This is a genomic window from Glacieibacterium frigidum, from assembly GCF_007097155.1.
Taxonomy (GTDB): domain Bacteria; phylum Pseudomonadota; class Alphaproteobacteria; order Sphingomonadales; family Sphingomonadaceae; genus Glacieibacterium; species Glacieibacterium frigidum.
Window position 1 is genome coordinate 226,515 of record NZ_VJWA01000001.1, and the last position, 56,037, is coordinate 282,551.

At 70.5% G+C, this 56,037-nt stretch carries 52 protein-coding genes (2 of these 52 running past the window's edge); 22 read left to right on the forward strand and 30 right to left on the reverse strand.

The window, feature by feature from the left end; genetic code table 11:
* Positions 1-42, forward strand: the final stretch of a protein-coding gene (gene cysS, locus FMM06_RS01065; protein WP_143554374.1) for a cysteine--tRNA ligase. 1,269 nt of this gene lie to the left of the window's left edge; 42 of the gene's 1,311 nt are visible here — the last part of the coding sequence; its start codon lies beyond the left edge, outside the window; the stop codon is at positions 40-42.
* Position 43: 1 nt separating this feature from the next.
* Here the strand turns inward: cysS and FMM06_RS01070 are convergent, their stop codons facing one another.
* The 3 genes from FMM06_RS01070 to FMM06_RS16635 are packed head-to-tail and all read right to left on the reverse strand — an operon-like array spanning position 44 to position 9,104.
* A complete protein-coding gene (locus tag FMM06_RS01070) occupies positions 44-1,471 on the reverse strand; it encodes an MBL fold metallo-hydrolase (RefSeq protein ID WP_143554375.1) in 1,428 nt (475 codons plus the stop codon).
* The gene (locus FMM06_RS01075) at positions 1,468-5,052 is read right to left on the reverse strand and encodes a S8 family serine peptidase (protein WP_143554376.1); all 3,585 of its coding nucleotides are present in this window, start codon (positions 5,050-5,052) and stop codon (positions 1,468-1,470) included. The genes FMM06_RS01070 and FMM06_RS01075 overlap by 4 nt, the downstream gene beginning before the upstream one ends.
* Complete coding sequence (locus FMM06_RS16635; protein WP_185964986.1) at positions 5,049-9,104, reverse strand: hypothetical protein; 4,056 nt, start codon at positions 9,102-9,104, stop codon at positions 5,049-5,051. Before FMM06_RS16635 ends, FMM06_RS01075 begins: the two co-directional genes overlap by 4 nt.
* 114 nt (positions 9,105-9,218) lie before the next feature.
* Here FMM06_RS16635 and FMM06_RS16640 point away from each other — a divergent pair, with 114 nt between their 5' ends.
* Positions 9,219-9,392, forward strand: a complete 174-nt coding sequence (locus tag FMM06_RS16640) for a hypothetical protein (RefSeq protein WP_185964987.1) — start codon at positions 9,219-9,221, stop codon at positions 9,390-9,392.
* On the opposite strand, the gene FMM06_RS01085 is transcribed toward FMM06_RS16640, so the two are convergent.
* Positions 9,389-10,900: a gluzincin family metallopeptidase gene (locus FMM06_RS01085; protein ID WP_143554377.1), complete on the reverse strand. Its 1,512-nt coding sequence runs from the start codon at positions 10,898-10,900 to the stop codon at positions 9,389-9,391. The two genes, FMM06_RS16640 and FMM06_RS01085, sit on opposite strands and share 4 nt — an antisense overlap.
* A 317-nt stretch (positions 10,901-11,217) precedes the next feature.
* Positions 11,218-11,832 (reverse strand): glutathione S-transferase family protein, encoded by a 615-nt coding sequence (locus FMM06_RS01090; RefSeq protein WP_143554378.1) that lies wholly within the window; start codon positions 11,830-11,832, stop codon positions 11,218-11,220.
* 32 nt (positions 11,833-11,864) lie between these two features.
* On the opposite strand from FMM06_RS01090, the gene FMM06_RS01095 reads away from it, so the two are divergent.
* From FMM06_RS01095 to FMM06_RS01110, 4 genes are all read left to right on the forward strand, one after another.
* Complete coding sequence (locus tag FMM06_RS01095; protein WP_235889004.1) at positions 11,865-13,208, forward strand: MFS transporter; 1,344 nt, start codon at positions 11,865-11,867, stop codon at positions 13,206-13,208.
* A 172-nt stretch (positions 13,209-13,380) separates the two neighbouring features.
* Positions 13,381-15,150, forward strand: coding sequence for a class I adenylate-forming enzyme family protein (locus FMM06_RS01100; RefSeq protein ID WP_143554379.1), 1,770 nt, complete (start codon positions 13,381-13,383; stop codon positions 15,148-15,150).
* Between the two features lie 167 nt (positions 15,151-15,317).
* Entirely contained in the window at positions 15,318-15,890 is a 573-nt protein-coding gene (locus FMM06_RS01105) for a hypothetical protein (RefSeq protein WP_143554380.1), read from the forward strand.
* A gap of 2 nt (positions 15,891-15,892) precedes the next feature.
* A complete protein-coding gene (locus FMM06_RS01110; protein WP_143554381.1) occupies positions 15,893-16,246 on the forward strand; it encodes a DUF6491 family protein in 354 nt (117 codons plus the stop codon).
* On the opposite strand, the gene FMM06_RS01115 is transcribed toward FMM06_RS01110, so the two are convergent.
* From FMM06_RS01115 to FMM06_RS01125, 3 genes are all read right to left on the reverse strand, one after another.
* Entirely contained in the window at positions 16,191-17,138 is a 948-nt protein-coding gene (locus tag FMM06_RS01115; protein ID WP_143554382.1) for a hydrogen peroxide-inducible genes activator, read from the reverse strand. The genes FMM06_RS01110 and FMM06_RS01115 overlap by 56 nt on opposite strands.
* A 7-nt stretch (positions 17,139-17,145) precedes the next feature.
* Positions 17,146-17,883: an SDR family NAD(P)-dependent oxidoreductase gene (locus FMM06_RS01120; protein ID WP_143554383.1), complete on the reverse strand. Its 738-nt coding sequence runs from the start codon at positions 17,881-17,883 to the stop codon at positions 17,146-17,148.
* Positions 17,884-17,981: 98 nt separating this feature from the next.
* Positions 17,982-18,527: a YdeI/OmpD-associated family protein gene (locus tag FMM06_RS01125; RefSeq protein ID WP_143554384.1), complete on the reverse strand. Its 546-nt coding sequence runs from the start codon at positions 18,525-18,527 to the stop codon at positions 17,982-17,984.
* A gap of 126 nt (positions 18,528-18,653) precedes the next feature.
* On the opposite strand from FMM06_RS01125, the gene lepB reads away from it, so the two are divergent.
* From lepB to FMM06_RS01145, 4 genes are all read left to right on the forward strand, one after another.
* Positions 18,654-19,532, forward strand: coding sequence for a signal peptidase I (gene lepB, locus FMM06_RS01130; protein WP_185964988.1), 879 nt, complete (start codon positions 18,654-18,656; stop codon positions 19,530-19,532).
* 109 nt (positions 19,533-19,641) lie between these two features.
* Positions 19,642-20,829, forward strand: coding sequence for an aspartate aminotransferase family protein (locus tag FMM06_RS01135; protein ID WP_143554386.1), 1,188 nt, complete (start codon positions 19,642-19,644; stop codon positions 20,827-20,829).
* A 25-nt stretch (positions 20,830-20,854) separates the two neighbouring features.
* Complete coding sequence (gene argF, locus FMM06_RS01140; protein ID WP_235889005.1) at positions 20,855-21,784, forward strand: ornithine carbamoyltransferase; 930 nt, start codon at positions 20,855-20,857, stop codon at positions 21,782-21,784.
* Positions 21,785-21,916: 132 nt separating this feature from the next.
* A complete protein-coding gene (locus FMM06_RS01145) occupies positions 21,917-22,813 on the forward strand; it encodes an Hsp33 family molecular chaperone HslO (protein ID WP_143554388.1) in 897 nt (298 codons plus the stop codon).
* 66 nt (positions 22,814-22,879) lie between these two features.
* Here the strand turns inward: FMM06_RS01145 and FMM06_RS01150 are convergent, their stop codons facing one another.
* From FMM06_RS01150 to FMM06_RS01160, 3 genes are all read right to left on the reverse strand, one after another.
* The gene (locus FMM06_RS01150) at positions 22,880-23,446 is read right to left on the reverse strand and encodes an opacity protein (RefSeq protein WP_143554389.1); all 567 of its coding nucleotides are present in this window, start codon (positions 23,444-23,446) and stop codon (positions 22,880-22,882) included.
* Between the two features lie 176 nt (positions 23,447-23,622).
* Complete coding sequence (locus FMM06_RS01155) at positions 23,623-25,095, reverse strand: flavin-containing monooxygenase (RefSeq protein ID WP_143554390.1); 1,473 nt, start codon at positions 25,093-25,095, stop codon at positions 23,623-23,625.
* A 66-nt stretch (positions 25,096-25,161) separates the two neighbouring features.
* Positions 25,162-26,418 (reverse strand): dicarboxylate/amino acid:cation symporter, encoded by a 1,257-nt coding sequence (locus FMM06_RS01160; RefSeq protein WP_143554391.1) that lies wholly within the window; start codon positions 26,416-26,418, stop codon positions 25,162-25,164.
* 123 nt (positions 26,419-26,541) lie between these two features.
* Between FMM06_RS01160 and FMM06_RS01165 the strand changes: the two genes are divergently transcribed.
* Entirely contained in the window at positions 26,542-26,808 is a 267-nt protein-coding gene (locus FMM06_RS01165; RefSeq protein WP_143554392.1) for a hypothetical protein, read from the forward strand.
* On the opposite strand, the gene FMM06_RS01170 is transcribed toward FMM06_RS01165, so the two are convergent.
* Positions 26,805-27,962 carry an aromatic ring-hydroxylating oxygenase subunit alpha gene (locus FMM06_RS01170; protein WP_143554393.1) on the reverse strand — a complete coding sequence of 386 codons (1,158 nt, stop codon included), beginning with the start codon at positions 27,960-27,962 and terminating at the stop codon, positions 26,805-26,807. The genes FMM06_RS01165 and FMM06_RS01170 overlap by 4 nt on opposite strands.
* 90 nt (positions 27,963-28,052) lie before the next feature.
* On the opposite strand from FMM06_RS01170, the gene FMM06_RS01175 reads away from it, so the two are divergent.
* Both FMM06_RS01175 and FMM06_RS01180 read left to right on the forward strand, forming a co-directional pair.
* Positions 28,053-29,369 (forward strand): AmpG family muropeptide MFS transporter, encoded by a 1,317-nt coding sequence (locus FMM06_RS01175; protein ID WP_143554394.1) that lies wholly within the window; start codon positions 28,053-28,055, stop codon positions 29,367-29,369.
* A 48-nt stretch (positions 29,370-29,417) separates the two neighbouring features.
* Complete coding sequence (locus FMM06_RS01180; protein ID WP_143554395.1) at positions 29,418-30,260, forward strand: GNAT family N-acetyltransferase; 843 nt, start codon at positions 29,418-29,420, stop codon at positions 30,258-30,260.
* Here FMM06_RS01180 and FMM06_RS01185 read toward each other — a convergent pair.
* The 8 genes from FMM06_RS01185 to FMM06_RS01220 form a co-directional block, all read right to left on the reverse strand.
* Positions 30,257-31,579: a bifunctional folylpolyglutamate synthase/dihydrofolate synthase gene (locus tag FMM06_RS01185; RefSeq protein WP_143554396.1), complete on the reverse strand. Its 1,323-nt coding sequence runs from the start codon at positions 31,577-31,579 to the stop codon at positions 30,257-30,259. The genes FMM06_RS01180 and FMM06_RS01185 overlap by 4 nt on opposite strands.
* Positions 31,580-32,440, reverse strand: coding sequence for an acetyl-CoA carboxylase, carboxyltransferase subunit beta (accD, locus tag FMM06_RS01190; protein ID WP_143554397.1), 861 nt, complete (start codon positions 32,438-32,440; stop codon positions 31,580-31,582).
* On the reverse strand, positions 32,437-33,270 hold the full coding sequence (gene trpA, locus FMM06_RS01195) for a tryptophan synthase subunit alpha (protein ID WP_143554398.1): 834 nt from the start codon (positions 33,268-33,270) through the stop codon (positions 32,437-32,439). The genes accD and trpA overlap by 4 nt, the downstream gene beginning before the upstream one ends.
* Positions 33,267-34,478: a tryptophan synthase subunit beta gene (gene trpB / locus FMM06_RS01200; RefSeq protein WP_143554399.1), complete on the reverse strand. Its 1,212-nt coding sequence runs from the start codon at positions 34,476-34,478 to the stop codon at positions 33,267-33,269. Before trpB ends, trpA begins: the two co-directional genes overlap by 4 nt.
* Positions 34,478-35,113, reverse strand: coding sequence for a phosphoribosylanthranilate isomerase (locus tag FMM06_RS01205; protein WP_185965125.1), 636 nt, complete (start codon positions 35,111-35,113; stop codon positions 34,478-34,480). The genes trpB and FMM06_RS01205 overlap by 1 nt, the downstream gene beginning before the upstream one ends.
* A gap of 136 nt (positions 35,114-35,249) precedes the next feature.
* On the reverse strand, positions 35,250-35,918 hold the full coding sequence (gene pyrF, locus FMM06_RS01210) for an orotidine-5'-phosphate decarboxylase (RefSeq protein ID WP_143554401.1): 669 nt from the start codon (positions 35,916-35,918) through the stop codon (positions 35,250-35,252).
* Positions 35,915-36,217 (reverse strand): hypothetical protein, encoded by a 303-nt coding sequence (locus FMM06_RS01215; RefSeq protein WP_143554402.1) that lies wholly within the window; start codon positions 36,215-36,217, stop codon positions 35,915-35,917. The genes pyrF and FMM06_RS01215 overlap by 4 nt, the downstream gene beginning before the upstream one ends.
* Before the next feature lie 2 nt (positions 36,218-36,219).
* Complete coding sequence (locus tag FMM06_RS01220) at positions 36,220-36,984, reverse strand: competence/damage-inducible protein A (RefSeq protein ID WP_143554403.1); 765 nt, start codon at positions 36,982-36,984, stop codon at positions 36,220-36,222.
* Between the two features lie 55 nt (positions 36,985-37,039).
* On the opposite strand from FMM06_RS01220, the gene FMM06_RS01225 reads away from it, so the two are divergent.
* The gene (locus tag FMM06_RS01225) at positions 37,040-39,061 is read left to right on the forward strand and encodes an alpha/beta hydrolase family protein (RefSeq protein ID WP_235889007.1); all 2,022 of its coding nucleotides are present in this window, start codon (positions 37,040-37,042) and stop codon (positions 39,059-39,061) included.
* Here the strand turns inward: FMM06_RS01225 and FMM06_RS16645 are convergent.
* Positions 39,058-39,231 (reverse strand): hypothetical protein, encoded by a 174-nt coding sequence (locus tag FMM06_RS16645; protein WP_185964989.1) that lies wholly within the window; start codon positions 39,229-39,231, stop codon positions 39,058-39,060. The two genes, FMM06_RS01225 and FMM06_RS16645, sit on opposite strands and share 4 nt — an antisense overlap.
* A 75-nt stretch (positions 39,232-39,306) precedes the next feature.
* On the opposite strand from FMM06_RS16645, the gene map reads away from it, so the two are divergent.
* Positions 39,307-40,161 (forward strand): type I methionyl aminopeptidase, encoded by an 855-nt coding sequence (gene map, locus FMM06_RS01230; RefSeq protein ID WP_143554404.1) that lies wholly within the window; start codon positions 39,307-39,309, stop codon positions 40,159-40,161.
* Here map and FMM06_RS17060 read toward each other — a convergent pair.
* Positions 40,128-40,634, reverse strand: a complete 507-nt coding sequence (locus FMM06_RS17060) for an ester cyclase (RefSeq protein ID WP_143554405.1) — start codon at positions 40,632-40,634, stop codon at positions 40,128-40,130. The two genes, map and FMM06_RS17060, sit on opposite strands and share 34 nt — an antisense overlap.
* Before the next feature lie 61 nt (positions 40,635-40,695).
* Between FMM06_RS17060 and radC the strand changes: the two genes are divergently transcribed.
* A complete protein-coding gene (radC, locus tag FMM06_RS01240; protein WP_235889010.1) occupies positions 40,696-41,379 on the forward strand; it encodes a RadC family protein in 684 nt (227 codons plus the stop codon).
* Between the two features lie 52 nt (positions 41,380-41,431).
* Here the strand turns inward: radC and FMM06_RS01245 are convergent, their stop codons facing one another.
* The 3 genes from FMM06_RS01245 to FMM06_RS01255 form a co-directional block, all read right to left on the reverse strand.
* On the reverse strand, positions 41,432-41,749 hold the full coding sequence (locus tag FMM06_RS01245) for a hypothetical protein (protein WP_143554407.1): 318 nt from the start codon (positions 41,747-41,749) through the stop codon (positions 41,432-41,434).
* Between the two features lie 39 nt (positions 41,750-41,788).
* Positions 41,789-42,151, reverse strand: coding sequence for a hypothetical protein (locus FMM06_RS01250; RefSeq protein ID WP_143554408.1), 363 nt, complete (start codon positions 42,149-42,151; stop codon positions 41,789-41,791).
* A gap of 66 nt (positions 42,152-42,217) precedes the next feature.
* Positions 42,218-42,616, reverse strand: coding sequence for a hypothetical protein (locus FMM06_RS01255; protein WP_143554409.1), 399 nt, complete (start codon positions 42,614-42,616; stop codon positions 42,218-42,220).
* 145 nt (positions 42,617-42,761) lie between these two features.
* Between FMM06_RS01255 and purB the strand changes: the two genes are divergently transcribed.
* Entirely contained in the window at positions 42,762-44,063 is a 1,302-nt protein-coding gene (gene purB, locus FMM06_RS01260; RefSeq protein ID WP_143554410.1) for an adenylosuccinate lyase, read from the forward strand.
* Here purB and FMM06_RS01265 read toward each other — a convergent pair.
* Positions 44,060-45,382 carry an MATE family efflux transporter gene (locus tag FMM06_RS01265; RefSeq protein ID WP_143554411.1) on the reverse strand — a complete coding sequence of 441 codons (1,323 nt, stop codon included), beginning with the start codon at positions 45,380-45,382 and terminating at the stop codon, positions 44,060-44,062. The two genes, purB and FMM06_RS01265, sit on opposite strands and share 4 nt — an antisense overlap.
* Positions 45,383-45,523: 141 nt before the next feature.
* Between FMM06_RS01265 and FMM06_RS01270 the strand changes: the two genes are divergently transcribed.
* From FMM06_RS01270 to FMM06_RS01280, 3 genes are read left to right on the forward strand one after another with little or no spacing between them, the layout of a single operon-like run.
* A complete protein-coding gene (locus FMM06_RS01270; RefSeq protein ID WP_143554412.1) occupies positions 45,524-45,976 on the forward strand; it encodes a glycosyltransferase family protein in 453 nt (150 codons plus the stop codon).
* A complete protein-coding gene (locus tag FMM06_RS01275; RefSeq protein ID WP_185964990.1) occupies positions 45,973-46,455 on the forward strand; it encodes a glycosyltransferase in 483 nt (160 codons plus the stop codon). The genes FMM06_RS01270 and FMM06_RS01275 overlap by 4 nt, the downstream gene beginning before the upstream one ends.
* On the forward strand, positions 46,452-47,225 hold the full coding sequence (locus FMM06_RS01280) for an acyl-CoA thioesterase domain-containing protein (RefSeq protein ID WP_143554414.1): 774 nt from the start codon (positions 46,452-46,454) through the stop codon (positions 47,223-47,225). The genes FMM06_RS01275 and FMM06_RS01280 overlap by 4 nt, the downstream gene beginning before the upstream one ends.
* Here FMM06_RS01280 and FMM06_RS01285 read toward each other — a convergent pair.
* Genes FMM06_RS01285 through FMM06_RS01300 form a run of 4 tightly spaced genes read right to left on the reverse strand, consistent with a single transcriptional unit; the run spans position 47,200 to position 50,669 of the window.
* Entirely contained in the window at positions 47,200-48,726 is a 1,527-nt protein-coding gene (locus FMM06_RS01285) for an ABC transporter permease/substrate-binding protein (protein ID WP_143554415.1), read from the reverse strand. The genes FMM06_RS01280 and FMM06_RS01285 overlap by 26 nt on opposite strands.
* A complete protein-coding gene (locus tag FMM06_RS01290) occupies positions 48,719-49,480 on the reverse strand; it encodes an ATP-binding cassette domain-containing protein (protein ID WP_143554416.1) in 762 nt (253 codons plus the stop codon). Before FMM06_RS01290 ends, FMM06_RS01285 begins: the two co-directional genes overlap by 8 nt.
* A complete protein-coding gene (locus tag FMM06_RS01295; RefSeq protein ID WP_143554417.1) occupies positions 49,477-50,493 on the reverse strand; it encodes an LLM class flavin-dependent oxidoreductase in 1,017 nt (338 codons plus the stop codon). The genes FMM06_RS01290 and FMM06_RS01295 overlap by 4 nt, the downstream gene beginning before the upstream one ends.
* On the reverse strand, positions 50,490-50,669 hold the full coding sequence (locus FMM06_RS01300; RefSeq protein WP_143554418.1) for a DUF1289 domain-containing protein: 180 nt from the start codon (positions 50,667-50,669) through the stop codon (positions 50,490-50,492). The genes FMM06_RS01295 and FMM06_RS01300 overlap by 4 nt, the downstream gene beginning before the upstream one ends.
* 376 nt (positions 50,670-51,045) lie before the next feature.
* Here FMM06_RS01300 and FMM06_RS01305 point away from each other — a divergent pair, with 376 nt between their 5' ends.
* Positions 51,046-54,543 carry a YadA-like family protein gene (locus FMM06_RS01305; RefSeq protein WP_143554419.1) on the forward strand — a complete coding sequence of 1,166 codons (3,498 nt, stop codon included), beginning with the start codon at positions 51,046-51,048 and terminating at the stop codon, positions 54,541-54,543.
* Positions 54,544-54,626: 83 nt separating this feature from the next.
* A protein-coding gene (locus FMM06_RS01310) for a xanthine dehydrogenase family protein molybdopterin-binding subunit (RefSeq protein WP_207790221.1) crosses the window boundary here: on the forward strand, positions 54,627-56,037 show its 5' portion. Its footprint extends 770 nt past the window's final position; the window shows 1,411 of its 2,181 coding nt (coding positions 1-1,411); its start codon is at positions 54,627-54,629; its stop codon lies off the right edge, out of view.

Here is a 56,037-nt window from a genome sequence, read left to right on the forward strand (position 1 = left end):
CTCGAGGATTCGCCCTCGGGCACCACCTGGCGGCGAGTTTAGGTCAGGCCCGCCGCCGCCGCCGCTTCGGCGCTGCCACGCCTCCGTCGAACACATGCTCCCACACCGGCGCACCGTGCTTGTCGGAGCGGATCACCCCGCCCTTGGCCTTCTCGCCCAGCCGGGTCATCAGCTCGGGCGCCGGTATGGCGCCCCAGCCGACGCGCTTGGCCATCGCCTCGTCGGTCGGAATGAAGGCGATCAGCTCGGAGTGCATCATCGCCTCCAGCCCGCCCTTGCCGGCAGCACCCTTCAGCGTTGCGTTCGAGCTGCCGTGGTGTCCGACCTTGTAGAGGCGCGTGCGGCGGACGAGGTCGGCGCCCTTGGTGCCGTCGGCAAACACCACGCTGTCCCACGTCTGCCAGTTGCCGATCTGCGCGTCGGCGGCGAACAGCAGCACGTCGCCCGCCGGCGCCAGCGCGAAAGCCAGCACCAGCGAGGTGTTGTTGGTGCGGTCGTCGAGCTGCATCGCGACATCGGCAGCCGAGCCCAGCCAGTCGCTGTCGATGCGCCGCCACTGCTGATCGCGCGACGGCGGGTCGGGGTCGCCCTCGACCGTCGTTGGCAGCGACTCCGGCGCCACCGGACCGGCGTAGTGATTGCGGACGAACAGCGCGAGCGGGGTCGGCGCTGCGGCATCGATGTCGAGGCTCGACAGCGGCACTCCTTCCGACTCGTCGAACGGCGAGGCGACGTCGGCGTCCATGTCCATGTCGCCGCCCTCGACCCCGAAGGCGTTGCGCAGGCTCGTCGACATCGCCCAGCCGGCGTCGATGCCGTAGCTGTCCTTCGCCGAATCGCGCAGGCCCAGCATCTTCAGGTCGCGCGGCGGACCGAGCACGTACGCCGTGACGCCCAGCCCCTTGGGCAGCGGCGCGACCTCGCCGGGCTGGAAATAGCGCACCCGGTCGGGCGCTAGCGCGACCAGCGCGTCGCGCGCGGACCGCGAGCGCTCGCCCTTCAGGCCGAAATGGAAGCCCAGCAGCTCCTCGATGCCGTTCGCCAGCGCGCCCTGCTGCGGGTCGTCGCGCAGCCGCACCACCGCGGTCGCCAGCGCCGCCAGCGCCTCGCCCTTGTATCTGTCGAGGGCGCGCGCCTGCTCGTCGCGCGGGTCGTCGGTCCAGCCGAGCCAGACCTCTCCGACGTCGAACTTCGCGAAGGCGCTCGCAGCCGTCAGGAATCCCGAGATATGGTCCCAATGCTCGTGCGTCGCGACGATGACGTCGAGGCGCGGGCTACCGCCGCCTGCCGGGGTCACGGTCGCGGCGATGTCGGCCACCACGGCATCGATCGTCTCCCGCCCGCCCTTGGCCGAGGTGTGGATGCCGCAGTCGATCAGGATCCAGAAGGTCCCGCCATCGGGCCGGGTGATGCCCAGCAGGTTGCAGTCGCCTAAGCCATGGCAATACAGGCGTGTCCGAACCTGGCTCATGCGGGGTCTCCCCGGTGCAGCATCGCGAAGGGCTCGGCCGCCGCCATCGCGCGCGTGTCGAAATATTGCGCGCGCATTCCGCCGGTGAAGGCGCCCGCGGCATAGGCGCGCTGCCGCCGCAGCCGGTCGGCGCTCAGCATGTGCTTGACGATGACGTAGCGGATCTCGGGCACCGGATCGCTGCCGGTCGAGGCGGCGGGGTCGATGATCAGCGTCGCGCCGCCGCGGAACCAGAACTTGCCCTGGCTTTCGTCGTCGGGGTCGCGCCACTCGGCGCGGCGCTGCGCGATGACCGCGACGATCTGGTAGCTCAGCTCGCCGTTGGGCTGGGCGCGGCGGACGCGGCGCAGGCTGTGGACGCTGAAGGTTGTCTTGCCGTCGTGGCCGTCGCGCTCGCTGAAGTCGTCGTTGTAGCGCGGGAGGCCGTGCTGCAGCCCCAGCGCCGCGCACAGGTCGGGGCCGCCCACGGGATCGGCGAAGGCCTCGGCGAGGTCGAGGTGAAGGTCGGTGCTGCGCTCCTGCACCTTGACGAACGAGGTCCAGCGGTCGCCGTTGTTGGCCCAGTCGATGGCGAAGCGCTTGACCGACTTGCCGAGCCATGCTGGCCGCGGCTCCTGCGGGCGCAGCCAGATCAGCGATTCGACCGACACGGTGCGCAGCCGCGGCGGCAGCAGGCCATGCTTCCGGAACGCCTCGAGCAGTGCGGTGCGGTAGCCGAGCTTGTCGTCGGGCACCGAATCGACGTCCGCGGTCATCAGGGCGCGCAGATATTCGCCGAAGCCGATGTCGTTGGGCGGGCAATAGTCCATCGCGCGGATGCAGATGCGCAGCAGTTGCGAGGCGGCCTTGCACGTCTCCTTGGTCAGCCGGTCGACGAGGCCGGGGTGGAGGTCGCCGGGGGGCAGCTCGCCGGTGCCGCCGGTGGCAAGGCGGATCAGGTCGCCGGTGCGCCGCTCGACGATCGCCAGGAAGGCCTCGTAGATCGCGAACACCAGGATCGACCCGCGCTGGTGCGACTCGGTGGTCTTGGCGAGGTCGAGCGCCCCGGTGTCGGGGTCGAGATAGTCGCGCAGCGCGGCCTTCTCGCCGCTGCCCAGCCCGAACTGGCGCGCGAGGCCCGCGAGCAATGTCGTCGCGCCCAGCTTGCCGCGCGCACGGGCGACTTCGTGGCGGACGAGCTCGTCGTAGGTGAAGTGCTGGAACAGCGCGACGATGTCGGCGAAGCCTTCGTGGAAGGCGGCGACGTCGGGGTTGGTCTGCTCCTGGTAGTGGCGGTGGACGCCGTCCAAAATGGCGTGAGTCATCTCGTGCGCGATGATGTCCGCCGACAGGCAGGCGAAGACCATCGAGCCGCGCACCGTCACCGCGTCGTCGGCCGATTGCGCGGGGAAATAGCCGAACAGCAGCGCGACCTTCGACGGGCTGTAATAGGCATTCCGGTCGCGCAGCGCGTGCGGATAGATGCGCAGGCGCGGCACATATTCGAACACCGTCCGCCCGTCGACGCGGTGGCGGCGCGGCGCCCACAGCAGCTTGCGGCCCAGCGCATCCTCGAAATTGCCGATCGTCTTCATCGCGATGGCGTAGACCATCTGCTGGTGGAAGCGCGGGTTGCCCTCCGACGGTGCGAGGCCATCGGTGATCAGCAGGTGGGGATGATCGAGATCGACGGGGGCGTGGACGCGGTCCGACGCGGGGTCGATGTCCACGACTTCCACATATTCGCCGACCGGGCCGGGGCGGAGCTTGCTGAGACCCTGGCCATCGGCCTCGTAGGCGACACTGACCGTCGCCTCCTTGATGTCGTGCGTGCCGAGCGACGCGCCGAGGCTGGGGTCGAGGGCGAAGACCCGCAGGCGGCGGCGTGACGGGACGGGGTCCTGGCGCGGCTTGCGCGGCGCCATGGCGACGGGCGGCGGGGCGGGGGGCGGCGCATCGGGCGGCGGCGGCGGCGCGGGCGGGGCGCTGTGCAGCCCGAGTTCCTTGACCAGCGCCGCGGTCAGGCGCTGCGAGGCGCGGCCCGAATCGAGGACGGCGTGGAAGAAGCGCTTGCGGTCCCGCGCCGAGACGCCGTCGTCGGGGTCGGCCTTGAGCAGCGTCGCCTCGATCTCGCGGTCGGCGCCCGCAAGCTGCATGAGTTCGAGGCCGAGCGCCTTCGCCCGCGGTTCGGCGGCGAGCGCGAAGCCGACGCCCTGGCCCGACAACAGCTTGACCCAGTCCCACGCGGCGCTGGCGGCAGGCGAGGGCACCAGCTTCGCAGGCACGCCGATGCCCAGCGCGGCGAAGGCGTCGAGAGCGCCGGTCCCGAGATAGCGTTCGACGCCTGCGGCATCGAGCCCGGCGGTCGTCTTGCGCGCCGCGCTGAACAGGGCGTGGCGCACCGCCTCGACCCGCTGCCACGAGGGCTTCGCCACCTTCGGGTCGTCGAGATGCGCGGCGAGCCACAAGGCGGCGGCGGCGGCGACCTGCGGCGTCGCGGCGCTGGTGCCTTCGCCGTCGCGGCGGACGGTGCCGCAGCCCAGCATCGCCCAGGGAATGTTCGGGCTGTACCCGGCAATCGCCGTCGCCATCTTGGCTGGCGGCCCCCAGCAGCCCTGCATGGTGCCGGTGTCGAGGCTGAAATAGGGCCGGCCGTCGGCCATTACGCCCGTCGCGGCGATGACGCGCCGCATGCGCGCCGGATAGACGACCGACCGGATCGGCAGCCCCGGCGCGAAGTTGTTGCCCGCGGCGGTGACCAAAGTCAGCCCGGCCTCGTATGCGGCGTTGACCGCATCGGCAAGCGCCGCCGACGCGAGGCCGCCCATGCTCATCGACAGGACATGCGCGCCGCTCGACCGGGCGTGATCGATGCCCTGCACCATCGTCGAGGTCGTGAAGCGCACCACACTGTCGGCGATCCGCACCGCCATCACGCGCGCGTGGGGGGCGCCGCCGAAGCCGCGCCCGGCGAGGATGCTGAGTGTGCCCGTGCCGTGCCCGCGATTGCGCGTGCCCGGGATGCCGCCATCGGGGGTCCGGTCCGCCGCACCCGTGTCGCCGCGGCGCGTGAAGTCGCGTTCGAGCGCGGCCTGCAGCCCGGCCGGCATCGCGGGATGGTCGATGTCGTACCCGGTGTCGAGGTGCGCGATCAGGATACGCGCCTGCGCGTCGGGCGAGACCGATGCAGCAGCGCGCGCGAGGCCGCTGTACGCGTCGCCGAGGTGCCAGTCGTCGCCCGCGCCGACCGCACGGTTTCCTTCTGGCGATTGGGGTCGCGCAGTGCAGTCGGCGGGGCTGCTGCCGTCGTCGCCGGCGAAGCTCTGCGCGAAGTCGGGCTCGGCCGCCATGATGCCGTTGCCCGCCGCGAAGCCCTGGCGCATCGCGTCGTGCGCGGCGTCCCAGGCACTGCCCGCGGCCGGCGCGCGGTACCACACCGCGTCGTTGGGATGGTCGGAGAAGCCGCGCGCTTCGGCGGCAGGCGCCGGTACGGCCAGGATCGGCTCCAGCCCCGCCGGCGACACGCCGAGGCGGTTGTTGGCGGCGAAGCCCGCCGCATCGGCGCGGCGCAGCTTGATCAACAGGCCGGGTTGGTCGCTCATGTCGCGGCCTTTCGAAAGACACCGAGAGTTTGCAGCAAGGCCGGCCCCGCCGCCACCAGCAATGGCAGCAGCGCGACCAGCGGCTGGCCCGAATCGAGGATCGCGCCGCCCAGCGCCAGCAGGCCGAGCGGCAGGATGATGAGCAGCGGCCAGAAGGCGAAGCGCCACCCCCCGCGCGGCTGTTCGGCACGCCAGCGCTGCAGGGTCTGCGGCCGCTCGGCGTGCAGGATGAAGCTCGCGAAGCTGCGGTTGAGCAGGCGCGGCGCGGGGTCGTAGGTGACGAGGCCGCGGCGGATCAGCGACTTGATCGCGTCGCGCGCCGCGGTGCTGGGCAGGCGGCGCAGCGCGAGATTGTGCATCACCAGCTGCTCGGCGCGCGACGAGGCCGACCATAGCTGCTGATAATGTTCGATCAGCATCAGCCCGACGAAGTCGATCGCCGCCTGCGGGCTGGCCGCGTGCAGGCTGCGCGCGAACGCGGTGACGGGCGGGCGGTAGACTGCGTCGTACTCGGCCGGGGTACGCAGTGTCGTCGCGACCGGGGGCGCGTCGCCTGGCGGCAGCAGCGTCGCGATGACTTGTTCGGGCAGGCCCGCCAGCTCGCGCACCACCGCGGTCTCGATCGCCGTCTCGCCGGGCGCCGCGTCGCGGAGCAGCCGGTCGACGGGGCCGAAGATATAGGTCTGGAAGTCCTCGAGCAGCTTCGACCAGCGGATGTCCTCGCGCTGGCGTCGGATCGCTTCGAGGCGCAGGCCGTCGTCGTCGACCGCCGCCAGCTTCTCCTGCTCATAGGCCTGGAGCAGGCGTTCGAGCGGGGTCAGCTCGGCGACCAGCACCAGCGTCGCGGTACCGCTGCGCACTGCAGGATGATCGGCCAGCTTCTCGGCGAAGCGCAGCGCCTCGCGCCGCCGCTCGGGCTCGCGCAGCGTCAGTTCGAGGTTGTAGAGGACATAGTGGCGGGGCGCTTCCCATGCCGCGCCGACCTTCGGGCCCGGCACCAGCTCGAGGCGCTCGTCGCTCAGGTCGACGCGGTGGCCGTGGTCGAACAGCTGCTGGCGCAGGCCGAGCGGCGGGCGGACGATCATCACTTTGGGCGGCAGCGCCAGCGAGGCGAAATCGTCCGACAGGGCGAGCGGCGGATAGGTCACCGCTTCCAGCGGGGTCTTCAGCCCGAACAGGCGGCGCAGCACGAAGGTCAGCGCCGCACCGCACACCGCGAGGCCCAGCACCACGACCAGCGCCACCCAGGCAACGCGCATCAGCGACCCCGACTCCCAGATCAGGTCGGGCTCCGCATAGGTCGCGAGGTCGCCGACCTTGAGCGGCGTGCCCGGGCAGGCGAGGGCGGCGAGTGCCGGGGTCACCGTCGCGGCGCGCGGGGAGGGGCCGTGGTACAGGCCCTTGAACAGCCATTGCGACCAGCCAGCGTACGCCTCGCCCGGCGGGAGCGGCTGCCAGCAGCCGGCTGCGACGCCGATGCGGTCTGCGGGCGTCAGCAGCCGCTCCTTAGCGCCGCCGCGGAGGTTCGAATAATAGACGTTGGCGATCGCCCCCGTCGCGGCGGCGCGCGCCGCGAGCTCGGCGTCGAGCTGCTGTGCGGCTTCGGTGTCGAGGCTGCGGCGGCCGAAGTGCGACGCGTCGGAGTGGAACGCCGCCATCGGTACCGCGACGAGCGCCAGCAGCGCCGCCACCGCCGCGCGGGCATAGCCCCGGGCGGTATCGGGGCGCAGCGGTCCGGCCGCATCCGCAGGGCGCCGCCAGACGATCGCCCAGGCCGCGACGCTGGCGATCCAGCAGGCAAGCGCGACCCCGACCGCGATGCGCGGCCACAGCAGCAGCGCGAGCGTGCCGACGCCCGCGACCAGCGCCAGCGCGCCCGCCAGCCGGGCGTAGTGGCGGGTCCGGCGCGGATCGGGCCACAGCCATGCCCAGCGCACCCGCGCACTGACTGTCAGCGCGATCAGCGGGATCGCCCAGAAGGCGGCGGCGAACACCGAGAAGGTCATCAGCGAGGCGAACAGCACCTGCGCCGGCACCGCGTCGGCGCTGTCGTGCGAATGCCAGGTCAGCACCGCCCAGGGCGCATAGGGCAGGCGCGCGAGGCCGAAATGCTGGCGCGCGCCGTCGTAGGTGGAGGTCAGCGCGGGCGGCCCCTCGTTCTCGGCGTTCGGCTCCTTCAGCCGCGCGACGATGCCGTCGAGCTTGGGCGAGCGGAGTTCGCGGCGCGCCGCCTCGACATGGACGCGCTGTCGCTCCGAATGGAAGATCACCTCCAGCCCCGGCGAGTCGAGGTCGACGACCATGAAGCTCTCGGTCGGCGGCAGCACGGGGGCGAGCAGGCTGCGCAGCACCGCGGCGCTGACCACCACCGCGTCGGGCTCGCGGGCGGCGAGTGCGGCGCGGCTGGCGATCGCGGGCCAGGCGACCAGCGTCTTGTCGATGCCGTCGCTCTGCGAGCGCACCTGCTCGATCGTGTAGCGCGGCGACACCAGCAGCGGCGCACCCGGCTGGCCGGGCACCGCCAGCCGCCGCCAGTTGAGCGGCGTCGCGGGCAGGGGGAAGGTGTCGCCCTCCATCGCCTTGGTGAAATAGTCGCGCATCGAAACGTCGAGGCGCGCGCCGTTGTTGAAGCGGCAGGCGCTGATCACCGTGCCGGGGAGCTGGACGCCGTCGCTGCCGATGACGAAGGCCGACTCGCGTGGCGGCAGGATCCGGCCCTTGAAGTTGTCGCGGCGGCGCTCGTTGAGCGCATAGCCCGGCGACGGCGGCAACCGCACGCTGGCGAGCGCGAGCGGCTCATCGATGCAGGTGCCGGGGTCGCGCCAGCGCCCGCGCCGGTCCTGCCCGTCCTCGACCCCGAGCAGCGGCCCGACCTCGGCCTTGAACTGGCGGCGCAGCTCGATCGCGGTGTCGGCGGTGCGGATGCCGGCGCGCGCGCGGCTCGCCTGGACATCGGCGGCGAACAGCACGGCCGCCGTCGACAGCGCCACCGCGCCCGCGAGCCCGACCGCCAGCGCGGCGATCTCGAGCCGCGCCATCGCCTCGCCGGGGCCGATCAGGCGCAGCTTGATGACCGCGGTCAGCGCGAGGAGCAGCAGCAGCGGGATGCTGAACCCTGCGATGATGATCGGCGCCCGCGGGATGCGCGCCGACAGGCCGCGCACCGGCACCAGCGCCACGGCGCGGGCCTGCGCGTCGCCGCCGGCCACGCCGCCGGGGACGATGTCGCGGACATAGGCGTCGTAGTCGACCGTGCCGATCCGCACCCGTACGGGGGTCAGCGGATCGAGCGAGCGCGGTGCCTCGGCCTTGGGGGCACCCTTGAGCGCGCCGAGCAGCGAGGCCGAGATCGGCTCGGCGGCGCGCAGCTGCGACAGGCTGCCGATCGGCAGGGGGTCGACGCCGAGTTGCGCGGTGACCCGTCCCTGCGCGTCGGCGAGCAGCAGGTTGGCAACGCGCGGTGCAGAGGTCTCCAGGTGGACGAGCGGGTCGAGTGGCAGCGCGGTCGCCCAGCACAGCTGGGTGCCGGGCGCGAGGGTGAACGCCGCCCGCCCGGGCCGCGCCGCGCCGAGCCAGGCGCGCCAGTCGCCGATGCCCGGCATGACGTGGCGGTCGGCGGCCTCCAGCACGCCCAGGTCGTGGACGCCGCGCAGGTGGAGGCGACGACCGGTGAACCAGGCGCGGCGGCCGTCGGCGTCGATCTCGGGGCACAGCTTGGTATCGGCGACCGCGGCGTAGCGGATCGTGAAGCGGCCGAGCTCGGGGTGCCAGAAGCGCGCCTGCAGCTGCCAACCCGCGGCGGCGGCGGCGCTGTCGGCGGGTTCGAGGCGCTGGGGGATGAAGTTCGACCGCGCCATCGACGCGGCGGTGCGCGGCCAGCTCGCCAGTCCCTCGGCGATGATGCCCAGGTCGTGCTCGTTGCGGTGGGTGTCGAAGCCGACGACGCGCCCCGCGGCCTGGGTCAGCCAGATGCCGAAGATCAGCGCGAGGCCAGCAAAGCCGATCCCGGCGAAGCCGAGCCAGCGTGCCTGTGCCTTCCGCGCCTCTGCCAAGCGCCGCTCCCCGTTCGCCGCCCGGTAATCATGACCTTAGTTACACGTCCGAGTCGAGCCTAGGATGGAAGCGACACGGTTGCCGCGCGTGGGGTGCGCCCCTATTTTCAGGCCATGGCCAAGCGCCCCCTGCCCCCGGCACCCGAGCCCGAACCCGGGTTCGTCGAGGCGCTGCGCCGCCACGGCCGGGTGCTCGATACCGACGACGAGGATGCCCCGCTGCCCGAGGGGGTGACGCACGTGTGCGTCGACGGGGTGCTGAGCGAGAAGCGGAAGTCGGCGTTCTAGGCGGGGTGCCGCCCCCGGCACCCGCACGCGAAGGAGATCCGCTCCAGCTGCGCCGCCTTGCCCCGCGCCGCCTTGACCGCGTGGGTCTTCACGTCGGGGCCGGCGACCGCACCCGCACCGCCGCGCTTGGGCTTGTCGAACGCGATGTCGTCGCGGCGTAGCAATGTGGCCACGAAGTCCCTGACCTCGGCGCTGATCGCAGCACCGGCATCGACCGCGCCCAGCATCGCGGCGTTGCCGTTCGAATCCTCGCCGACGAAGGCCTCCTGCGGCGACACCGCGACGGCGCCCGCGAGGCGCGGGTCGAGGCCTGCCAGGTCGACGGCGCGGGGCACGCTGGCGACCGCGACCGCGCGTGCGCCGAACTCGACGCGGCGATAGCCGACCTTGGCGCCTTCGCCCGCGTCGAGCATCGCGCCGACGGTCTTGGCGCCTGCCGCCCCGACGGGCTTGGTGCCGGCGGCCGCGAAGCCGCTCGCTACCGGCCCCAGCGCGACCGACGGCGCGAGGAAGGTCGACGAGCCGATGTCGATGTTGTGATGACGGTACGCCGCGCGGATGGCGGGCGAGTTGGCGCCCTTGTACGCCGCCTGGTCGACGATCAGCATGGTGCGGCCGACCGACTGGAAGAAGCGCGGCTTGACCGGCGCCTTGATCGTCGCCTGCGCCAGCAGCCAGGTCGCGACCTTGGTCGCCTGCCACAGCCCCGCCTCGCCGCCTGCGGTGCGCGCGAAGACGCCGAGCAGGATGCGGTAATAGCAGCCGCTGAGCAGCTGGCCGAGCGAGTGCATCTCGTTGATCAGCACGCCGGGCTTGCCGTCGTCGGGGAGTGTCGCGGGGAAGGCCCAGCGGAAGTCGTTGAGCGCGTGGCGCGGCTTCGCGGCGTTGTGCGACGCGCCGTAGATCGCCGCGATCCCCACCGACAGCGCCTCGCCGAACGCCTCGACATGGTTGGCCTTGGCCAGCTTGGGGTCGGCCTTGATCACCGCCTCGCGCAGCCCCTTGTCGGCGAGCGCGGTCAGCACCGCGATACAGTCGCCGAAGCCTTCGTGGAACGCCGACGCCTCCATCGTCGCGACGTTCCACAGGTCGGGGCGCAGCGCATCGAGGATGGCGTGGCCCGCCTCGTGCGCGACGATGTCGGCCGACGCGCCCGACAGCAGCGGCTTGCCGTTCACGTCCTTGTGGAAGAACGACAGGCTGGCGCGGTCGTAATAGGCGTTGAGCTGGTCGCCCGCGTCGGGGATCAGGTTGAGCGTCTTGAGCGCCGGCTTGCCCTGCCAGCCCGGCAGCGGCCCGGCGCATTCCTCGAACGCCTTGACCGCGCGCAGCGCCGCCTCGCGCGCGGCCCAGGCGACATGCTCGACGGTGCCCAGCGGATAGACTTTCTCGGGCGGCAGCTTGGTCACCTTGAAGCCGACGCGCGGCGGCTTTGGGTCGGGAAGCGGGGTGATGTCGAGCGGCGCGCCCGGCGTCGCGGGGTCGTTGGCCTGGTACGCGATCGTCATGCCGATGCTCCCGTCTACGAACCGGGAGCGTAACATGCGTCTCCAAGGTCGCCAATAACCGGCGGCTGCGCTGGGCCGCGAAGATGAACAAGTAAGCGAATTTGACGGTGGCGAAGGGTTTGTGCGTGCACCACCGTCCCCTCTGCCTTCCCTTTTCTTCGCGCCTTCGCGTGAAAATTCTGCGGTCCCGCTCCTGGTCCGGGCCGGGACATAGGATTTTACGCGAAGGTGCGAAGGCGCGAAGGAGAAGAGATTAGGCGATCATTTAACCGATATGGCACATTCCTGAGCTGTAGGACAGCGGTTTCTGCGTGCAGTCAGGCAGCCGCCGACGGCCGGGCTCCGACGCGCGCGAACCACTCCGGCAGCCAGGTCGCTTCCTCGGGCATCGGCTGGCCGACCGTCGCGCCGAACTTCAGGAAGGCGAACAACAGGATGTCGGCGAGGGTGAAGCGGTCGCCGCAGACGTGAGTGCGGCCCGCCATCTGCCCATCGAGCCACAGCAATTTGTCGCGCGCGATTGTCTTAAGCTCGGCGCCCGCCTCGACGCTGGCGAGCAGCATGCGCTTCTCGAACAGGCGGCGGCCCTCGGTGGCGCGGAAGCCGTTGGTCATCGGCTCGACGATGCCCAGGTCGATGCGGCGGACCCACATGCGCGTCTCGGCGCGCTCCTCAGGCGTCGTGCCGATCAGCGGCGGCGACGGGTGCAGTTCCTCGAGATACTCGGCGATCACCGTGATCTCGCAGACCGTCGTGCCGCACTCGAGCTCGAGCGCCGGGGTCGTGCCGCTGGCGTTCTTCGCGGCATAGGCGGGTTGGCGGTTCTCGCCCGCCATCAGGTCGACCTCGACCGTGTCGAGGCCGATGCCCTTTTCGGCCGCGACGATGCGCACGACGTGCGGGTTGGGCCCGATCGAATCGTAGAATTTCATTGGTCTGCCTTCCCCATGGTTTAACTTGCACCTTGGCAAAGCCGCCGCCGCCCGCCAAGCCGTGCGCCGTGACGCCCGTGCTTCCTCGCCGCCATTTCGCGCTGCTGTTCGCGGCCCTGCTCGTCGTCGCGGCGGGCAATACCGCGCTGCAGTCGGTGTTTCCGGCGATCGCGCGCGTCATCCAGATCCCCGACCTGCTGGTCGCGGTGATCTTCTCGGGCTCGGCGCTGCTGTGGACCTTCAGCGCACCGTACTGGGCGCGCCAGTCGGACGTGCGCGGGCGCAAGCGGCTAACTTTGATCGGCGTCGCGGGCTTCGGCGTGTCGATGCTGGGGTGCGGGCTGGCGATCCTGGGCGGGCTCAACGGCTGGCTGGTGCCGCTCGCGACCTTTGCGGTGTTCGCGTCGCTGCGGCTGATCTTCGGCATCTTCGGCTCGGCGTCGAACCCGGCGGCGCAGGCCTATGTCGCCGCGCACACCACCGAGGCCGACCGCACCAATGCGCTGTCGATCCTGTCGTCGGCGTTCGGGCTGGGCACGATCATCGGGCCCGCGGCGGCGTCGCTCGTCGTGCTCGGGCTTGGCCTCAGCGGGCCGATGTTCGTCTTCGCAGGGATAGCGGTCGTGGTGATGCTCGCGGTCGGGGTCGGCCTGCCAGACGATGATCCGACCCACGCCCCCGGCGCCGGCCGCGGTGCGCCCGCCAGCGAGCCCAGCGTCGGCGGCGCCTCGACGGGCGCCAGCAGCCAGGCCGCCGACGCCGGCCGCCCCGAGCGCCTGTCGCTGCGCGACGCGCGCATCGCGCCCTACATGGTTTACGGCTTCGCCAGCGGCAGCGTGCAGGCGGCGACGGGCCAGGCGCTGGGCTTCCTGATCATCGACCGGACCGGCGGCGACGCGCTGTCGGCGCAGGGGCAGATCAGCATCGTGTTCATGGCGGGTGCGGCGGCGACGCTGCTCGCGCAATGGGGGCTGATCCCGCGCCTCCGCCTGACCCCGCCGCGCCTGCTGGTGTGGGGCACGGTGCTGGCGGGCATCGGCACGCTGGGCATCGCGCTGGCGCACGACTTCGCGCCGCTGGTCATCGCCTACGCGCTGGCGAGCCTCGGCTACGGCCTCGCGCGGCCGGGGTTCACCGCGGGCGCGAGCCTCGCGGTCGGGCGCGTCGAGCAGGGCGGCGTCGCGGGGGCGGTCACCTCGGTCAACGGCGCGTGCTTCATTTTCGCGCCGCTGGTCGGCATCGGCCTGTACGAGATCGAGCCGAGCCTGCCCTATTGGCTGGCGACCGTCGCACTGGGGCTGCTGCTGATCTACACGCTGGGCAACAAGACCCTGCGCCGCGAGCGCGTCCACGCAGAGGCGGACGACAGCTACTAGCGCGCCTCCTTCGTTTTCCTTCTTCGCGCCTTCGCGCCTTCGCGTGAAACCCTATGTCCCGGTCCGACCCACGAGCGGGACCGAAGAATTCTCACGCGAAGGCGCGAAGGCGCGAAGGCGCGAAGAAGACGGAAGGATGCTGCGCACCTTCACGGCTCAAAATTCCGCCCCTATGGTCGAAAGAAAAGCCGTGGGGAGTAGAGACTTGAGCAATGCCTGGCCCGCCATGTCGATCGTACAGGCGCATGCCGCGCTGACCGCGCCAGGGGCGCCGTTCGAGATGGAGACGCTCGACATCCGCGGCGTCCCGACACGGACGTGGAAGAACGCGCCGCCGACGCTGGCGCATGTCTTCGCCGCAGGTCGCGCCCACGACGACAAGGTCTTCCTGGTCCACGACGATGAGCGCGTGACCTTCGAGGCGTTCGGGCGCGCGACGCTGGCGCTCGCGGCGCGGCTGCGGGCGGACGGGATCGTCAAGGGCGACCGCGTCGCGGTGGTGATGCGCAACCTGCCCGAATGGCCGGTCGCCTTCTTCGCGGCTGCGCTGTGCGGGGCGATCGTCACGCCGCTCAATGCGTGGTGGACGGGCGGCGAGCTGGAGTATGGCCTCGTCGATTCGGGTGCCAAGCTGCTGATCGTCGATGCCGAGCGGCTGGCGCGGTTGACCGAGCACCTGCCCGCCACCGCCATCGAACACGTCTATGTCGCGCGCGCCGTCGACGAATATTCGGAGCCGTTCGCCAACCCGCTGATCGTGCGGCTGGAGGGCATCATCGGTGCGCCGATGAGCTGGGCCGACCTTCCCGCCGGCGAACTGCCGCCGGTCGATCTGGTTCCCGAGGACGACGCGACGATCTTCTACACCAGCGGCACCACCGGCAAGCCCAAGGGCGCGCTCGGCACGCACCGCAACATCGTCTCGAACATCATGGCGAGCGCGATCTCGGCGGCGCGCACCTATCTGCGGCGCGGCGAGATGCCCTCCGTGCCCGACCCCGCCGCACCGCAGAAGGCGACCCTGCTCAGCGTGCCGTTCTTCCACGCCACCGGCTGCCACGCGGTCATGTCGCCCTCGCTGTTCGCGGGCGCCAAGCTGGTGATGATGAAGAAGTGGGATGCCGAACGCGCCATGGCGCTGATCGAGCGCGAGCGCGTCACCGGCTGCGGCGGCGTGCCGACGATCGCGTGGCAGATCATCGAGCATTCGGCGCGCGCGAACTACGACCTGTCGAGCCTCGAGAGCGTGTCCTACGGCGGCGCCCCCTCGGCGCCCGAGCTGGTGCGCCAGATCAAGGCGAACTTCCCGAAGTCGCAGCCCGGCAACGGCTGGGGCATGACCGAGACCAGCGCGACCTTCACCCACCACATGGGCGAGGACTACGAGCATCGCCCCGACAGCTGCGGTCCGCCCGTGCCGGTGTGCGACCTGAAGGTCGTCGACGCGAGCGGCAACGCGCTGCCACCCGGCGAGATCGGCGAACTCTGGGGCAAAGGGCCCAATGTCGTGAAGGGTTACTGGAACAAGCCCGAAGCGTCGGCCGAAACCTTCACCGACGGCTGGGTCCATACCGGCGACCTGGCACGCCTCGACGAGGAGGGGTTCTGCTTCATCCTCGACCGCGCCAAGGACATGCTGATCCGCGGCGGCGAGAACATCTACTGCGTCGAGGTCGAGAACGCGCTGTACGAGCATGACGCGGTGATGGACGCAGCGATCGTCGCGCGGCCGCACAAGTCGCTGGGCGAGGAGCCCGCCGCGGTGGTGACGCTGAGCCCCGGCGCGACCGCCACCGCCGACGAGCTGCGCGCCTTCGTCGCGTCGCGCCTCGCGGCGTTCAAGGTGCCCGTCGAGGTGCGCTTCTGGGACGGCCCGCTGCCGCGCAACGCCAACGGCAAGATCGTCAAGACCGAGCTGCGCGACCTGTTCAAGGCTGCGTAGCGGAACCGCGCGCGCCGGCGTCTCGTTGCACCTCCAGAAGCATTGGAGAGTGACGCATGGGCAAGGGCTGTATTCTGTGGGCGGTCGGCGTGCCGTTGCCGATCATCATCCTGATGGCGGTCTTCAACATCTGGCCGTTCAGCTGATCCGCCGCTAAAGCCCGCGGGGTGAGCGAGACCCCTTCCCAGAAACGCCGCCGCCTGCGCTGGCTGACCTTGGCCGAAGTCATCGGCATCGGCGGGCTTGCCTTGGCTGCCGCGGGATACTGGGACTCGCACCGCGAGCGCGCCGTCGCCGAGGCGCCTGCGCCGGCCAAGCCGCTGCTGCTCGCTGCGACCGCCACCGACGGCGACCTGACGCTGCGGCCCGCACGCGGCGAGGCGACGGTCCAGACGCAGACGCTGATCTTCCCCGCCACGATCCGCGCCGACAGCGTCGAGACGACGGGCAACGCGCGCGTCGAGGCGGCGTGGGTCATGGAAGGGCTGCGCAAGGCGGTCGACGACGACACGGTGAAGCCGCCGCGCCTGCCGGTCGGCATCGTCACGACCTTCGAAGACGGCGGCACGGTGCGCAGCGATGCCGCGATCTACGACGTCGGCTATGCCTTCCGCGACCGCGTGCTGCGCGGGCGCGCGGTGGAACTCGAAGGCATCACGCTGGTTCGCCGCATGCCTGCCCAAGGCCTGAAGGCCGCCGTCGAGGCGCGCTGGGCAAAGGTGGTGCCGGCCAAGGAGTGACGATGCGGACCGCGCTGCTTGCCCTCGCATTGTTCGCTGCGCCTGCGCTGGCCAAGGACCCGCCGCGCGACCGCGGTGCGAGCATCCCCTTCGCCAATACGCCCGCCGGCATTCTCGACTGGCGCGTCGCCGACGACCGCACGGTCTACCTGCAGGGCACCCGCAAGCGCTGGTACCGCGCCGACCTGTTCGGCGTGTGCAACGACCTGCCCTACGCCCAGTCGCTGGGTTTTCAGACCAACCTCAACGGCAGCTTCGATGCGTTCAGCGCGATCATCGCCGGGGGCCAGCGCTGCCCCCTCAAGTCGCTGACCGCGCTGCCCGGCGAGCCGCCGCCGATCCCGAAGCGCCGCTGACGACGCTGCGGATCGTCCCCGCGAGCAGCCCGAAATCGGCGGCGCGCGCGCTGCCCTTGCGCCACACCAGCGCGATCCGGCGATAGGCGACCCCGCCCGCCAGCGCGCGCACCGCGATATCGGCGCCCGCTGCGATCCCCGCGTCGATCGCCATCTGCGGCAGCAGCGTCGTGCCGAGCCCCGCGCCGACCATCTGGACGATGGTGTGGAGCGAGGTGCCCGTCATCGCGCCACCCGCGGGGGCGCGGCTCAGGTTGCACGCCGCCAGCGCATGATCGCGCAGGCAATGCCCGTCCTCCAGCAGCAGCAGCCGCGCCGGGTCGATCGCGTCGGCCGCGACCGGCGCGGTGAAGTCGCCTGCTTCGGCCGCGGGCACGCCGAGCAGCAGCGGCTCGGTGACGATCGCCGCTTCCTCGACCTCGCCGCAGTCGAAGGGCAGCGCGAGCAGCACGCAGTCGACGTCGCCGTGGTGCAGCGCGCCGAGCGCCACCGGGGTCTGCGCCTCGCGCAGCCGCACCACCAGCTCGGGCCAGTCGGCGTGGAGGCGCGGCACCAGCCGCGGCAGCACGAACGGCGCGACGGTCGGGATCACCGCCAGCCGCACCTCGCCGACCAGCGGCCGCCCGGCGGCACGCGCCGCCTCTACGAGGGCCTCGCCGTCTCGCACCAGCTGACCGCCGCGGCGCGCGATCTCGGTGCCGATCGCGGTGAAGCGCACGGTCCGCCGGTTGCGCTCGACGAGCGTCACGCCGAGCACGCGCTCGAGCTCGGCGATGCCCGCCGACAGCGTCGACTGCGAGACGAAGCACGCCGCCGCCGCCTGCCCGAAATGGCCGAGGTCGTGGAGCGCCGCGAGATAGCGCAGCTGGCGCAGCGAGGGCAGTGGGGTCATCGCGCTCCTATAGCTTCGATCCCCCCGACGCGTCGACGATCTGCGCGGTCACCCACGACGCCGCGGGCGAGGCGAGGAAGGCGACGACCTCGGCGATGTCGACCGGCTGGCCGACGCGCTGCAGCGCCTGCATCGCCTTGGCCTGCGCCTCGCCCTCGGGGCTGCGCAGCCACGCCGACATGTCGGTGTCGATCGCGCCGGGTGCGACGGCGTTGACGGTGATGCCGCGCCCGCCGAGCTGCGCCGCGAGATAGCGGACATAGACGTTCACCGCGCCCTTGGTCATCGCGTAGGGCGCGAGATTGCCGAACACGACGCGCGCGACCGCCGACGACAGGATGACGATGCGGCCATTGTCGGCGAGGTGCGGGGTCAGCGCCTCGGTCAGCAGATAGGGCGCGCGGACATTGACCGCGAACAGCCGGTCGAAGCCGGCGGCGTCGACGGTCTCATACTCGGCGATGCCGGCGTTGTGGACGAGGATGTCGAGCGGCTTGCCGCCCAGCGCGCCCAGCGTCGCCTCGGCCAGCGCAGCCACCCCCTCGGGCGTCGCGAGGTCGCCTGCCACCGCGGTCGCCGCGCCGCCGTTCGCGATAATCTCGGCAACCAGCGCGCTGTCGCCGGGCGTCCGCTGGTGCGCCAGTACGTGCGCGCCGCGTGCCGCGAGCAGCGTCGCGATGGCGTGTCCCAGCCCACGCGCGCTGCCGGTGACGAGGGCGGTCTTGCCGTGAAGGTCGGTGGTCATGCTCTGCTCTCCTGCTGTGGTGCGCGGGAGATGGGTGCGCGTCGACGCATGGACAGCGGGTCGAGCGCGTAGATTTGATATCCGGTGCGGCTGCGAAACTATCCACTCTTTGCGCGGGCGACGATCGCCGCGATCCGCCTGGCCCGCGTCTCGGGGCGTTTCGCGTCGATCAGCCCTTCGAGCAGCCCGCGCCGGAGCGAAGGGGCGAGTGCCTGCCACCCGGCCTCCGCCTTCGCACCGGCCAGCGCCGCGGCAAGGTCGGCGGGCACCGTGTCGAGACCGTCGAGCGCCGTCCAGCTGCCGTCGGCCTGCGCCGCCGCGACCGCCGCGCGCCCCGGCGGCGCCATCCGCCCCTCTGCCTCCAGCACCGCGACGCGCGCCTTGTTGATCGCCGACCAGCGGCTGCCGCGCCGCCGCGGGCTCATCAGCACCATCGTCCGCGCGTCGTCGAGCTTCGCCGGCAGGCTGTCGATCCACCCCCAGCACAGCGCCTCGTCGCGCCGGTCGCCATAGGGCACGTGCCGCGAATCGCCCTTCTTCCAGCTGACCAGCCAGATGCTGTCCGCCTGCCCGTGATGCACCGCCAGCCAGTCGCGCCACGCCGCCAGGCTGTCGATCTCGACGCGTTCGCGGTCGGCGGTCATGGCACGGTTCTAGCGCACGCCGGTCGCGGCGGTCGACGGCCCTTGCTCGCGCTTGCGCGGTGCGCCATCCGGGCGTCGGGGGTGGCGATGACCGGAGCACGACGATCGACAGGCGCGCGTATCGGCGTGACCGCGTTGAACCTGCCTGCGCTGGGGCTCGGCCTGCTGCGGGCCGGCGACCTGACGCGCGGCATCGCCTGGCTGCTTGCGCCGTCGCTCGCGGTCGCCGCGCTGATCCTCGCGGCAACGCTGCTGCCGCCGCCCGACGTCGATGCGTTTCTGGCCTTCGGCGGGGTGGCCATCGTCGCGTCCATCGCCAGCCTGATAGTCGTCTCGTTTCAGACCTGGCGGCGCAGCGCGGTCGTCGCGCCGCTGCGCTGGTGGAACCGCTGGTACGGCCTGCTTGCGTGCTATCTCGTCAGCGGCGCGCTCGTCATGCTGACGGTCGACGCGATGCACCGCATCTACAAGACCTTCTACGCCCCGTCGGCCAGCATGGTGCCGAACATCCTCGTCGACGATAACTTCCTCGTCGACATGCGCGACCGGTCGCCGCCACGCCGGGGCGAGATCGTCGTCTTCGATGCGCCGCAGGGACAGTGGATCAAGCGCGTCATCGCCATCGGCGGCGACCGGATCGCGATCCGTGGCGGCGTGCCGGTGATCAACGGTCGGCGGGCCGCACAGCGCCAGACCGGCCGGCAAACGGTGGAAATGGACCGGCCCATGGTCGCCACGGTGTTCGAGGAGAGCCTGCCGGGTGCTGCAGCCCCTTACGCGGTTCTCGACGTCGGGCCGATGATGTTCGACGATATGCCGGAGGTGACCGTCCCGCCCGGCTATTTCTACGTGATCGGCGATTACCGCGACAACAGCTTGGACAGCCGCCATCCCGTCGATCAGGGCGGCCTCGGCATGATCCCCGACGCGCGCATCGTGGGCCGGCCGATGTTTCTCTACTGGCGCGACGGCGGCATAGTCCGCGGCGGCCGGATCAACCGCTGACGGGCGTCTCGACGCAGGGGTTGAGCCGCTCCGTTGCACCCGCTAAACAGCGTCCTTCGCGGGCGGCCCTCGGTGCCGCCCGTTTGCGTTGGCGAAAGGCGCATGCACGATGACGATCCCCGCGATGATGCCCGTCTATGGCCGTTGCGATGTCGCGCCCGTCCGCGGCGAGGGCTGCTACCTCTATGACGCGCAGGGGCGCGAGTGGCTGGATTTCGCCAGCGGCATCGCGGTCAACGCGCTGGGGCACAGCCACCCGCACCTGATCGGCGCGATCCAGAAGCAGGCGGCGACGCTGATGCACATCTCCAACCTGTACGGCGCGCCCGACCAGGCGCGGGTCGCGCAGCGGCTTGTCGATCGCAGCTTCGCCGACACGGTGTTCTTCACCAACTCGGGTGCCGAGGCGCTGGAATGCGCCATCAAGACCTGCCGCCGTCACCACACCGCCGCTGGGCGCCCCGAGAAGTATCGCCTGCTCACCTTCAGCAACGCCTTCCACGGCCGCACGATGACGACGATCGCGGTGACCGACCAGGCGAAGCTGCGCGACGGCTTCGACCCGCTGCCCGACTGGGCGACGGTGCTGCCGTTCGGCGACCTCGAGGCAGCGACCGCGGCGATGGACGACAGCATCGGCGGCATCCTGGTCGAGCCGATCCAGGGCGAGGGCGGCATCCGCCCCGGCGGCCATGCCTTCCTGCAGGGCCTGCGCGACCTGTGCGATGCCCACGGCATCCTGCTGATCTTCGACGAGGTGCAGTGCGGCGTCGGGCGTACCGGCAAGCTCTTCGCCTATGAGCACTACGGCGTGACGCCCGACATCATGACGCTGGCCAAGGGCATCGGCGGCGGCTTCCCGGTCGGCGCGTGCCTCGCCACCGAGAATGCCGCCAGCGGCATGGTCGTCGGCACGCACGGGTCGACCTATGGCGGCAACCCGCTCGCGATGGCGGCGATCGACGCCAGCCTCGACGTCATCGACACCCCCGATTTCCTCGCCCACGTGACCGCGATGGGCGACCGGCTGCGGCAGAGCCTCGAGCAGATGATCCCCAACCACGACCATCTGTTCGACTATGTCCGCGGTGTCGGGCTGATGCTCGGCCTCAAGATGAAGTCCGATAGCCGGGCCTTCGTCGGCCATGCGCGCGACCACGGCATCCTGACCGTCGCGGCGGGCGACAACGTCGTGCGCCTGCTGCCGCCGCTAATCATCGAGGAGCGGCACATCCGCGAGTGCGTCGAGAAGCTGTCCGACGCCGCGCGGGCCTATGCCGTGCCGCAGGCGGCATGATGCCGCCCATCCTGAAAGCGCCAGCGTGAGGCATTTCCTCGACCTCGCGACGCCGGGCAAGGCGGCGCTGCGGACGATTCTCGACGAGGCGCACCGCCGCAAGGCCGCGCGCCTCGGCTGGACCAAGGGCCAGCGCGACGCCGACGCGCCGCTCGACGGGCATATCCTCGCGATGATCTTCGAAAAGCCGTCGACGCGGACGCGCTTCAGCTTCGACGTCGGGGTGCGCCAGCTCGGCGGCACCAGCATCGTCGCGTCGTCGTCGGACATGCAGCTGGGGCGCGGCGAGAGCGTCGCCGACACCGCGCGCGTGCTTGGCCGCATGGTCGATGCGGTGATGATCCGCACCGCGGGCCACGACATCGTCGAGGCGTTCGCCGCGCACGCCGGCGTGCCGGTGATCAACGGCCTGACCGACCTCGGCCACCCGGCGCAGGCGATGGCCGACCTGATGACCGTCGAGGAGCGGCTGGGCCGCCCGGTCGAGGGCACGTGCTGGGCGTGGCTCGGCGACGGCAACAACATGGCGCACTCGCTGATCGAGGCGGCAAGCGTCATGGGCTTCGACCTGCGGCTCGGCGTGCCGCACGGCTATGACCCCGACCAGGCGGTCGTCGCGACGGCGTGCGCGCGCGGCGGCTCGGTCGACGTGGTGCGCAAGGCGGCGCTGGCGGTCGAGGGCGCGCAGGTCGTCGTGACCGACACCTGGGTGTCGATGGGCCAGGCGTCGGCGAAGGACAAGCTGGGCGCGATGAAGCCCTTCGCGGTGACCCCCGCGCTGATGGCAGCGGCGGGCGAGGGCGCCTTGTTTCTCCACTGCCTGCCCGCCCACCGCGGCGAGGAGGTCGACGCCGCAGTCATCGACGGCCCGGCGTCGGCGGTGTGGGACGAGGCGGAGAACCGGCTGCACGTGCAGAAGGCGATCCTGCTGTGGTGCCTTGGGAAACTGGGCTGACGTTCCTACTTTAGTCGTCATCCCCGCGAAGGCGGGGACCCATAATCACGATCCGCGCTGCCAGGTCGCGCCCTTCACCCACGCTCGGTGATTATGGGTCCCCGCCTGCGCGGGGATGACGAAAGTGAAGAGATGCTCGAAACCCTCGCCCCCGCCGCCGACCGCTCGCTCGGCTTCTCGGTTGCCGCGCGCAACGTTCGCGGCCGTGTCGTGCGCCTCGACGCGGCGCTCAACGCCGTGCTGTCGGCGCACGCCTATCCGCAACCCATCGCAAACCTGCTCGCGGAGGCGCTGACGCTGACCGCGCTGCTCGGCGGCACTATGCAGGACGGTGCGGGGTCGCTGACCTTGCAGGCGCAGTCGAGCGGCGGCGCGGTCGACCTGCTGGTCTGCGACTACGCGAACGGGCAGGTGCGCGGGTACGTTCGCCATGATCCCGAAATGCTGGGCGACGCGCACGACCTGCCGGGCCTGTTCGGCACCGGCCACTTGGCGATCACCCTAGACGCGAGTGCGACGAGCGAGCGTTACCAGGGCATCGTGCCGCTCGAGGGCGCCTCGCTCAGCGACGCGATCACCGGCTATTTCGAGGGGTCCGAGCAGCTGCCGACTTTGGTTCGCGTCGCGGTCTCGGGCGACGCCGCGACCGGATGGATCGCCGGCGGGATCCTGATCCAGCACCTCGCGCGCAGCGAAATCGGCGGCGAGCGCCTCGCGGTGGCGATCGACGAGGGCCGCGCGCACCCCGACTGGGAGCATGTCGTGGCGCTCGCGTCGACCGTGTCGCCGGCCGAACTGACCGATCCGGAACTGAGCGCCGAGACCTTGCTCTGGCGGCTGTTCCACGAGGAGGAAGTGCGCGTCGTCGAGGGGCTGGTCCCGGCGCGCGGCTGCCGCTGTTCGCCCGCGCATATCGCGACGGTGCTGGGCAAGTTTCCGGAAGCCGAGCGAGCGGAGATGCGCGGGGACGACGGCAAGATACGCGTCGACTGCGAGTTTTGCGCGCGGACGTGGGTCATCGACGTCTGACCCGTCATTCCGGCTCGCCGTCATTCCGGCGAAGGCCGGAATGACGGACGGGCGCGCGCGGTAGGCCTAGAAGTGGAAGACCAGCGCCGCCGACGGGCGGATGCTCTTCAGGTCGTAGGTGTCGGCGGCGAGGCGCAGACGGACGCCCGAATTGCCGGTCAGGCCACCGAGACCAATGGTCTTCGGGCCGACTTCGACGCCGACGCCGTAGATCTCGTTCTTGTCGTCGCCGAAGCCACGCTTGCCTTCGATCCAGCGATAGCCGGCACGCGCGAAGATCAGGCCGCTTTCACCGGCGCGGAAGCCGATGCGGCCCATCGCGCCATATTCCCACTTGATGTCCTGGAAGCCGCGCGAGCCCTGGCCCTCGACGCCGACAACCAGCGGCCCGAGCGGAATGTCGACGCCGACGAAGGCATCGACCGCGGGAGCGCGCGCGCTGCCCTGCTGGTTGAATTCGCCGCCGTTGCGCTTGTTGTCGAAGTCCTGATAGGCGCCGCCGACGCCGAAGTAGGGCTCGATCCCGAAGGCGCGCGTGCCGTCGGGGGCAGTCGCGGTGCCGGTATCCTGCGCCAGCGCAGGCAAAGTGAGGGCGGCCGCGCCAAGCGCGGCGGCAATGACGAATCTGATCATCTGAGCTTCCAATCTGGTTGGTCTGCACCCGGTGCCGGGGGGAAGGCGCTGCCGGGTGTACGCCTGAAAGCATGGGCGGCGGTAAGGGTCCGCGCGGGGCGACGATTTTCAGATCAGTGACTTATGGGACACAACTTCGGTTAACAGATTAAGGGCGTAACGAACCCGCCAAGGTGTCACGCCGCGACCCGCTCCCGCACCTTCGGGTTGGTGAACGCCATCCGCCCGTCGTCGACCTTGCCGTAGCGGATGGTCATGACGTCCTTCATGTAGCTCTGATCGACGCGCCAGGGTTTCTCGACGCCCTGCCGCGGGAAGCGGGCGACGCCGCGGGCGACGTAGCTGCTCGAGAAGTCGAGAAAGGGGGCGGGGTCGACCGCCGCGCCGCCGCGCACCGGCGTGCACTGGCGCATGCCCTTGGCATCCATCGCATTGAGCAGGCGGCAGGCGTACTCGCTCGTCAGGTCGGCCTTCAGCGTCCACGACGCATTGGTATAGCCGAACACCGACACGAGGTTGGGCACGTCGGAGAACATCATGCCCTTGTAGCTCAGCGCCTCGTTGAGCGGCGTCGGCACCCCGTCGACGGTGAAGCTCATGCCGCCCGCCAGCTGCATATCGAGGCCGGTCGCGGTGACGATGACGTCGGCGGGCAGCTCGGCGCCCGACGCGAGGCGCAGGCCGCCTGCGGTGAAGGTCTCGATCGTGTCGGTCACCACGTCGGCGCGGCCGGCCTTGATCGCTGCGAACAGGTCGGCGTCGGGCACCAGGCACAGGCGCTGGTCCCAGGGGTTGTAGCGTGGGGTGAAGTGCGTCGCGACGTCGTAGTCGGGGCCGAGGTGGCCGCGCACCATCTCGATCAGCTTCGCCTTGACCTTGTCGGGCTTCTTGCGCGCCATGTTGAAGAACCAGCCGCCCAGCGTGACGTTCTTGAAGCGCACGAGCTTGTAAGCGAGCTTTGCGGGCAGGTTGCGCCGCAGCCAGTCGGCGGCGGCGTCGGCGGCGGGGCGCGATACGACATAGGTGGGCGAGCGCTGGAGCATCGTCACGCGCGCCGCGGTCTTCGCCATCTCGGGCACCAGCGTTACCGCCGTCGCGCCGCTGCCGATCACCACGACGCGCTTGCCCGTGTAGTCGAGGTCTTCGGGCCAGAACTGCGGGTGGACGAGCTTGCCGGCGAAGTCGCTCATGCCCGGCCATTCGGGCGTGTAGCCGGCGGCGTAGTTGTAATAGCCGCTGCACAGCATGACGAAGTTCGCGGTGAACTCGCGGGCGACGCCGTCGACTTCGGCAACGACGGTCCACGCCGCGTCCGCGGTCGACCAGGCGGCGGACTTGACGTGGGTGTTGAAGCGGATGTGCCGTTCGATATCGGCCTCGCGCGCGGTGTCGCGGACGTAGCCGAGGATCGACGGGCCGTCGGCGATCGCCTTCGCCTCGCGCCACGGGCGGAAATTATAGCCGAGCGTGTACATGTCGCTGTCGGAGCGGATGCCCGGGTAGCGGAACAGGTCCCACGTCCCGCCGATGCTCGCGCGGCCTTCGAGAATGACGTACGACTTGCCCGGGCATTTCTGCTGCAGGTGGTACGCCGCGCCGATGCCCGACAGGCCTGCGCCGACGATCAGGACGTCGAAATGCTCGGTCATTGGCGGTGCCTTACACTAACGGCAACCACGCTAGCGCGGATCGCGCGACGCGTCATCCCCACCAAGCTAGGCGCGAGCGTCGGCTGCCTGTTCGCCGTCCGCCACCCGGTCGCCCTCCCACTTGCTCACCACCGCCGTCGCGATCGCATTCCCGATCACGTTGGTCGCGCTGCGCCCCATGTCGAGGAAGTGGTCGATCGCGAGGATCAGCAGCACACCCTCCTCCGGAATGTCGAAGAAGGGCAGCGTCGCGGTGATCACCACCAGGCTGGCGCGCGGCACGCCGGCGATACCCTTCGAGGTGATCATCAGGAGCAGCAGCATGCCGATCTCCTGATACAGCGTCAGGTCGATGCCGTAGGCCTGGGCGATGAACACGCTGGCGAAGGCGCAGTACATCATCGACCCGTCGAGATTGAACGAATAGCCGAGCGGCAGCACGAACGACGAGATGCGCTGCGAGATGCCGTAGCGCTCCAGCGCCAGCAGCAGCTTGGGATAGCTCGCCTCCGACGAGGCGGTGGCGAAGGTCAGCAGGAACGGCTCGCGGATCGCCTTGAGCAGCCGCACCACCGGCGCGAAGCCCAGCACCGTGCTGCCCGCCGCGATCAGCAGCAGCCACAGCATCGCCAGTGCGAGATAGAAGCCGCCCATGAAGCGCGCGAAGGTGCCGATGATCTCCAGCCCCTCGACCGCGATCGACGCGGCGACCGCGGCGAACACCGCGAACGGCGCGACGTTCATGACATAGCCGGTGATCTTCAACATCAGGTGGACCAGCGCGTCGAGGCCGCGGACGATTGGTTTTCCAGCGTCGCCGATCGCGGTCAGCCCGATGCCGGCGAACATCGAGAAGACGACGATCTGCAGCACCTCGTTGGTGCTCATCGCCTCGAAGATCGACTTGGGCACGATGTGGCTGATGAAGGTCTTGAGGTCGAAGCCGCCCTTTGCCAGGCCCGTCTCGGCGTTCGACGGCGGCAGCGGCAGGTTCACCCCGACGCCGGGCTCGAGCAGGTTGACCATCAGGATGCCGAGGCTGAGCGACACCAAGCTGGCGACGATGAACCACGCCAGCGTGCGCCCGAACATCCGCCCGATGCTGGCCCCCTGGCCCATGTGCGCGATGCCGGTGACGAGCGTCGCGAGCACGAGCGGCGCGATGATCATCTTGATCAGGCGCAGGAAGACATCGGTGACGATGCCCAGATAGCCCGCCGCCGCCTTGGCCTGCGCCGCGTCGACCTGGGTGTTGATCGCCCAGCCGGTCAGCACGCCGAGGACGAGGGCGATGAGGATATAGCGCGTCAGGTTGCTGGTCATCGCGGCGCACCGTGGCGGCGCGCGCGCGGACGGGCAAGCGGATTTACGCGCGCCGCGCCGTTAAGCATTCGGCCTGCGCAAACTCCGCAGCCGTCGGCCGTAGCCTTGGGGGAGGAGAGCGGCATGGCCCTGGCAGAACGCGACGACGAGCATGACGGGATGACGATGGTCGACCGGCGGCGGCCGGGGCGACTGGCCGAGGTCAGCCCGCACCTGATCCCGCTGCTGCGCGCCGAGGAGCGCGCCAAGCTGCCGCCGCTCGAGGATGTGCTGCGCGATGCCGACCGGCAGATCGATACCGGGCCGGGGGTGGTGCTGGGCGTCGGGCTCGGCGCGCTGCTGTGGGCGGCGATCATCGCCGGCGGCTGGTCGATCGCCAGCGCCTTCTAGGCGAGCAGGTCCTCGACGGTGTCGTGGAAGCGCTTGACCCCCTGTTCGAGGCCGCCGAGCAGGACGTGATCGACCGCGCCTGAGCTGAGCCCCTGCTGGCCGAGGGCGGCGGCGCGGAAATCCTCGCCGGCGAACACACCCTGGTCGAGCAGTTTCCAGCTGCGCGCCCAGTGATCCTCGGCCTTGGCGTCGCGGGGCGGCTCGGGGATCAGCATGAAATCCTCGACCAGCGTGCGGTCGACCTCCTGCGGCATCAGCGTCATGATGTTGATGTAATCGGGCGAGGCGACGATCACCGTGGCCGGCAACAGCTGGTACGCGAAGGTCACGCTGCGGCGTAGGGCACCCCAGTCGTTCCAGTCGACCCCCTCCAGCGCGGCAGCCCGCCCGACCGCCGAGCGCGCGTGCGGGCCGATCGCGTCGCCCGTCGTCACGCCGTCCTGGAAGAACTTGCCGATCGTGTCGGCGTGCAGCCGGGTGACGTGATAGGATTCGAGGAAGGCGTCCATGATCAGCTTCCAGTTGGAAGCGACCGCGTGCGTCTGGCGCGCGTAGAGATATTGGTCGGCGAACCCCAGCGCGTCGAAATCGGCGGCGAGCGGCCCGGCGACGAGGTCGAAATCGTAGCTCCGCGCGGGGTCGAGCCCGACCCAGATCAGCCCGCCCGCCTCGCGCATCGGCAGCGCGACGAGGCCGCGCTCGTGTCTGTCGAGGCACGGGAAGGTCTCCGGGCGCGGCAGCCCGGCGAGGCTGCCGTCGAGCTTGTAGGTCCAGGCGTGATAGGGGCAGACGAGCCGCGGTGCATCCGAAGGCGCGCTCCCCTCGACCAGCCGTGTGCCGCGGTGGCGGCAGACATTGAGGAAGGCGTGAGCAACCCCCCGCGCATCGCGGGTCAGCAGCACGGGCACGCCGAACCCGTCATGCGTGACGCTCATCCCCGGCCGCGGCAGCAGCGCCGATGGCGCGAGGCAGACGGGCATGGCCCCGAACAGCCGGTCGCGCTCGCGGGCATAGCGTACGGGGTCGGTATAGGCCGATGCAGGCACGGCCGAGGTGACGGCGGCAGGCGCGATCGCCAGCGCCAGCCCGGGTATCGCCTCGGCCAGCGCACGCTGCCCCGGCGTCGGGGTGCGGAAGGGGGTGACGGCGTTCATTCTGATCTCCCGTGCGCAGTCTGGCACGGATTGACGTAAGCGTGAACCATCACGTGCGTGACAGCCGCAGCGGGCGGGCTACAACAAGGCATGACCATCACATCGACCGGCTGGCGCGCTATCCTCCCCGCCGGCCTGCGCCCCTATACCGAGCCTGCGCCGCTCGCCGCGCTGGCGCTCGGCATTTCGTCGGGGTTTCCGTTCGCGATGATCGCCTCGACCTTGTCGACGCGGCTGGCGGAGGCGGGGATCGACAAGAAGGCGGTGACGGCGTTCGCGCTTGCCTTCCTGCTGTACAACTTCAAGTTCCTCTGGGCGCCGATCATCGACCGGGTGCGGCTGCCGGGGCTGGCGAACGCGATCGGGCAGCGGCGGGCATGGCTGGTGGTGGTCGGCATGGCGACCTTCGCGGCGGTGTGCTGGCTGGGGCTCGCCGATCCGCGCGCGGGGCTGGGGCCGGTGATCGTCGCGACGCTGCTAGTGGCGTTCTGCGGGGCGACGTACGACATCATCATCGACGCCTTCCGCATCGAGATCCTGACGCCCGAACAGCTCGGCGTCGGGTCGGGCATGTCGCAGTACGGCTGGCGCATCGGGTCGAGCGCGGCGGGCGCGACCGCGCTGCTCGTCGCCGAGGCGCAGGGGTGGAGCGCGGCCTATGTCGCCGCCGCCTTCTTCGCGCTGCCGGCGATCGTCGCGGGGCTGCTGATCGGCGAGCCCGTGCGGCACGTCGTCGAGGGGCCGGTCAAGCGCGGCTTCGCGGCGGTGCAGGACGCGGTGTTCGCGCCGCTGGCGGACTTTCTGCGCCGCGACGGGGCGTGGCTCGTGCTGGTGTTCATCCTGTTTCACAAGATCGGCGACACGCTCGCCAACTTGACGTTCCGCCTGTTGTTCAACGATCTCGGCTTCACCAAGCCCGAGGTGGCGTTCTACGATGTTCAGCTTGGCCTCGTCGCCTATCTGGTCGGCGTGTTCGTCGGGGGCATCGTGTTCACGCGGCTCGGCATGAAGGCCGCGGTGCTGACCAGCCTGGTGCTGATGGCGGTGTCGAACCTCAGCTTCGCAGGACTCGCGGCGCTCGGCCATTCGAACGCGGGGATGGCGGCGGCGATCGGCTTCGAGAATTTCACCAGCGGCATCGGCGGGGTGGCGATCGTCGCCTATCTGTCGGCGCTGTGTAACCTGCGCTTTACCGCGACGCAGTTCGCGCTGCTGTCCGCCGCCTCGTCGATCGTCGGGCGGACGATCAGCGGCACGACCGCGGGCGCGCTGATCGAGGGGCTGGGCTACGTCAACTTCTACCTGCTCACCACGGTCGCGGCGCTGCCCGGCATCCTGATCTACATCTACATGCTGCGGAACGGCCTCGCCGATACGCCGCGCGACGAGGACCAAGCGACAGTGTAACAATTCTCGTCTAGGCGCTGTCACAATTGGCGGGGCCGGGAGCGTGACATGGGCAAGCACAAGCGCAGCACGGCGGTTGCCGCCGACTGGCTCGCAGTGACACCGTACATCCACCGCGCCGGCACGCTCGACGTGCGCCTCGCGACATCGAGCGAGGAGATCGAGGCGGCGCAGGCGCTGCGCTACCAGATTTTCTACGACGAGATGGGCGCCGCACCCGCCACGCACATGCTGGCGTCGAAGCGCGACATCGACGATTACGACGCGGTCTGCGACCATCTGCTGGTCATCGATCACGGCGAGGACGGGCGGCCGCATGTCGTCGGCACCTACCGGCTGCTGCGCCAGGTCGTCGCGCAACTGAACCGCGGCTTTTACTCGGCGGGCGAGTATGATCTGTCGCCGCTGATCGAGACGTCGAAGACCAGCGGCCAGCTGCTCGAATTGGGCCGCAGCTGCGTCGCGCCCGACTACCGCAACAACGCGACGATCTCGCTGCTGTGGCGCGGCATCGCGAGCTATCTGCAGACCCACTCGATCGGCTTCCTGTTCGGCTGCGCGTCGCTGCACGGCGCGAACGCCGGCGCGCATGCCGCCGAGCTCAGCTATCTCTACCACCATCACCTCGCGCCGCCCGAGCTGCGCGCGCGGGCGCTGCCCGAGCATTATGTGCCGATGGGGGTGCTGCCGCCCGAGCGCTTCGACGCGCGCGCCGCGTCGAAGGCGCTGCCGCCGCTGATCAAGGGCTATCTGCGCGTCGGCGCGCTGATCGGCGACGGCGCCTTCGTCGACCCGCAGTTCAACACCACCGACGTGTTCGTCGTGATGCCCGTCGAGCGGATCACCAAGCGCTATGCGGGCCGCTTCGACGTCGCGGGCGACGCCAACTAGCCCGCGTCCTGGCTGTTGGCCTTGAGGACGCCGCCCGCGATGTAGAGCGAGCCCGCGACGAGCACGACGGGCGGCCGCGCGCGGTCGGCGCCGTTGGCGATCGCGGTCAGGGCACCCGCGACATCGGGGGCCGCGGCACCGGGCAGGCCGGTTTCCTTGGCGATGCGGACGAGATCGGCGGGCGCGTGGTGGGCGTGGCCGGGGACGGGGACCGGGTAAACCGCCGTGACCCGCCCCGCGAAGGGCTTCAGGAACCCCGCCGCGTCCTTCGCGGCCAACATGCCGAGGACGAGGTAGAAGGGCCGTTCGGCGAGGTTGTGCGCGCGGAAGGCATCGGCCACGGCGCGTGCGGCGGCGGGGTTGTGCGCGCCGTCGAGCCAGACCTCGCTGCCCGGCGGCAGCAGGCCGACCAGCGGCCCGGCGTCGAGACGCTGTAGCCGCGCCGGCCAGTCGGCCCAGCCCATCGCGGCGCGCAACGCCGAGTCGGCGACCGGCACCTCGTGCTGGTGGCGCAGCATCGCGACCGCGAGCGCGGCATTGTCGAGCTGGTGCGCCCCCGCCAGCCGCGGCAGCGGCAGACTGAGCTTGCCGCCCAAATCGCGGTAGTGCAGCGCGCCTTCATACACCGCGGCGTCCCAGTCGGGGCCGCGCTCGATCAGCTTGGCGCCCGCGACGCCCGCGACCTCGGCGACCTTGGCGGCGATGGTGCGCGGGTATTTGGACACCACGAGCGGCACGCGGCGCTTGGCGATGCCCGCCTTCTCGCCCGCGATATCGAGGATCGTCGGCCCCAGCCATTGCTGGTGATCGAGACCGAGCTGCGCAATGCCCGTCATCACCGGCATGACGACGTTGGTCGCGTCGAGCCGCCCGCCGAGTCCGACCTCGATTACGCAGGCGTCCGCCGGGGTACGCGCGAAGGCCAGCATCGCAACCGCGGTAGTCAGTTCGAAGAAGGTGATGCGTCCGCCGCCGTTGACCGCGAGCACTTCGGACAACAGGCCGATCAGCGTGTCGTCGTCGACAATGTTGCCCGCCAGCCGGATGCGCTCGTTGAAGCGTACGAGGTGCGGCGATGTATAGGCGTGCACGCGCCGCCCCGACGCCTCGAGCCCGGCGCGCAGGAAGGCCGCGGTCGATCCCTTGCCGTTGGTCCCGGCGATATGGAATACCGGCGGCAGCTTCTGGTGCGGGTTGCCGAGCCGCGTTAGCAGCCGCTCGAGCCGCGCCAGCCCCAAGTCCATCGTATTCTCATGGAGCGCGAACGCCGCAGCGAGCAGCGCGTCGAGCACCGGATTGTCGCTGTGCGCGGCTTCCATCTACGCAGCGGCGGCGTGCGGCCGCATCAACAGGCCGAGCAGGCGGCCGAGGGTTTCGCGCAGGTCCTTCCGCGCCACGACCATGTCGAGCATGCCGTGTTCGAGCAGATATTCGGCGCGCTGGAAGCCTTCGGGCAGCTTCTCGCGGATCGTCTGCTCGATGACGCGCTGGCCCGCGAAGCCGATCAGCGCGCGCGGTTCGGCGATCTGGATATCGCCCAGCATGGCATAACTGGCGGTGACGCCGCCCGTCGTCGGGTCGGTCATCACGACGATGTAGGGCAGCCCAGCCTCGCGCAATTCGGCGATGGCGACCGTGGTGCGCGGCATCTGCATCAGGCTCAATATGCCCTCCTGCATGCGCGCGCCGCCGGCCGCGGTGAACACCACGAAGGGCGCGTGCGCGTGGATCGCGGCGCGCGCGCCGGTCAGGAAGGCCTCGCCGACGCCCTGGCCCATCGACCCGCCCATGAACGCGAAATTCTGCACCGCGACGACGGTCTCGACGCCGCCGATGCTGCCGCGCGCCAGCGTCATCGCCTCGGTCTCGCCGGTGCCGGTGCGCGCCGATTTCAGCCGGTCGGTGTAGCGCTTCTGGTCGCGGAAGCGCAGCGGGTCCTCGGTCGTCGGCGGCACGGTGATGCCGACGTGCGCGCCGTGATCGAAGATCTGCGCGAAGCGGTCGCTGGGCCCGATGCGCTCGTGATGGTCGCAGCGCGGGCAGACCTGGAGGTTCTCCTCGAACTCCTTGGTGTAGAGCATCGCGCCGCAGTTGCGGCACTTGTGCCACAGATTGTCGGGTGTCTCGCGCCGCTTCATGAAGCCCGTCAGGCGCGAGCGTGTCGTGGTCAGCCAGCTCATGCTGCGTCATCCAATCTGGCGGCGCGCACCGCGGTGGCGAGCGACGCGACGAAGGTCTCGACCTGTCCGGGCAGGTCGTTGGCACGCGCGGTGTGCGCCGCACCGATCAGCTCAACGATCGCCGAGCCGACGACGACCGCATCGGCGACGCGCGCCACGGCGGCAGCGGCAGCGGGGGTGCGGATGCCGAAGCCGACCGCGACGGGCATGTCGGTCGACGCCTTGATGCGCGCGACCGCGACGCCGATGTCATCTGCGGTCGCGCTGCCTGCTCCCGTGATGCCGGCGACGGCGACGTAGTAGAGAAAGCCCGATGCGCCCGACACAATCGCGGGCAGGCGGCGGACATCGGTGGTCGGCGTCGCGAGGCGGATCAGGTGCAGCCCGTGGCCGGTCAGCGCGGTAGCGAGCTCGGCATCTTCCTCGGGGGGCAGGTCGACGACGATGCAGCCGTCGAGGCCCGCGGCGTGTGCATCGCGGGCGAACTTGTCCGGACCGTACGCGAGGATCGGGTTGAAATAGCCCATCAGGACCAGCGGCGTGTCGGCATCGCGCGTCCGGAAGTCGGCGACCATCGCGAGCAGGCGCACCAGCGTCACGCCGCCGCCGAGCGCCCGGATATTGCCCGCCTGGATCGCCGGGCCGTCGGCCATCGGATCGGTAAACGGCATGCCGATCTCGACGATGTCGGCCCCGCCGCGGACGAGCGCGTCGAGGACCAGCGGCGAGGTCGTCAGATCGGGATCGCCCGCGGTCACGAAGGTGACGAGCGCGGCGCGGTGCTGCGCGGCGCAGCGTGCGAAGGTGCGGGAAAGGCGGTCGGCGCTCACAACGCCACCCCCAGCGCAGCCGCCACCGTGAAGATGTCCTTGTCCCCCCGCCCGCACAGGTTGGCGACGATGATCTCGTCCGCGCGCATCTGCGGTGCGAAGCGCGTCACCGCGGCGATCGCGTGCGCGGGTTCGAGCGCGGGGATGATCCCCTCGGTGCGGCACAGCAGCTGGAACGCCCGCAAGGCTTCGTCGTCGGTCGCCGACTGGTATTCGACGCGGCCGATCGAGTGGAGCCACGCATGCTCGGGGCCGATGCCCGGATAGTCGAGGCCCGCCGAAATCGAATGCGCCTCGGCGATCTGCCCGTCGGCATCCTGCAGCAGGCGCGTCTTGTTGCCGTGGAGGACGCCGTCGACGCCCCCGACCAATGACGCGGCATGCTCGGCGGTGTGCAGCCCGTGGCCCGCCGCTTCGACCCCGACCATCCGCACGCTCTCGTCGTCGAGGAAGGGGTGGAACAGGCCGATGGCGTTCGACCCGCCGCCGATTGCTGCGCACAGCACGTCGGGCAGGCGGCCCTCGGCCTCCATGATCTGCGCCTTGGCCTCGCGGCCGATCACCGACTGGAAGTCGCGGACCAGCTCCGGATAGGGGTGTGGGCCGGCTGCAGTCCCGATGATGTAGAAGGTGTCGTGGACGTTGGTGACCCAGTCACGCAGCGCCTCGTTCATCGCGTCCTTGAGCGTCTTCGATCCGCTCTCGACGGGCCGCACCTCGGCCCCCAGCAGCTTCATGCGGAAGACGTTGGGCGACTGCCGCTCGACGTCGCGCGCGCCCATGTAGATCGTGCACGGCAGGCCGAAGCGCGCCGCGACGGTGGCGGTCGCGACGCCGTGCTGGCCGGCGCCGGTCTCGGCGATGATCCGCGTCTTGCCCATGCGCTTCGCCAGCAGGATCTGGCCGATGCAGTTGTTGATCTTGTGCGCGCCGGTGTGATTCAGCTCGTCGCGCTTGAAGTAGATCTTCGCGCCGCCGAGATGTTTCGTGAGCGCTTCCGCGAAATACATCGGGCTCGGGCGGCCGACGTAGTGTGTCATCAGCCAGTCGAACTCGGCCGCGAACGCCGGGTCGGCCTGTGCGGCGCGGTATGCGGTCTCGAGGTCGAGGATCAGCGGCATCAGCGTCTCGGCGACATAGCGGCCGCCGTACGCGCCGAAATGGCCGCGCGCGTCGGGTCCGGCCCGGAGGGATGCTGCACTCGCCACTAGATCGTCCTGACCGTTTCCAGAAATGCCCTGATCTTCGCCACCGACTTGACGCCCGGTGCATCCTCGACGCCCGACGAGACATCGACGAGGCCGGGGCCCGCAATGCGGATCGCCTCGCCGACATTGTCCGCGTCGAGCCCCCCCGACAGGCCCCACGCCATCCCCGGCCGCGCACCGCCGAGCACGCGCCAGTCGAAGCGCAGGCCGTTGCCGCCCGGCAGGGGGGCGGAACTAGGCGCTTTGGCGTCTAGGAGCAACAGCGCGGCACCATGCGCGGTGAGGCTCGCGGCGCGGATGTCGGCGGCAGACGCGACGCCCGCGGCGCGCCACACAGGCTTGCCCCAGCGCGCGCGGATTTCGGTGAGGCGGACGGGGGTCTCCGACCCGTGCAGCTGGACGATGTCGATGGCGGCGATCGCAGCGTCGAGGAGGGCGTCGTCGGGGTCGACGAACACCCCGACCCGGGCGACGCGGCCCGGCACGCGCGAGGCGAGGCCCGCCGCGCGCTCGGGCGTCAGGTTGCGCGGGCTGCGCGCGAAGAACACGAAGCCGACATGGCTCGCGCCGTGCGCGATCGCCGCGTCGAGCGTGTCGGGCGTCGACAGGCCGCAAATTTTCACCTGGGTAGTCACAGGCACGATCAAATTCCGTCATCCCCGCGAAGGCGGGGACCCAAGGTCATGATCTTTGGCGCGAAGGCCGAACACCCTTGTGCCACAGTCGGTGACCTTGGGTCCCCGCCTTCGCGGGGATGACGGACGAAGCTAGTCACAGGCTCGCGGCGATGGCGCGCGCCGCTTCGGCCGGGTCGGCGGCACCGGTGATCGGGCGGCCGATGACGAGCATCGACGCGCCCGCATCGAGCGCCGCGCGGGGGGTCAGAGTGCGCTTCTGGTCGTCGCCGCCGTCGACGACGCGGATGCCGGGGACAACGAAATAGCCATCCGTCCACCCGGCCTTGAGCGCGGCGACTTCGTGCGGCGAGCAGACGACGCCGTCGAGCCCGGCCTCGCGACTGAGGTCCGCAAACCGGGCGACCTGCGCCGCGGCGCCGTCGCTCACGCCGAGCGGCAGCAGGTCGTCGTCGTCGAGGCTGGTCAGCACCGTCACCGCGATCAACTTCGTCGCAGGCGCACAGGCATCGCGCGCTGCCTTCAGCATGTCGGCCCCGCCGCCGGCGTGGACGTTGACTACCGCGAGGTCGAGCGAGCCCAGCGACTTCAGCGCCCCCGCGACGGTGTTCGGAATGTCGTGCAGCTTGACGTCGAGGAAGATCGGCAGGCCGAGCCCGCCCATTCGCCGTACCCCCTCCGGCCCGTTCGCCATGAAGAACTGCAGGCCAAGCTTGAGCCCGCCGACATGGCCGCCGACGGCGCGCGCCAGGTGCTCGGCATCGCCTAGGTCCGATGTGTCGAGCGCGACGAAGACGGGGTTCATCCGCACCCCGGTGGCACGACGATCGGCTGCGCCTCGCTCGGCAGCGTCGCGCGCGGCTGGGCCTGCAGCTCCGCCGGCGCGGGCGCGACATAGGCGACGGCAGCGTCGCGCGGACGCATCCGGTAGCGCAGCGATGCCATCACATAGCCCGCGAAGCCGACGACGAGCAGCAGCAGCGGCAGGCGCACGACGACCTCGGTCCGCCCGAAGATCATCGTCACCGCGGTCCAGTTGGCGGCGGCGAAGGCCAGGAAGGCGAAGGCCAGCAGCAGCCAGAACACCAGGCGGACGATCCGCACCGCTACAGCTCCCCGTCGACGGGATCGAGGCCCGCGTCGGTCAGCGCGGTCAGCAGCGCCGCCGCACACGCGCTGAGCAGCGCCGGGTCGGTGGCGCGGATGACGAAGTTCGCCCCCGTCCGCCCCTCGCGCCAGAACGGATAGCTGCCGATCTGCGTGCCGGGATTGGCCTTCTCGACCGCCCCCAGCGTCGCTGCGACCGCGCTCTCGGCAGTCCACGCCGCGACGGTGCGGCTCAGCACCGGCTTGCCGCCGGGCAGCTGGCCGTCGAGCGCCGCCAGCATCCCCTGCGTGATCGCCGGCACGCCCGCCATGATGAAGACATTGCCGTAGCGGATGCCCGGCGCCCCGGTGCGCGGGTTCTCGATCAGCTCGGCACCGTCGGGCACCCGCGCCATGCGCAGCCGCGCGTCGGTCAGCTTGTCGCCGTAATATTTCTCCAGGATCGCGCGCGCCGCCGGGTGGACGATCACGTCGACGCCCAATGCTGCGGCAATCGCGTCGACCGTGATGTCGTCGTGCGTCGGGCCGATGCCGCCGGTGGTGAACAGATAGTCGTACGCGTTCCGCAGCGCGTTGACCGCATCGCCGATGGCGGCATGATCGTCGGCGACGACCCGCACTTCCTTGAGCCGGATGCCCTGCACCCCCAGCCATTTCGCGAGATAGGCGAGGTTCGCGTCCTGTGTCCGCCCCGACAGGATCTCGTCGCCGATGATCAGCAGCGCAGCGGTATAGACGCGGTCGGGATCGGTCGCGGGGGTCATGCAGGGCGCGGTCTAGCGCAGCGCCGGGGGCGGCGCAAAGCGCTTGCCACGTCGCATGCCGCGACGCATCATCAAGCCTCGGGGGATGCGGGGGTTTTCGATGTACGTGCGCGCGTTGTCGGCGATTGCCGGTCTGCTGTTGCTGGCCGCAGCGCCGGTCGACCTGGCGACCAAGTTCGGGGTGCGCGAGAGCATCGAGTCGATCAGCCTGTCGCCCGACGGCAAGGGCATCGCCTTCGTCGCGCCCAACGGCAGCGCTGGGACCGCGCTGTTCACCGTCGGCCTCGAAGGTGGCGAGCCGAAGCTCGTGCTGGCGACGACCGATGCCGCGCAGAGCCTGTCGAACTGCGGCTGGGTGTCGGATGCGCGACTGGTCTGCCAGGTCGTCGGCACGGTCAAGTATCAGGATTATCTGCTCGACGTCTCCCGCATCGTCGGCGTCGACCGCGACGGCCGCAACCAGAAGCTGCTGAGCGAGAAGACCAACGAGACCCAGACGCGGCTCGCGGTGTTCGGCGGGAACATCGTCGACTGGCTGCCCGGCGAGACCGACAAGCTGCTCGTCGGCCGCGACTTCATCCCGGAGGCGCGCGGCAACACGCGCCTCGAGCAAAAGCTCGACGGGTACGGTGTCGTCCGCCTCGACGCGCGGACCGGCGCGGTGACGCGCAGCGAGAACCCCAAGCGCGACGCGGAGGAATATATCAGCGACGGCCAGGGCCGCATCCGCATCATGGGCCTGCGCCCTGCGGCCGGGGCCAGCGGCCAGATGGGCGCGACGATCAACTATTTCTACCGCACCAAGACATCGGACGAATGGCGTCCGTTCGGCGCGCTCAAGACCGGCATGACGGCCAACCAGGAGGGCCTGAACCCCTATGCCGTCGATTCGACGCTCGACGCCGCATACGCGATGCGCAAGGTCGGGGGCCGCCTGACGCTGGTCCGCGTCGCGCTCGACGGCACGCTGGTAGAGACGCCGGTGTTCGCGCACCCGCAGGTCGATATCGACGGCGTGGTCACGCTGGGCCGGGCGCGCCGGGTCATCGGCGTCACCTATGTCACCGACCGGCGCGAGACGGTGTATTTCGACCCCGCGCTGAAGGCGCTGGCCCTGTCGTTGTCGAAGGCGCTTCCTGGCAAGCCGCTGGTCCGCTTCGCAGGCGCCAGCCGCGACGAGCAGCGGCTGCTGATCTGGGCGGGCAGCGATGTCGATCCCGGCCGCTATTATGTCTTCGACCGCGCGACCAAGAACCTCGCCGAGATCATGCTGGCGCGGCCCGAGCTCGAGGGGCGGGCGCTGGCGACGCAGACCGCGATCACCTACCCGGCTGCCGACGGCACGCTGATCCCCGCCTATCTGATGCTGCCGCCGGGCAGCACCGGCAAGAACCTGCCCGCGATCGTGCTGCCGCACGGCGGTCCCAGTGCGCGTGACGAGTGGGGCTTCGACTGGCTGTCGCAATATTACGCGGCGCGCGGCTATGCCGTGTTGCAGCCGCAATTCCGCGGCTCGGACGGCTACGGTGACGCATGGTTCAGGAACCAGGGCTTCCGCAAATGGGCGGTGGCGATCGGCGACGTCAACGACGCCGGGCGCTGGCTGATCAAGCAGGGCATTGCCGACCCGGCCAAGCTGGGCATCGTCGGCTGGTCGTATGGTGGCTATGCGGCGCTCCAGTCGGGTGTGGTCGCGCCCGACCTGTTCAAGGCGGTGGTGGCTATCGCCCCGGTCGCCGACCTGGCGCTGCTTGCCGAGCAGTATCGCGGCTACACGAGTTTCGCGCTGGCGCGGGACTTCATCGGCGTCGGCCCGCACCTGCGCGACGGATCGCCTGCGCGTCAGGCGGCGCTGCTCAAGTCACCCGTGCTGCTGTTCCACGGCGACGTCGATTCGAACGTCAAGCCGGTCCAGTCCAAGGTGATGCGCGAGGCGCTGGCCAAGGCGGGGGTGAAGCACGAGCTGATCACCTACCCGGGGCTGGACCATTATCTCGACGACTCGGTCGTGCGCGCCGACCTGCTCCGCCGCAGCGACGCCTGGCTGCGCAGCGCGATGAAGCTGCCCGCCGACTAACGCCGGCGCTGCGTCGCCACGCGCACGATGACCGCGGTCGACAGCAGGATGCTCGACACCAGGCCGCCGATCGCCAGCAGCCCGGCGGGGGTGACGTCGACCGTCATGCGAACGCGCGCCTTGCCCCAGCGGGCGTGGAGTTCGGCGTGCTGGGGGGCTTGCAGGTCCATGCCGGCATCTACGCGCGGGGCTGCTGCGGGTTCAACCGCCTTGCCCCGGTGACACGCGCGTCATACATCGGATCCATGAATTTCGCCCCGACCTATGAAGCGCTTGCCGACGCCGAGGAGCGGACGGCGACGATCAAGCTGCACGGGCCCGACGCGTTCGCGGGCATGCACAAGGCGGGGCGGCTGGCGGCCGAAGTGCTCGACATGCTGGTGCCGCACGTCATGCCGGAAGTGGTGACCGCCGACCTCGACAAGCTCGCCTATGATTTCGTGCTGGCGCGCGGCGCGCTGCCCGCGACGATCTTCTACCGCGGCTATGCCCATTCGCTGTGCATCAGCGTCAACCACGTCGTCTGCCACGGCATGCCGTCGGCGAAGCGGCTGAAGGACGGCGACATCGTCAACATCGACGTGACGGTGATCGTCGATGGCTGGCACGGCGACACCAGCCGGATGTTCCTGGTCGGCGACGTGCCGCTGAAGGCGCGGCGGCTGGTCGACATCACCTGGGAATGCCTGCAGCGCGGCATCGGCGCGGCGCGCGCGGGCAACACGCTGGGCGACATCGGTCATGCGATCCAGAGCTATGCGGAAGCGCAGCGCTGCTCGGTGGTGCGCGATTTCTGCGGGCACGGCGTCGGCCGCGTCTTCCACGATGCGCCGAACATCGTTCACATCGGGCGGCCGCGCACGGGCGAGGTGCTGAAGCCCGGGATGATCTTCACGATCGAGCCGATGATCAACCTGGGCGGCTTCAAGGTAAAGCTGCTCGACGACGGCTGGACGGCGGTGACGCGCGACCGCTCGCTGTCGGCACAGTTCGAGCATTCGGTCGGCATCACCGACGGCGATCCCGAGATCTTCACGCTGTCGCCGGCGGGCCTCGAAAAGCCGCCCTACAGCACCGCCGCTGCAATCACCGGCGCGTAGATCGTTTCCCACATCAGCGGGTTGAGCGCGCCGACGTAGTTCTCGACGAGCTTGCCGTCGCGAAAGCCCAGCAGGTGCGTTTCGCTCAGCACCAGCCGCTTGCCGGTCGCGGCGACGCCGTCGATCGTGCCGACATGATCGGCCTCTGCCGTGAAGCGCGCAACGACACGCCCGTCGGCGGTGGCGACGCATTCGTGCAGCACCATCGTCGCGGTCGTGAACTCGAGCGCGCTGCCGAGGGTCGCGCCGATGACGGCTGCATATTCGGCCTTGGAGGTGATCGGCGCACCGGGCTTCAACCCCGTCGACACCCAGACATCGTCGGCAACGATCTCGTCGAACGCTGCCATGTCGCCCTTGCCGAGCGCGTCCTCGACGAAGCGGCGCGCCAGCGCGACGTTGGCGGCGGCGATCTCCGGGGTTAGGCCGGCCGGGGCGACCCAGGGTTCACGGCGGAACGCGTCGATCGTCATTGCCTGTCCTTCCGTTACGGCCCCGGCTACACTCGTCCGGCAATGTTACGGGGGCAAGACGTTGGCGGGGGGTGACAGCGACGCGAGCGGACATCGCGAACGCCTGCGCGCGCGCCTGCTCAGCGGCGGCGGCGACGCGTTCCATGATTACGAATTGCTCGAATATGTCCTTGGCCTGGCGATCCCGCGGCGCGACACCAAGCCGTTGGCCAAGCGCCTGCTGGCGGAGTTCGGCAGCTTCCCGGCGCTGCTCGCAGCGTCACCCGCCGAGCTGAGCCGGGTCGAGGGGCTGACCGAGGGGGCGGCGGCGGCACTGAAGTTCGTCGAGGCGACGGTGCAGCGGACGCTCCGTACCGCGGCGCTCGACCGGCCGGTGCTGTCGGGGTGGCAGGCGCTGACCGATTATCTCCACGCGTCGATGGCGCACCGCGTGACCGAGGAGTTCCGCGTCATCTTCCTCAACAATCGTAACGTCATGGTGCGCGACGAGGCGATGGGCAGCGGCACGGTCAACGCCGCACCCGTGTATCCGCGCGAGATCGTCAAGCGCGCGCTCGAACTCGGGGCGAGCGGGCTGGTGCTCGTGCATAACCACCCGAGCGGAGATCCCTCGCCGAGCCGCGACGACATCCAAATGACGAAGCAGGTCGTGGAGGCCGGGCGGCCGCTGGGCCTCAGTGTCCACGATCATGTCGTGATCGGCCGCACGGGCCACGCCAGCTTCCGCGCACTAGGGCTGCTTTAGGCACAAAAAAAGGGGCCGCCGAAGCGACCCCTTCCTTGAGACGATGTCGGCCTTACGACGGCGTCTTCATCATCTTCTTGTGGGCCTTGATCTCGGCCTTGGTCGCAGGGCGATCGCCCATGAACCACTTGCCGTCACGCTCGACCATCATCTCGGCCGACGCGGTCGTCGTCCCCGCCGGGGCAGCGCTTGCCGCGGGTGCAGTGTCGCTCGCCATCGGCGCCGTGTCGGTCGTGGTCGGCGCAGTCGGCGCGGTCGTCGGCGCCGACATGCCGGGCTGCTGCATCGCCGGCGCGCCCGGGCTTGCCGTCTGGGCGATTGCGGCGGTCGAAGCCAGAGCGGCGGCGGTCAGGGTCAGGAAAATCTTCATGTCATTTCACCTTTGTTCGAGGGTTACCGACGAAGGACTTCAGCGCGGCTCGGGTGCCGGCGTCGGCGGGGTCGGCATCGCGTCGGCCGGCGGCGTCGCCTCGCTCGGCATCGCCGACGGAGCGGCGCCGGTGTCGGGTGCCGGGGCCATCGGAGCGGCGGTATCGCCAGCCGGTGCCATCCCGGTTGCAGGTGCGGGCATCGCGGTGGTCGGCGCCATGCCAGCGCCGCCCGGCATTGCAGCCACACCCGCCAGCTGCTGGGCGTTCAGATCCTTGGTCGCCGCACGCTCACGAGCTTCCTGGCCCGAGGCATTGCCACGCTTGCGCGCGTTCTGTGCATCTGCAGCGGTTGCAGTGAACGCCATTGCCGCAATCGCGGCGGTGATAATCATCTTGGACATATCGTAACTCCTTGGCTGATTAGGCCCCGCAGCGCGTCAACGCGCGCGGAGCGGATCAGGTTGCGGTCAGCGCGGACCCTCGGGCGTGCCGGCAGTGCCGACCGTGCCCGGCGTGCGCGCCGAGCCGTCGCCGTTGACGCTGGCGCCCGGCGTTATGCCGGGGGTGGCGGGGAAGCCGGCAGTGCCCGTCGTGGCACTGCTGCTGCCCGTCGTCGTGTCGCTCGGCGTCGTCGGAGCACGCGTGCCCACGGCGTCGCGGCCGGTCCGTGCACGGTCGCCGCGAGCGACGCCCGTGGTGCTCGCGCCGGTGGTGGCCGAGGTGCCCGGGGTCGTCACGCTGGTGCCCGGTGCACCGGTGGTCGCACCGACACTGCCCGAAACCGACGGGCTCGACGCGCCGACCTGTGCGGTGGCGGCGGTTGCCGTGGCCAGTGCCGCGGCGGCGATGATCGCAAAAGTCTTCATGGCAAATTCCTTCTTTCGACAGGCCTTAGCCTCGGATGACCAACCGCTGAACGGGGGCGCGGGTCCTCAACCCGTCCCGCTGTCGGTGCGGCTCGCCCCATGCTAGGGGGCAGCGCTCAACCGTCTTCGAAAGCCGTCACCGCCGATGATCCCGCGCTACTCCCGCCCCGAAATGGTCGCGATCTGGGAGCCCGAGGCGCGCTTCCGCATCTGGTTCGAGATCGAGGCGCACGCCATGGATGCGCTTGTCGAACTGGGCGTCGTACCGGCGCAGGCGGCAAAGGACGTCTGGGAGAAGGGCGCGTTCGAGGTCGAGCGCATCGACGAGATCGAGCGCGAGACCAAGCACGACGTCATCGCCTTTCTGACCAACCTGGCCGAACATGTCGGCCCCTCGGCACGCTTCGTGCACCAGGGCATGACGAGTTCCGACGTCCTCGACACGTGCCTCGGCGTCCAGCTGGCGCGCGCCGCCGACCTGATGATCGCCGATGTCGATGCGCTGCTCGCGGTGCTCAGGCGCCGTGCCATCGAGCACAAATTGACTCCGACGATCGGGCGCAGCCACGGCATCCATGCCGAGCCGACGACCTTCGGCCTCAAGCTGCTCCAGGCCTATGCCGAGTTCGACCGCTGCCGCGCGCGGCTGGTCGCGGCGCGTGCCGAAGTCGCGACCTGCGCGATCTCGGGCGCGGTCGGGACCTTCGCCAACATCGACCCGCGCGTCGAGGCGCATGTCGCCAAGGCGATGGGCCTGACCGTCGAGCCGGTCAGCACGCAGGTCATCCCGCGCGACCGGCACGCCATGTATTTCGCGACCTTGGGTGTCGTCGCGGGCTGCATCGAGCGTCTGGCGACCGAGGTCCGCCACCTGCAGCGCACCGAGGTGCTGGAGGCGGAGGAGTATTTCGCGCCCGGCCAGAAGGGCTCGAGCGCCATGCCGCACAAGCGCAACCCGGTGCTGACCGAGAACCTGACCGGCCTCGCGCGGCTGGTCCGCGGCATGGTCACCCCGGCGCTGGAGAATATCGCGCTGTGGCACGAGCGCGACATCAGCCACTCGTCGGTCGAGCGGATGATCGGCCCCGATGCGACGGTGACGCTCGACTTCGCGCTCGCGCGGCTGACGGGCGTCATGGACAAGCTGCTGATCTATCCGGAGCGGATGCAGGCCAACCTCGACCGCATGGGCGGGCTGATCCATTCGCAGCGCGTGCTGCTCGCGCTGACCCAGGCGGGGGCGTCGCGCGAGGCGGCATACGCGATGGTCCAGCGCAACGCGATGCAGGTGTGGCGCGCCGACGGCAAGATCGCGCTGCTCGACTTGCTCAAGGCTGACCCGGAAGTGACGGGCTTCGTCGCCGCTGCGGACCTCGAGCAGCTCTTCGACTTCGGCTATCACTTCGCGCACGTCGACACGATCTTCGCGCGCGTGCTGGGGGCCTAGGCCGGCCGGCGGAAGCCCAGCAGGTTGACGCCGAGCCGGCTCTGGACGACCCAGACCAGGGCGAGGTTGCGCAGCGAGATGGTGATCACCGTCGCCCAGGCGGCACCCTCGGCACCATAGGTCGGCACCAGCAGCGCCACGGCGATGATGCAGACGGCGACGGCGAGCCCGGCGGAGGCCAGGATCCAGCGCTGGTCGCCGGCCATGACCAGGATGCTGCCGATCGGCCCGCATGCGAGGCGGAGGAACTGGCCGACGACGAGGATCTGCAACACGGTCGCCCCGCCACGGAACTCGGGCCCGAACAGGCCGAGCAGGGTTTCCGGAATGACCAGCAGCACGAGGAACAGCGGCCCGCCGAGGACCAAGACCAGCACGACGGACTTGCGCGCCACGCTGGCGATCTCGTCGAGCGCGCCGATGCGCGCGGCGGCGGCGATGCGCGGGCCGATCACCGTCTCCACCGCGACCTGCAGCAGCCCGGCAAGCGCCACGAACTGCCAGGCCGCGCGGTAATATCCGACCACCGCGACCGGCCAGTTGCTGCCCAGCGCGACCGTCGTGTACCACTCGGTGAACATATTCCCCAGGTTGGACACGACGATCGGCACCCCGGCGGCGATCATCGGGAGTGCCAGCACCGGCACTGCGCTCGGCCAGCCGCGGCTTACATTGCGCCACGCCAGCCAGCCGACCACGGCGCCGAGGGACAGTCCGGCCACGTACAGGGTCGCCGGCAGCATCAGGCCGTGGACGTTGCCGAACCACACGCCCAAGCCGACGCCGATCATAGCCGCCGTGGTGCCCAGCGGCCCGTCGATGATCTGCGAGATGATAATTCGATCGGCCGAGCGCAGCGCCGCGCTGGCGATGCGCTGCAGGGCCAGCGGGATCACCGCCCACAGCATGATGCCCAGGATCGGCCCGATGTTCGGCTGGCGCAGTATCTCGGCCGCGAGCCAGTCGCGCAGCAGCCAGAGCGTCCCGGCAACGAGCGGCGCGGCCACCAGGACGACGCGCGCCGCGCTGCGCACGGCCCCGCGGGCGCGGTCCTGCTTGCCTTCGCGCAGATCGCCGGACGCGTCGCGCACGACGATGTAATCGAGGCCCAGCAGGACGAGGTATGACAGCATCACCACGGTGTTGACGCCGATCGCGTAGGTGCCGGTGCCCGATGCGCCGAACTGGCGGGCGATCAGCAGGCCGAGCGCGAAGCTGGCGCCTGCGCCCCAGATCTTGAGGGCGAAGGCCATCACCGTCTGCCCGCCGAGGCGTCCCGGGGCGAGCATCGCGGTCGCCTGTTTGAAACGCTTGCGCATCGCGGCGCTCTTGCAGGACGCCGTGCCGACAGGCAACCATGCCATGTTGCACCGCAAAAAATTCTTGTGACGACAGGCACGTTGTGCGTGTAACCGGACGGCAAGCAGAGACGGGGTGGACTTTGAATTTGGCACGAGCCCGTGGCTGAGCGCCGCGTCCTGGCGATCGCGTCGGGCGGCGGACACTGGGTCCAGCTGCTGCGCTTGGCGCCCGCGTTCGAGGGCTGCACGGTCAGCTTCGCGACGGTCCACGCCGACAGCGCCGCCGACCTCGCGCCCGGTGCGCGGCTGTTCACCTTCCGCGACGCGTCTCGCAAGGACTGGTGGAATTTCTTCAAAAGCGGCCTGCAGATCGCGGGCATCGTTCTGTGCGTCCGCCCGCACGTCGTGGTGACGACGGGCGCGATGCCGCCGCTCGCCGCGCTGCTGGTCGGGCGTCTGACCGGGGCGCGGACCCTGTGGGTCGACAGCGTCGCGAACAGCGAGGAGCTGTCGGGATCGGGCCGCATCGCGCGCCGCTTCGCGCACCAGGTCATCACGCAATGGCCGCAGCTGGCGACACCCGAGACGCCGTGCTGGGGTTCGGTGCTGTGATCTTCGTCAGCGTCGGATCGATGATGCCGTTCGACCGGCTGGTGCGCGCCGCCGACGAGTGGGCGGCGGCGCACCCGGCAACGGACGTGCTGATCCAGCTCGGCAACGGCAAGCATCTGCCGGCGCACGCGCGTCAAGTCCGGCTGATGCCGCCGGGCGAGTATCGCCGCCTCGTCGAGACCGCCGAGCTCTTCGTGGCGCATGCCGGGATGGGATCGATCATCAGTGCGATCCAGGCGGGGCGCCCGCTGCTGATGCTGCCGCGCCGCGCCGACCTGGGCGAGCACAACAACGACCACCAGCTCGCGACGGTGCGCAATGTCGCCAACCGCCCCGGGCTGCATCATGTCGAACGTGAGGATCAGCTGGGCGGCGCGATCGACCGGCTGCTCGCCGGCGGCGGCGAGGCCCCGGCGCCGATCTCGCCTTACGCGTCGCCCGAGCTGATCGCTGCGGTGCGCGGCTTCGTGCAGGGATGATCGAGCTCGAGACCGCAGGGCTGAACCGCTTCGCGCTGGCCGTCACGCCCGGCGTCTGTGTCGGGCCGCCCGACTTTCAGTTCCTGTTCGGCGGCGCGGGGCTGGCGGCGGCGGTCGCGGCGCTGGAGGCGGTGACGGGCCGCCCGACGGTGTGGGCGGCGGCGCAGTATCTGAGCTACGCGCGGCCGCCGTCGGTGCTCGACCTCGACGTCGTCGTGCCGGTCGCGGGCAAGCATTCGAGCCAGGCGCGGGTCACCGGCCATGTCGAGGACACCGAGATCCTGACCGTCAACGCCGCGCTGGGCAGCCGGCCGCAGGCGCTGGTGGCGGGATGGGCCGCGATGCCCGCCGCGCCGCCGCCCGACGAATGCGAGGAGCTGACGCAGGGCTGGTCGCGCACCGACGACGACATCCGCGGCCGCATCGACCTGCGCGTCGCGTCCCCGCGCGATCCCGCGCCGGCGGGCCGCTCGCTGCTCTGGGCGCGGCGCCTCGACGGCGGCGCGATCGACCGGGTGACGCTCGCGGTGTTCGCCGACTTTCTGCCGTCGGGGATCAGCGCGGCATTGGGACGGCGGGCCGGGGGCAACAGCCTCGACAACACGATCCGCTACGTCCGCGTCGTGCCAACCGAGTGGGTGCTGCTCGACACGCAGATCGACGCGGTGGCCGACGGCTTCGGGCACGGGCGCATGTATCTGTTCGCGCAGGACGGTACGCTGATGGCGAGCGCCAGCCAGTCGCTTATCGTGCGCCTGCCCGAGAGCTGAGCCACGCCGCGGCGTCGGCGGGCGAGCGCTTGTCGGCGTCGCGGTCGACCATCAGGTTCGCGGCGCGCATCCGTTCGACGCCGATGCTGCCGATCAGCGGCTTTAGCGCCGCGATGAAGGCCGCGTCGGCACGCTTGTCGGGGGCGATCAGCAGCACCGCCTCGTAGGCGGGAATGGCGCTCTTGGGGTCGGCCAGCACTGCGAGCCGCTGCGCCGCGACGCGTCCGTCGCTGGAAAAGGCCGAGATGACGTCGGCCTCGCCGCTCGCCAGCGCGCGGTACATGAAGGTCGGCTCATAGGTCCGTGCCTTGCGGAAGCGCATGCCGTACGCAGCCTGAACGGCGCGCCATTCGGGGCGCGTCTGGAACTCGATGTCGCCGCCCAGTGTCAGGCGCGGCGCGACGCGCGCGAGGTCGGCGAGGTCGCGTACCCCGAGCTTCGCGGCCTCGTCACCGCGCATCGCCAGCACATAGGCGTTCTCGAACCCCAGCGGCCCGACGACGCCGACCCCGGTGCGCGCGGTCAGGTCGCGGCTCAGTTCGGCGAGCGGCGGGTCGTCGGCGCGGTCGAGCACCGTCGTCGCGAGCGTCCCCGAATAATCGACATAGACGTCGATATCGCCGGCCTTGAGCGCGCGGAACGCCACCGCCGAGCCCAGCCCGCTGCGGATTTCGGTGCGGTAGCCTGCCTGCGCCAGCCGGGCGGCGATGACCTCGGCGAGGATATATTGCTCGGAGAAGGACTTGGCGCCGACGACGATCGTCCGATGATCCCCTGCCGGGCGAGCCGCGACCAGCGCCGCGACGGCGATTAGTCCAAGACCTGCAAGGCCTGCGAAAATCCGCGCGCGCGACCGGTGCGACAGGCCGTGCTCGATAAGGCCGAGGAGCGCGTCGACGGCGATCGCCAGTCCCGCGGCGCCCAGGCAGCCGACCGCGACGCCGATCCAGTCCTCGGTCTGCAGCCCGACGAAGATGAAATCGCCCAGGCTCGTCGCGCCGATCGGCGTCGCCAGCGTCGCCGCGCCGATCGTCCAGACCGCCGCGGTGCGCAGTCCAGCCATCATTACCGGCGCAGCGAGGGGCAGTTCGACGCCCGTGAACTTCTGAGTGGGCGTCATGCCGATCGCGTCGGCAGCCTCGGTCACCGCCGGGTCGATGCCGCGCAGGCCGGTCATCGCGCCGCGCAGCAGTGGCAGCAGCGCGTAGAGCGTCAGCGCGAGCAGCGCGGGCAGAAAGCCGAGGACGGGCACGTCGACCCCGCTCGCGGTCCGCAGCACGACGAGCAGCGGGTAGAACAGCGCGAGCAGCGCCAGCGCCGGGATCGTCTGGATTAAGGACGCGATGCCCAGCACCGGAGCGGCAGCGCGGGGGCTGCGCCGCATCGCCAGCACCAGCGGCACCGAAATCGCGAGCGCGAGGCCCAGCGCCGCGGCGCTCAGCCCGACATGCGCCGCCAGCCGGTGGGGCAGCAGTTCGAGCGCCGGCGCCCAGTCAGCCACGCGCCATCTCCGCCAGCCGCGCCGCCTGGTCGCGCGGCACCGCGATCATCGCCGCAACCCCGGCATCGCCCGCGCCCGCCATCAGCGCTGCGGGCGTCGCGTCGGCGACGATGCGCCCGGCGCGCAGCACGACGATCCGGTCGGCGAGGAGCAGCGCCTCCTGCACGTCGTGCGTCACCATGATGCTCGTCAGGCCGAGCCGGCCGTGCAGGTCGCGGTAGCGCGTCGCCAGCGCATCGCGCGTTGTCGGGTCGAGCGCACCGAACGGCTCGTCGAGCAGCATCAGGCGCGGACCCGCCGCCAGCGCGCGCGCCACCCCGACCCGCTGGCGCTGGCCCCCCGACAGTTCGGCAGGCAGGCGCGCGGCGACGTCGGCGGGCAGGTCGACAAGATCGAGCAATTCGATGACCCGCGCCGCGGCCTTCGCGCGCGACCAGCCGAGCAGACGCGGCACGCTGGCGATGTTGGCCGCGACATCCATGTGCGGGAACAGCCCGACGTTCTGAAACACCGTGCCGATGCCGCGCCGCAGGGCCACCGCATCGACGCTCGCGACGTCGACGCCGTCGACCGAGACGGTGCCGCTGTCGGGCACCACGAGGCGATTGATCGTCTTGAGGAGGGTCGTCTTGCCCGATCCCGATGTCCCGATCAGCGCGACGAAGCTGCCGGCGGCGATGTCGAGGTCGATGCCCGCCAGCGCCGCATTCCCGCCGAACGCCTTGCCGACGCCGGCGAAGCCGACAGCGCTCACGCCGCAGCGCGCGTGTCGGTCAGCCCGAAGGCGTCGGCCACGAGTTCATAGCTGCGCCGCCGTGCGCCGTGATCGTGGAGGATGTTGACCAGCATCGCCTCGTCGGCGCCGTATTCGGCGACCGCCGCCTCGATGCCGCGCTTCACCGTCGCGGGCGACCCGGCAATGACCCGCCTGCCGGCGCGGGTGCTGGCGACCTCGGAGTGGTCGGCGAGCCAGGCGAGCGCGGTCTCGGGCGTCGGCACCGGGATCGAGCGGCCCATGAGGAGGTGCGCCATCATCATCCGCGCGCTCGACGCCAGCCGCTCGGCCTCGGCGTCGCTGTCGGCGCAGACGGTCCACAGTGCGGTCATCGTGTAGGGCGCCGCGAGGTGCGCCGACGGCTGGAAGGCGGCGCGGTAGCGGTCGGCAAGCGGCGCGCCGTTGCCATTGATGAAGTCGGCGACGCAATAGGGCAGCCCGACCTCCGCCGCCCAGCCCGCGCTGTCGGGCGACGAGCCGAGCAGCCACAGGTCGGGCACCTCCGGACGGCCGGGCAGGGTGCCCGCCAGGTCGGCGAAGGGATGGTCCGCGGGCAGGCTGTCGCCGAGATACCCCATCAGCTCGGCAAGCTGGTTGGGGAAGTCGTTGGGCGACTGCTGTCGGCGGTCGCGCTGCAATGCATAGGCCGTGCGCCCGTCGCTGCCCGGCGCGCGGCCCAGCCCCAGGTCAATGCGGCCCGGGTAAAGTCCGGCGAGCAGGCTGAAGCTCTCGGCGACCTTCAGCGGCGAATAATGCGGCAGCATGATGCCGCCCGATCCGATGCGGATGTGGCTGGTCGCCGCACCGATCGCCGCAAGCAGCACCTCGGGCGCAGCACCTGCCAGCGCAGGTGATGAATGATGCTCTGCGACCCAGTAGCGGTGGTAGCCGAGCCGCTCCGACAGACGCGCCAAGTCGATCGAGTTGGCGAGTGCCGTGCCGCCGCTCGCACCGGCGGGGATCGGCGATTGGTCGAGGACGCTCAGTCTCATGCGAACCACCTCCGCCGCGGGATTTCGCGTGTCGCGAGTTCGGCGACCAGCGCGGCGCGTGTTGCTTCGCTCGCGGTCGGCCAGGCCATGATCTCGTCGACGGTTCGCAGGCAGCCGCGGCACAGGCCCGAGCGGCGCTCGATCTCGCAGATGTTGATGCACGGCGAACGAACCATGGAGGGAATGTAGTGGCTGCACGGGCGCGCGGCCACCCCCGTTCGACGGGACGATCCCCTATCGAAGGGTTGCGAAAACGTTGCGTAAAAACAACACAGCCAAAACCTGTTCGATGAGTTTTCAAGGCTTTCACAGCCAATTTTGGTAAAATGATAACCAAGATTATTGCAAAATTGACACGTTAATTCAGCAAATACGGTCGGTAGCCATACCGTATCGTTACGGTAACCGATCATTAAATAAATTAACCTCACAGCCTAATTTTGACCAATCTGACGAGTCGGAACGGTTTGTAACGGCCAAGGTTCATTGCTGATCCGGACCGAAGATGCGGCGCATCCAGCGTCGCGCGCGGGCCGGGTTGGGAGGACCGTCATGACCGTTGCCACCGCGCGCGCCCGCCGCGCTTTCGTACTGCTCAATTCGGCTGCTACGGCGCTCGCCACCGCGCTGATCGCGACACCGGCGCAGGCCGCGCTGGTCGGCGCGTGCACGGGGGTCAGCCTGCCGCGCTCGGTGGTCACCGACATCGTCGCCGGGCCGCTCAACGGCATCGTCAACCCTCTCCAGGGGCGGGTCAACGACATCCTGGGGGTCGTCGGGATCATCCCTATCGTCGGCGAGGTCTTCCCGCAGCTCTCGATCGACGTCGCCGGCCTGCTCAACAACGCCGCAAGCGGCGCACCGATCACGCTGCAGGCGCTCGACGTCAACGGCGTCATCGTCGGCCCGGCCGACAACTGCCAGTCGACCGCGGACTCGTTCCAGCTCGACACGCCCGCCGGCATCTCGATCGGCGGTAACCGCATCCTCGGCCTGGGGTCGGAGGGGCTGGTGGCGAACGCCGGCGAGATCGGGTCGATCGCGCTGGGCAACACCGCGAGCACGACCGCCGCTGCGACCAACGCCGTTGCGATCGGTACCGGCGCATCGGTGACCGCGGCGAACAGCGTCGCCGTCGGCGCCGGATCGACCGCGACCCGCGGTGCGGTGGCGGGCTATACCGCACCCGGCCTTGCGGCACCGCAGACCTCGGCGGGCGAATTCTCGGTCGGCGCGGCGGGTGCGACGCGGCAGATCACCAACGTCGCCGCGGGCTCGGCCCCGACCGATGCGGTCAACGTCGCGCAGGTCAGCGCGGCGATCGGTGCGACGGCGGCGGCGCAGCCCATCCAGTACTCGACCCCCGGCGCGCCGACGACGCCCAACCCCGGCGTGACCTCGAACGACGTGACCCTGGTCGGCACCGCGCCCGGCACCGCTGTCGCGCTGCACAATGTCGCCCCCGGCGTCGTCGCTTCGGGCTCGACCGACGCGGTCAACGGCGGGCAGCTGTTCACCACCAACACCAATGTGACGAACAACACTACGAACATCACCAACCTCAACAACGGCCTCGCGGGGCTGGTGCAGCAGGCGGGCGGCAGCCCGGGCGCGGGCGCGATCAGTGTCGGCGCGGCGACGGCGGGGACGGTGGTGAACTTCACCGGCACCGGCGGCACGCGGACGCTGACCGGCGTCACCGCAGGCGCCCTCGCGCCGGGGTCGACCGACGCGGTCAACGGCAGCCAGTTGTCGGCGACCAACACGCAGGTGACCAACACCACCAACGCGCTGGCGGTCACCAACAACAACGTCACCAACCTGACGACGGGGATCAACACCGGCACGATCGGCCTGGTGCGGCAGGTCGGTGGCAGCCCGGGTGCGGGCCTGATCACCGTCGGTGCAGAGACCGGCGGCACCAACGTCAGCGTCGCGGGGACCGACGGCAACCGCATCGTCTCGGGCGTTGCAGCGGGCGTCGCACCGACCGACGCGGTCAACGTCTCGCAGCTCACCGCCATGGGCGGCGGGGTCGCGAACGCGGTGCAGTACGACGTCATCGGCGGCCTGCGGACCAACACGGTGACGCTGACGGGCGGTGCGGCGGGGCCGGTAACGATCACCAACCTCGCACCCGGTGCGCTGACCGCGACATCGACCGACGCGGTCAACGGCAGCCAGCTGTCGGCGACCAACACGCAGGTAACGGCGATCAACACCCAGGTGACGACCAACACCGCGGCGATCGCGGTGACCAACACCAACGTCACCAACCTGACCACCGGCATCAACAACGGCACGATCGGCCTGGTGCAGCAGACCGGCGGCGCGCCCGGCGCGGGTCAGATCACCGTCGGTCAAGCGACGGGCGGAACGAGCGTCAGCGTCGCGGGCACCGACGGCAACCGCGTCGTCTCGGGCGTCGCGGCGGGTGTCGCGGCGACCGACGCGGTCAACGTCTCGCAGCTCAACGCCGTCGGCAACGGCGTCGCCAATGCGGTGCAGTACGACGTCGTCGGCGGCGTGCGGACCAACACCGTGACGCTCGCGGGCGGTGCGGCCGGGCCGGTGACGGTGACCAATGTCGCGGCGGGTGCGCTGAACGATACGTCGACCGACGCGGTCAACGGCGCGCAGCTGTTCGCGACCAACAGCCAGGTAACGACCAACACGACCAACATCGCCAACCTGACGACGACGGTGGCGGGCAACACCACCGCGATCACCGCCAATACGACGGCGATCACCAACCTGACCAACGGCACGGCGGGTCTGGTGCAGCAGGACGGCGGTGCGCCGGGGGCGGGGACGATCCGCGTCGGGGCGTCGACTGCGGGTACGACCGTGGACGTCACCGGCACCGGCGGCACGCGGACCGTCACCGGGGTCACCGCGGGCGCGCTGAACGACACGTCGACCGACGCGGTCAACGGCGCGCAGCTGTTCGCGACCAACAGCCAGACGACGATCAACACCACGAACATTGCGGGCAACACCACCGCGATCACCAACCTGACGACCAACATCAACAACGGCACGGTCGGGCTGGTGCAGCAGACCGGCGGCTCGCCCGGCAACGGGCCGATCACCGTCGGCGCGACGACGGGCGGCACGACGATCAACGTCGCGGGCACGGGGGGCGACCGCATCATCACCGGGGTCGCGCCGGGCCTCGCGGCGAACGACGCGGCGACGGTCGGTCAGCTGGCGCAGGTCACCGGCGGCGCGTTCAACGCCGTGCAGTACGACACCGACGCCAACGGCGGCCGGCTCAACTCGGTGACGCTGATCGGCGGATCTGCGGGGCCGGTGACGATCAGCAACGTCGCGGCGGGCGCACTGACCGCCGGGTCGACCGATGCGGTCAACGGCAGCCAGCTGGCGGCGGCGAACGCCCAGATCGTCACCAACTCGACGACGATCAACAACATCATCGCGGGCAACGCGGGTGCCTTCCGGTCGAACAATGCGGCCGGTGCTCCGGCGGCATCGGCGACCGGAGCGAACGCCAGCGCGGGCGGCTTCGGGGCGACCGCCAGCGGCGTCCAGTCGGTGGCACTGGGCAACGGCGCGGTGTCGACGGGCAGCCGCTCGGTGGCACTCGGTGCCCAGTCGACCGACGGCGGCGTCGCCAACGTCGTCTCGGTGGGCAGCGTCGGGGCGGAGCGGAGGATCGTCAATGTCGGACCCGCGATCAACGGCACCGACGCGGTGAACCTCAGCCAGCTGCAGGCGGCGACGGGCACGATCAACTCCAGCATCAACAACCTGCAGGGTCAGATCGACGGCCTCGGCTTCGACCTGCGCAATGCCCGCCGCCGCGCCAACGCGGGTACGGCGGGCGCGATGGCGGTCGCGGCACTGCCGCAGCCGTTCACCGAAGGCGCCGGCATGGTCGCGGGCGCGGTCGGCTTCTGGCAGGACCAGGTGGCGTTCGCGATCGGCGTGTCGAAGATCGTCAGCGACAGCGCCATCGTGAAGGCGGGCGCCTCGGTCAGCGGCCGCGGCAGCGGCGGCTTCAACGCGGGCGTCGGCTTCCAGTTCTAAAGGCTGGGTAAAGGGACGGGCCGGGGCAGCGATGCCCCGGCCCGTTTCTTGTGCGTGTCACAGAAGCGGGGCAGGATGTGCCGATGATCGATCTGCTCGAGGCGCCGACCCGCCGCATGGTGCTGACTGCCGGTGCTGCGCTGGGCGGCGGGCTGATGTTCGGCTGGGCCCCTGCAGGCGCGCAGGCGACGCCGGCGAAGCTCGGCACCTACGTCCGCATCGCGCCCGACGGCATCGTCACCCTCGTCGCGCATAATCCGGAGTGCGGGCAGGGCACCAAGACCTCGATCCCGATGCTGGTGGCGGAGGAGCTCGACGTCGACTGGGCGCAAGTCCGCATCGAGCAGGCGATCGCCGACACCGCGGTCTATGGCCGCCAGGTCGCGGGCGGCAGCCAGGCGACGACGCTGCAGTACGACGCCTTCCGCCGCATCGGCGCGGGCGCGCGGGCGATGCTGGTGGCTGCCGCGGCGCAGGGCTGGGGGGTCGATCCCGCCAGCTGCACCACCGCGCCGGGCGTCGTGCGCCATCCCGCGAGCGGGCGCTCCCAGCCCTACGGCGCGCTCGCGGCGCAGGCGGCGACGATGCCCGCGCCCGATGCGGCGACGCTGACGCTCAAGGACCCGAAGGCCTTTGCGATCATCGGCAAGCCGCACCCCGGCGTCGACAACCGCGCCATCGTCGAGGGGCGGCAGGCGTTCGGCATCGACACGGTCGTGCCGGGCATGAAGTACGCGACCTACAGCAAATGCCCGGTCCCCGGCGGCAAGCCGACCGGCGGCGATTTCGCGAAAGCGAAGACGGTCAGGGGTGTCCGCGACGTCTTCATTCTGGAGGGCGACGGCGACATCGGCGCCGGCCTGATCCCCGGCGTCGCGGTCGTCGCCGACAGCTGGTGGGCGGCCGAGAAGGCGCGGCGGCTGATCGACATCAGCTGGGACGAGGGTGCCGCCGCCGGCATCGACAGCGCCGGCCTCGCGGCGCGCGCCGCCGAGCTGCTCAAGGCGCCGCCGCAGCGGACCATCCACGCCACGGGCGACGTCGACGCCGCGCTGAAGGCGGCGAAGAAAACGGTGACCGCCGAGTACGACTACCCCTTCATCGCGCACGCGCCGATGGAGCCGATGAACTGCACCGCGCACGTCGTCGGCGGCAAGGTCGAGATCTGGGCGCCGACGCAGAACCCGGAGCCGGGTCGCGCGCAGGTCGCCAAGGTACTCGGCGTCGCCCCCGCCGATGTGACGATCCGCATGACGCGCTGCGGCGGCGGCTTCGGGCGGCGGCTGGTCAACGATTTCATGGCCGAGGCCGCGGCGATCTCGAAGCGCGCCGGGGTGCCGGTCAAGCTGATCTGGAGCCGCGAGGACGACCTGCGCCAGTCCTTCTACCGCGCCGCCGGGTGGCACCGCTTCACCGCCGGACTCGACGCCAAGGGGCGGGTCAGCGGCTGGCGCGACCAGTTCGTGTCGTTCGGCGAGGGCGAAACCTTCAAGC

Excerpts from the sequence above, each read along its gene's own strand:
- FMM06_RS01070 (WP_143554375.1), bottom strand. The coding sequence starts at position 1,471 with ATGAGCCAGGTTCGGACACGCCTGTATTGCCATGGCTTAGGCGACTGC.
- FMM06_RS01075 (WP_143554376.1), bottom strand. The coding sequence starts at position 5,052 with ATGAGCGACCAACCCGGCCTGTTGATCAAGCTGCGCCGCGCCGATGCG.
- FMM06_RS16640 (WP_185964987.1), top strand. The coding sequence starts at position 9,219 with ATGGCCAAGCGCCCCCTGCCCCCGGCACCCGAGCCCGAACCCGGGTTC.
- FMM06_RS01085 (WP_143554377.1), bottom strand. The coding sequence starts at position 10,900 with ATGACGATCGCGTACCAGGCCAACGACCCCGCGACGCCGGGCGCGCCG.
- FMM06_RS01090 (WP_143554378.1), bottom strand. The coding sequence starts at position 11,832 with ATGAAATTCTACGATTCGATCGGGCCCAACCCGCACGTCGTGCGCATC.
- FMM06_RS01100 (WP_143554379.1), top strand. The coding sequence starts at position 13,381 with ATGGTCGAAAGAAAAGCCGTGGGGAGTAGAGACTTGAGCAATGCCTGG.
- FMM06_RS01110 (WP_143554381.1), top strand. The coding sequence starts at position 15,893 with ATGCGGACCGCGCTGCTTGCCCTCGCATTGTTCGCTGCGCCTGCGCTG.
- FMM06_RS01115 (WP_143554382.1), bottom strand. The coding sequence starts at position 17,138 with ATGACCCCACTGCCCTCGCTGCGCCAGCTGCGCTATCTCGCGGCGCTC.
- FMM06_RS01120 (WP_143554383.1), bottom strand. The coding sequence starts at position 17,883 with ATGACCACCGACCTTCACGGCAAGACCGCCCTCGTCACCGGCAGCGCG.
- FMM06_RS01125 (WP_143554384.1), bottom strand. The coding sequence starts at position 18,527 with ATGACCGCCGACCGCGAACGCGTCGAGATCGACAGCCTGGCGGCGTGG.
- FMM06_RS01135 (WP_143554386.1), top strand. The coding sequence starts at position 19,642 with ATGACGATCCCCGCGATGATGCCCGTCTATGGCCGTTGCGATGTCGCG.
- FMM06_RS01145 (WP_143554388.1), top strand. The coding sequence starts at position 21,917 with ATGCTCGAAACCCTCGCCCCCGCCGCCGACCGCTCGCTCGGCTTCTCG.
- FMM06_RS01150 (WP_143554389.1), bottom strand. The coding sequence starts at position 23,446 with ATGATCAGATTCGTCATTGCCGCCGCGCTTGGCGCGGCCGCCCTCACT.
- FMM06_RS01155 (WP_143554390.1), bottom strand. The coding sequence starts at position 25,095 with ATGACCGAGCATTTCGACGTCCTGATCGTCGGCGCAGGCCTGTCGGGC.
- FMM06_RS01160 (WP_143554391.1), bottom strand. The coding sequence starts at position 26,418 with ATGACCAGCAACCTGACGCGCTATATCCTCATCGCCCTCGTCCTCGGC.
- FMM06_RS01165 (WP_143554392.1), top strand. The coding sequence starts at position 26,542 with ATGGCCCTGGCAGAACGCGACGACGAGCATGACGGGATGACGATGGTC.
- FMM06_RS01170 (WP_143554393.1), bottom strand. The coding sequence starts at position 27,962 with ATGAACGCCGTCACCCCCTTCCGCACCCCGACGCCGGGGCAGCGTGCG.
- FMM06_RS01175 (WP_143554394.1), top strand. The coding sequence starts at position 28,053 with ATGACCATCACATCGACCGGCTGGCGCGCTATCCTCCCCGCCGGCCTG.
- FMM06_RS01180 (WP_143554395.1), top strand. The coding sequence starts at position 29,418 with ATGGGCAAGCACAAGCGCAGCACGGCGGTTGCCGCCGACTGGCTCGCA.
- FMM06_RS01185 (WP_143554396.1), bottom strand. The coding sequence starts at position 31,579 with ATGGAAGCCGCGCACAGCGACAATCCGGTGCTCGACGCGCTGCTCGCT.
- accD (WP_143554397.1), bottom strand. The coding sequence starts at position 32,440 with ATGAGCTGGCTGACCACGACACGCTCGCGCCTGACGGGCTTCATGAAG.
- pyrF (WP_143554401.1), bottom strand. The coding sequence starts at position 35,918 with ATGAACCCCGTCTTCGTCGCGCTCGACACATCGGACCTAGGCGATGCC.
- FMM06_RS01220 (WP_143554403.1), bottom strand. The coding sequence starts at position 36,984 with ATGACCCCCGCGACCGATCCCGACCGCGTCTATACCGCTGCGCTGCTG.
- FMM06_RS01225 (WP_235889007.1), top strand. The coding sequence starts at position 37,040 with ATGCCGCGACGCATCATCAAGCCTCGGGGGATGCGGGGGTTTTCGATG.
- FMM06_RS16645 (WP_185964989.1), bottom strand. The coding sequence starts at position 39,231 with ATGGACCTGCAAGCCCCCCAGCACGCCGAACTCCACGCCCGCTGGGGC.
- map (WP_143554404.1), top strand. The coding sequence starts at position 39,307 with ATGAATTTCGCCCCGACCTATGAAGCGCTTGCCGACGCCGAGGAGCGG.
- FMM06_RS17060 (WP_143554405.1), bottom strand. The coding sequence starts at position 40,634 with ATGACGATCGACGCGTTCCGCCGTGAACCCTGGGTCGCCCCGGCCGGC.
- FMM06_RS01245 (WP_143554407.1), bottom strand. The coding sequence starts at position 41,749 with ATGAAGATTTTCCTGACCCTGACCGCCGCCGCTCTGGCTTCGACCGCC.
- FMM06_RS01250 (WP_143554408.1), bottom strand. The coding sequence starts at position 42,151 with ATGTCCAAGATGATTATCACCGCCGCGATTGCGGCAATGGCGTTCACT.
- FMM06_RS01255 (WP_143554409.1), bottom strand. The coding sequence starts at position 42,616 with ATGAAGACTTTTGCGATCATCGCCGCCGCGGCACTGGCCACGGCAACC.
- purB (WP_143554410.1), top strand. The coding sequence starts at position 42,762 with ATGATCCCGCGCTACTCCCGCCCCGAAATGGTCGCGATCTGGGAGCCC.
- FMM06_RS01265 (WP_143554411.1), bottom strand. The coding sequence starts at position 45,382 with ATGCGCAAGCGTTTCAAACAGGCGACCGCGATGCTCGCCCCGGGACGC.
- FMM06_RS01280 (WP_143554414.1), top strand. The coding sequence starts at position 46,452 with ATGATCGAGCTCGAGACCGCAGGGCTGAACCGCTTCGCGCTGGCCGTC.
- FMM06_RS01295 (WP_143554417.1), bottom strand. The coding sequence starts at position 50,493 with ATGAGACTGAGCGTCCTCGACCAATCGCCGATCCCCGCCGGTGCGAGC.
- FMM06_RS01300 (WP_143554418.1), bottom strand. The coding sequence starts at position 50,669 with ATGGTTCGTTCGCCGTGCATCAACATCTGCGAGATCGAGCGCCGCTCG.
- FMM06_RS01305 (WP_143554419.1), top strand. The coding sequence starts at position 51,046 with ATGACCGTTGCCACCGCGCGCGCCCGCCGCGCTTTCGTACTGCTCAAT.